44 protein-coding genes (1 of these 44 running past the window's edge) are annotated in these 57,671 nt (G+C 32.5%); 18 read left to right on the top strand and 26 right to left on the bottom strand.

Annotated features, from left to right (window positions below):
* The 7 genes from ACNQF6_RS12595 to ACNQF6_RS12565 form a co-directional block, all read right to left on the bottom strand.
* Positions 1–1,248 carry the 5' portion of an SPFH domain-containing protein gene (locus ACNQF6_RS12595; RefSeq protein WP_417966260.1) on the bottom strand. The gene continues 648 nt to the left of window position 1, outside the view, so 1,248 of the gene's 1,896 nt are visible here — the first part of the coding sequence; it begins with the start codon at positions 1,246–1,248; its stop codon lies off the left edge, out of view.
* Positions 1,249–1,503: 255 nt separating this feature from the next.
* The gene (locus ACNQF6_RS12590; protein ID WP_417966381.1) at positions 1,504–1,860 is read right to left on the bottom strand and encodes a YceI family protein; all 357 of its coding nucleotides are present in this window, start codon (positions 1,858–1,860) and stop codon (positions 1,504–1,506) included.
* Positions 1,861–2,696: 836 nt separating this feature from the next.
* The gene (locus ACNQF6_RS12585; RefSeq protein WP_417966259.1) at positions 2,697–3,851 is read right to left on the bottom strand and encodes a phospholipase D-like domain-containing protein; all 1,155 of its coding nucleotides are present in this window, start codon (positions 3,849–3,851) and stop codon (positions 2,697–2,699) included.
* A gap of 1,142 nt (positions 3,852–4,993) precedes the next feature.
* Positions 4,994–5,983, bottom strand: a complete 990-nt coding sequence (locus ACNQF6_RS12580) for an NAD(P)-dependent oxidoreductase (RefSeq protein WP_417966258.1) — start codon at positions 5,981–5,983, stop codon at positions 4,994–4,996.
* Between the two features lie 958 nt (positions 5,984–6,941).
* A complete protein-coding gene (locus tag ACNQF6_RS12575; protein WP_417966257.1) occupies positions 6,942–12,197 on the bottom strand; it encodes an endonuclease in 5,256 nt (1,751 codons plus the stop codon).
* 350 nt (positions 12,198–12,547) lie between these two features.
* On the bottom strand, positions 12,548–12,994 hold the full coding sequence (locus ACNQF6_RS12570) for an endo-arabinase (protein ID WP_417966256.1): 447 nt from the start codon (positions 12,992–12,994) through the stop codon (positions 12,548–12,550).
* Between the two features lie 717 nt (positions 12,995–13,711).
* The gene (locus ACNQF6_RS12565; RefSeq protein ID WP_417966255.1) at positions 13,712–14,293 is read right to left on the bottom strand and encodes an LOG family protein; all 582 of its coding nucleotides are present in this window, start codon (positions 14,291–14,293) and stop codon (positions 13,712–13,714) included.
* A 631-nt stretch (positions 14,294–14,924) separates the two neighbouring features.
* On the opposite strand from ACNQF6_RS12565, the gene ACNQF6_RS12560 reads away from it, so the two are divergent.
* The 5 genes from ACNQF6_RS12560 to ACNQF6_RS12540 are packed head-to-tail and all read left to right on the top strand — an operon-like array spanning position 14,925 to position 22,389.
* The gene (locus tag ACNQF6_RS12560; protein ID WP_417966254.1) at positions 14,925–18,440 is read left to right on the top strand and encodes a PAS domain S-box protein; all 3,516 of its coding nucleotides are present in this window, start codon (positions 14,925–14,927) and stop codon (positions 18,438–18,440) included.
* 6 nt (positions 18,441–18,446) lie between these two features.
* Entirely contained in the window at positions 18,447–19,175 is a 729-nt protein-coding gene (locus tag ACNQF6_RS12555; RefSeq protein WP_417966253.1) for a sensor histidine kinase, read from the top strand.
* 1 nt (position 19,176) lies between these two features.
* A complete protein-coding gene (locus ACNQF6_RS12550) occupies positions 19,177–19,590 on the top strand; it encodes a response regulator (protein WP_417966252.1) in 414 nt (137 codons plus the stop codon).
* Between the two features lie 21 nt (positions 19,591–19,611).
* Complete coding sequence (locus tag ACNQF6_RS12545) at positions 19,612–20,034, top strand: response regulator (protein ID WP_417966251.1); 423 nt, start codon at positions 19,612–19,614, stop codon at positions 20,032–20,034.
* Between the two features lie 9 nt (positions 20,035–20,043).
* On the top strand, positions 20,044–22,389 hold the full coding sequence (locus ACNQF6_RS12540) for a response regulator (protein ID WP_417966250.1): 2,346 nt from the start codon (positions 20,044–20,046) through the stop codon (positions 22,387–22,389).
* 1,650 nt (positions 22,390–24,039) lie between these two features.
* Here ACNQF6_RS12540 and cysK read toward each other — a convergent pair.
* The 5 genes from cysK to truA all read right to left on the bottom strand — a co-directional run bounded on the left by cysK (position 24,040) and on the right by truA (position 30,282).
* Positions 24,040–24,957, bottom strand: a complete 918-nt coding sequence (gene cysK, locus ACNQF6_RS12535; protein WP_417966249.1) for a cysteine synthase A — start codon at positions 24,955–24,957, stop codon at positions 24,040–24,042.
* Positions 24,958–24,960: 3 nt separating this feature from the next.
* On the bottom strand, positions 24,961–25,797 hold the full coding sequence (locus tag ACNQF6_RS12530; RefSeq protein WP_417966248.1) for a serine O-acetyltransferase: 837 nt from the start codon (positions 25,795–25,797) through the stop codon (positions 24,961–24,963).
* Positions 25,798–26,022: 225 nt separating this feature from the next.
* Positions 26,023–27,411 (bottom strand): dihydrolipoyl dehydrogenase, encoded by a 1,389-nt coding sequence (gene lpdA / locus ACNQF6_RS12525; RefSeq protein ID WP_417966247.1) that lies wholly within the window; start codon positions 27,409–27,411, stop codon positions 26,023–26,025.
* A 299-nt stretch (positions 27,412–27,710) separates the two neighbouring features.
* Complete coding sequence (locus tag ACNQF6_RS12520) at positions 27,711–29,465, bottom strand: ABC transporter ATP-binding protein (RefSeq protein WP_417966246.1); 1,755 nt, start codon at positions 29,463–29,465, stop codon at positions 27,711–27,713.
* An 82-nt stretch (positions 29,466–29,547) separates the two neighbouring features.
* Positions 29,548–30,282: a tRNA pseudouridine(38-40) synthase TruA gene (truA, locus tag ACNQF6_RS12515; protein ID WP_417966245.1), complete on the bottom strand. Its 735-nt coding sequence runs from the start codon at positions 30,280–30,282 to the stop codon at positions 29,548–29,550.
* A 272-nt stretch (positions 30,283–30,554) separates the two neighbouring features.
* On the opposite strand from truA, the gene ACNQF6_RS12510 reads away from it, so the two are divergent.
* Complete coding sequence (locus ACNQF6_RS12510; RefSeq protein WP_417966244.1) at positions 30,555–31,052, top strand: metallophosphoesterase family protein; 498 nt, start codon at positions 30,555–30,557, stop codon at positions 31,050–31,052.
* On the opposite strand, the gene ACNQF6_RS12505 is transcribed toward ACNQF6_RS12510, so the two are convergent.
* From ACNQF6_RS12505 to ACNQF6_RS12495, 3 genes are all read right to left on the bottom strand, one after another.
* Entirely contained in the window at positions 31,027–32,754 is a 1,728-nt protein-coding gene (locus tag ACNQF6_RS12505; protein ID WP_417966243.1) for a tetratricopeptide repeat-containing sensor histidine kinase, read from the bottom strand. The two genes, ACNQF6_RS12510 and ACNQF6_RS12505, sit on opposite strands and share 26 nt — an antisense overlap.
* 56 nt (positions 32,755–32,810) lie before the next feature.
* Positions 32,811–33,473, bottom strand: a complete 663-nt coding sequence (locus tag ACNQF6_RS12500) for a response regulator (RefSeq protein ID WP_417966380.1) — start codon at positions 33,471–33,473, stop codon at positions 32,811–32,813.
* A 157-nt stretch (positions 33,474–33,630) separates the two neighbouring features.
* A complete protein-coding gene (locus tag ACNQF6_RS12495; protein WP_417966242.1) occupies positions 33,631–34,044 on the bottom strand; it encodes a DUF4293 domain-containing protein in 414 nt (137 codons plus the stop codon).
* A 181-nt stretch (positions 34,045–34,225) separates the two neighbouring features.
* On the opposite strand from ACNQF6_RS12495, the gene rho reads away from it, so the two are divergent.
* A complete protein-coding gene (rho, locus tag ACNQF6_RS12490) occupies positions 34,226–36,028 on the top strand; it encodes a transcription termination factor Rho (protein WP_417966241.1) in 1,803 nt (600 codons plus the stop codon).
* 115 nt (positions 36,029–36,143) lie between these two features.
* Here the strand turns inward: rho and ACNQF6_RS12485 are convergent, their stop codons facing one another.
* From ACNQF6_RS12485 to ACNQF6_RS12475, 3 genes are all read right to left on the bottom strand, one after another.
* Positions 36,144–37,400, bottom strand: coding sequence for an RsmB/NOP family class I SAM-dependent RNA methyltransferase (locus ACNQF6_RS12485; RefSeq protein WP_417966240.1), 1,257 nt, complete (start codon positions 37,398–37,400; stop codon positions 36,144–36,146).
* Positions 37,401–37,541: 141 nt separating this feature from the next.
* A complete protein-coding gene (locus tag ACNQF6_RS12480; protein ID WP_417966239.1) occupies positions 37,542–39,503 on the bottom strand; it encodes a KUP/HAK/KT family potassium transporter in 1,962 nt (653 codons plus the stop codon).
* 119 nt (positions 39,504–39,622) lie between these two features.
* Positions 39,623–40,999, bottom strand: a complete 1,377-nt coding sequence (locus tag ACNQF6_RS12475) for a hypothetical protein (RefSeq protein ID WP_417966238.1) — start codon at positions 40,997–40,999, stop codon at positions 39,623–39,625.
* 114 nt (positions 41,000–41,113) lie between these two features.
* On the opposite strand from ACNQF6_RS12475, the gene ACNQF6_RS12470 reads away from it, so the two are divergent.
* Positions 41,114–42,175: a sialidase family protein gene (locus tag ACNQF6_RS12470; RefSeq protein WP_417966237.1), complete on the top strand. Its 1,062-nt coding sequence runs from the start codon at positions 41,114–41,116 to the stop codon at positions 42,173–42,175.
* 65 nt (positions 42,176–42,240) lie between these two features.
* On the opposite strand, the gene ACNQF6_RS12465 is transcribed toward ACNQF6_RS12470, so the two are convergent.
* The 4 genes from ACNQF6_RS12465 to ACNQF6_RS12450 all read right to left on the bottom strand — a co-directional run bounded on the left by ACNQF6_RS12465 (position 42,241) and on the right by ACNQF6_RS12450 (position 44,924).
* Positions 42,241–42,699, bottom strand: a complete 459-nt coding sequence (locus tag ACNQF6_RS12465) for a sensor of ECF-type sigma factor (RefSeq protein ID WP_417966236.1) — start codon at positions 42,697–42,699, stop codon at positions 42,241–42,243.
* A gap of 48 nt (positions 42,700–42,747) precedes the next feature.
* The gene (locus ACNQF6_RS12460; protein ID WP_417966235.1) at positions 42,748–43,161 is read right to left on the bottom strand and encodes a hypothetical protein; all 414 of its coding nucleotides are present in this window, start codon (positions 43,159–43,161) and stop codon (positions 42,748–42,750) included.
* Between the two features lie 33 nt (positions 43,162–43,194).
* Complete coding sequence (locus ACNQF6_RS12455) at positions 43,195–43,737, bottom strand: RNA polymerase sigma factor (protein ID WP_417966233.1); 543 nt, start codon at positions 43,735–43,737, stop codon at positions 43,195–43,197.
* 62 nt (positions 43,738–43,799) lie between these two features.
* On the bottom strand, positions 43,800–44,924 hold the full coding sequence (locus ACNQF6_RS12450; RefSeq protein WP_417966231.1) for an SRPBCC family protein: 1,125 nt from the start codon (positions 44,922–44,924) through the stop codon (positions 43,800–43,802).
* A gap of 557 nt (positions 44,925–45,481) precedes the next feature.
* Here ACNQF6_RS12450 and ACNQF6_RS12445 point away from each other — a divergent pair.
* The gene (locus ACNQF6_RS12445) at positions 45,482–45,874 is read left to right on the top strand and encodes a pyrophosphohydrolase domain-containing protein (RefSeq protein WP_417966229.1); all 393 of its coding nucleotides are present in this window, start codon (positions 45,482–45,484) and stop codon (positions 45,872–45,874) included.
* Positions 45,875–45,960: 86 nt separating this feature from the next.
* Here ACNQF6_RS12445 and ACNQF6_RS12440 read toward each other — a convergent pair whose 3' ends face one another.
* Positions 45,961–47,028: a branched-chain amino acid aminotransferase gene (locus ACNQF6_RS12440; RefSeq protein ID WP_417966228.1), complete on the bottom strand. Its 1,068-nt coding sequence runs from the start codon at positions 47,026–47,028 to the stop codon at positions 45,961–45,963.
* A gap of 301 nt (positions 47,029–47,329) precedes the next feature.
* Here ACNQF6_RS12440 and mnmC2 point away from each other — a divergent pair, with 301 nt between their 5' ends.
* Positions 47,330–47,992, top strand: coding sequence for a tRNA (5-methylaminomethyl-2-thiouridine)(34)-methyltransferase MnmC2 (gene mnmC2, locus ACNQF6_RS12435; protein WP_417966227.1), 663 nt, complete (start codon positions 47,330–47,332; stop codon positions 47,990–47,992).
* Between the two features lie 169 nt (positions 47,993–48,161).
* Positions 48,162–48,359 (top strand): hypothetical protein, encoded by a 198-nt coding sequence (locus tag ACNQF6_RS12430; protein WP_099716298.1) that lies wholly within the window; start codon positions 48,162–48,164, stop codon positions 48,357–48,359.
* A gap of 30 nt (positions 48,360–48,389) precedes the next feature.
* On the opposite strand, the gene ACNQF6_RS12425 is transcribed toward ACNQF6_RS12430, so the two are convergent.
* Complete coding sequence (locus tag ACNQF6_RS12425; RefSeq protein ID WP_282712497.1) at positions 48,390–49,331, bottom strand: LysR substrate-binding domain-containing protein; 942 nt, start codon at positions 49,329–49,331, stop codon at positions 48,390–48,392.
* Positions 49,332–49,425: 94 nt separating this feature from the next.
* Between ACNQF6_RS12425 and ACNQF6_RS12420 the strand changes: the two genes are divergently transcribed.
* The 5 genes from ACNQF6_RS12420 (at position 49,426) to can (ending at position 53,415) form a co-directional block, all read left to right on the top strand.
* Positions 49,426–49,905: a Dps family protein gene (locus ACNQF6_RS12420; RefSeq protein WP_417966226.1), complete on the top strand. Its 480-nt coding sequence runs from the start codon at positions 49,426–49,428 to the stop codon at positions 49,903–49,905.
* 30 nt (positions 49,906–49,935) lie between these two features.
* Complete coding sequence (locus ACNQF6_RS12415) at positions 49,936–50,313, top strand: hypothetical protein (protein ID WP_417966225.1); 378 nt, start codon at positions 49,936–49,938, stop codon at positions 50,311–50,313.
* Between the two features lie 87 nt (positions 50,314–50,400).
* Positions 50,401–51,996 carry a SulP family inorganic anion transporter gene (locus ACNQF6_RS12410; RefSeq protein ID WP_417966224.1) on the top strand — a complete coding sequence of 532 codons (1,596 nt, stop codon included), beginning with the start codon at positions 50,401–50,403 and terminating at the stop codon, positions 51,994–51,996.
* A gap of 18 nt (positions 51,997–52,014) precedes the next feature.
* A complete protein-coding gene (locus tag ACNQF6_RS12405; RefSeq protein WP_417966223.1) occupies positions 52,015–52,698 on the top strand; it encodes a carbonic anhydrase family protein in 684 nt (227 codons plus the stop codon).
* An 81-nt stretch (positions 52,699–52,779) separates the two neighbouring features.
* Positions 52,780–53,415, top strand: a complete 636-nt coding sequence (can, locus tag ACNQF6_RS12400; protein WP_282712502.1) for a carbonate dehydratase — start codon at positions 52,780–52,782, stop codon at positions 53,413–53,415.
* A gap of 27 nt (positions 53,416–53,442) precedes the next feature.
* Here the strand turns inward: can and ACNQF6_RS12395 are convergent, their stop codons facing one another.
* Both ACNQF6_RS12395 and ACNQF6_RS12390 read right to left on the bottom strand, forming a co-directional pair.
* On the bottom strand, positions 53,443–54,648 hold the full coding sequence (locus ACNQF6_RS12395; RefSeq protein ID WP_417966222.1) for an LETM1-related biofilm-associated protein: 1,206 nt from the start codon (positions 54,646–54,648) through the stop codon (positions 53,443–53,445).
* A 273-nt stretch (positions 54,649–54,921) separates the two neighbouring features.
* Positions 54,922–55,698 carry a superoxide dismutase gene (locus tag ACNQF6_RS12390; RefSeq protein WP_470303394.1) on the bottom strand — a complete coding sequence of 259 codons (777 nt, stop codon included), beginning with the start codon at positions 55,696–55,698 and terminating at the stop codon, positions 54,922–54,924.
* A gap of 297 nt (positions 55,699–55,995) precedes the next feature.
* Between ACNQF6_RS12390 and ACNQF6_RS12385 the strand changes: the two genes are divergently transcribed.
* Entirely contained in the window at positions 55,996–56,913 is a 918-nt protein-coding gene (locus tag ACNQF6_RS12385; RefSeq protein ID WP_417966221.1) for a YihY/virulence factor BrkB family protein, read from the top strand.
* Positions 56,914–57,055: 142 nt separating this feature from the next.
* Complete coding sequence (locus ACNQF6_RS12380) at positions 57,056–57,487, top strand: META domain-containing protein (protein ID WP_417966219.1); 432 nt, start codon at positions 57,056–57,058, stop codon at positions 57,485–57,487.
* Positions 57,488–57,671: the final 184 nt, after the last annotated feature.

Genomic DNA, 57,671 nt, shown 5'->3' with positions numbered 1-57,671 from the left:
ATTTACATTGTATTCATCAAGAACCACTTTGATATGATTTTTAGCAGATTCCTGACGTTCTTTTCTTGTTGATAAAAAGGATATTACATCACTTTCTTGAGCGGAGTTTCTAAAATAATTCCCTATTGTTGGTTCTAAAACCTGCGAAACAAGATTATTCATACTCCCAAAACGGGCAATTACTTTTGGAGCTTCATTCGCGGGAACATGAATAATTTGTGAAACATCGAGATTAAAAGGGAAACCATCTTTTGAGCGAACGGTAATTGTGGATAAATTTTGGTCTAAATTATGGGATTCACTGCGTGCATCTGCCCAGTTCAACACTAGATTTGTTGTAGGAACAGGCTCTAATTTAGTAGTGTATTTATTTAAGGCATATTTTCCAGGACCAAGCGGCTCCATCCATACACCACGTTGCCCTTTTGAAACAATATTTCCATGTTTGAAAGTATCACCTGTTACATCTTGTCCGTCTTCGCCAATATAAGAGATCACAACCCCAACATACCCTATGGGCACATCTGTCATAGGAGTTTGCTCTATTTGTATCGCCCAAGTATTGATATAATAGGATCCGGCAAGCATAACCTGTGGTTGCAATCCACGATTTCCACCATTTTTTAGAAATTGATCAAAATCTTGAAAGTTATTATGATTTTCAACAAATTTACCTGCTATTTGGCCAATAGGAATTGGCTCACCATCCATAGCAGTTACAATTCCGACCATATTCTCTGAAATCACAATTTGAGGAGACATTACCACTTCAAATAAAAAGGTATTAATCCTGTAAGATCCTGTAGTTATAAAGGCGGATTGACGTCCTTTTTGCCCACCATTATTGAGAAATAAGGTAGCGTCCTGAAAATTGTCTGAATTCACTTTTTGTGCCAAAATTCTACCCGTTGGTATTTCGGCACCATCCTTACTTAAAAGTAGCCCAATATTACCTTCAGGGATAATGGTAAATGGAGCCATTTCAACAGAAAATTGCCACGGCCACATAGCCCAATATAATCCTGGAGCAAGTGTTTTTGCCTGAAAACCAGCCTCCCCTTTGGTAGCTATAATTCTACCGTCTGGTAAGGATTTTTCAGATCCAAAGAGGACAAATTTCTTGGTCACTAAACCAATTTTATCTTCAGGAACGATTACCATTCCGAAGAAAACACGTAAAACGAATTTGTAAAGAATTAGGCATATAATCAATGCCAGTACCCACCAATAATTTGTAATTGTTGTCATATTTTATAAATTAGAATTGTAAAATTAAGGCAATTTTTAGTGTTAATTCTAAAAATCAGAATAATTAACGTTTGAATAATCTTACTAAATTTATATAAAAAAATGTGGCTTTTAACACTGTAAACAGGCTCTTTAAGACCCGATTAATTTTGATTCAATCAAAAGTTGGCATTTTGAATATTAACATTTTTAGCGGTGTTTTTTGCTCATAAATTATTTTAAAACAGAACATGGAAGTCAATAACTCGTCTGTTTTTAATCCATTTCTTTATTTCTCCGCCCTATTGCCGGTTTTGTTATTCCATGCAATGCGAGTGTGCCAATAAGTTTGTATTTATTCTTTCCGATTTTTTGAATAGACATGCTTTTAAAACTTATTTTAGGATATTTTTCCACGTCAAAGAAATCAGCACTTCGTAAATGATTATCACGCATTTCCACTTCGGTGTCAATAGAGGTAACATCAATCGAAAGTTCAAATACAGCATCACTAAAATCCGTTTTGTTAGTTGTTGCGGTTATCTCAAATTTTTTGAATAATCTCGCTATATCCGAAATACCATGAAGCACGGTGCTAAAAGTAAGTTTTGAGGCATTGAATCTGCTTTCTATGTTGTTTGTGCCAGCAGATAAGTAGATAAAAATAGTGTTGCGATGATGGTTGTTATATTTTTCATGAGGTATTGTTTCTTAATTATTTGACAGGTTTTAAGGACGTCCGGAGTTTGTAATCTCGCTTTTATCAATATTAATATACATTAAAAAGACGCACAAATGATTGTGGTTTTAAATGTTTTAATGTATAAAATTCAATTAATTTTTAGGTATTAAAATAAGAATAAACAGCTTTATTTCAATATGTTATGTATTCAAGAAAAAAATTCTTGTGGTGTAAACATCTGGTATATCATTAGACAATAAAACTTCAGCATAATCCAGACTGCGTTGAATATTTGGTAACTAATGGCCTGTTATTTTGATTTTTGTACAAAGAAATTATTGTTTGTGCAAAATCCAATGCGTCGAAATCGTATTTAGATTAGAGACTATTTCCCCTTTATTTCTATTAAGAATCCTGGTTTAAAATTGGATCTTTATAAAGAATTTTTAAGCTAGTGCTTAAAGGGGTTTCAATTGCAATATGGTGATTTACGGTTCCTATGTAAACCAGGTTAAACATTTTTTTTGAGAAATGAACTAAAAAACAATTGATATTAATGTTGAATAAGCACTATTTTTTTGAGAATGTATGTTCCAAATCTTTTTGAATCTAATCCTCTTTTTTAGTTTTTGATCTTGGTAGTTTTATTATTGATATCTATAAAATATTAATTATCAATATTTTAAATAAAAATGAATGCATTGATTTTATTGAAAATTATTTGTCAACAGTACTTAAAAGTATTTTTTATTGGAATAGAAACTGTAATTATTCTTAGCAAAAAAAATCAATTATTGAATCGCTTATGGGGAGTGTACGTCACAATTATTTCTATTATTCGGGTAACGCAATACGAAAGTAAGTTAATGGATTTTGTAAATAGATTGTTCTTAGTTTTGAGTGATTGGGGCGTTATGCTTTGGCATTGAGCAATAATTTTGATGAGGTGTGCTTCAAACATTTTAGAAAATGAAACAGAATTTATTTCAACATTCATTTCAAGGCTTCCGTACGAACTTAAATTATTCAGATTAAAAGATCCTATTGTTGTCCAATTGCCATCTATTACTGCCACTTTTCCATGTAAAATGGATTGGTCCCACTCGTACAATTCAATATTATATTTAAGCAATTTGCCATAAAGAAAACAGGTAGCCCTTCTCGTAAGCGGTAAATCTGATTTTCCCGAAAGAATTAATTTAATTTTCACTTTATTTTTGGAAGCTTTTTTTAAGGCTCGAATGATTCGAATACCAGGAAGAAAATAGCTTCCCACAATAATGATGTTTTTTTTCGCATTTCGAATTGATTTTATATACCCATCACAAATCTCATTTTCTCCCTTTAACCAGTCATTTTGAAGGATGCGAACCATTCCATCTTCCTCAAATGGAAAGGAAAATTTTATTTTATTGTTTTGTAAGTGTTTTTTTTTTAAATAGATATCCGTGCATAATTTTTGAAGTGGTTCGGCAATTTCTCCTGTTAATTGTACTGCATAGTCCAACCAAGGAGCTTCCGTAGGGGAGTCACAATATTTATCGGCTACATTTATACCGCCAATAAGCACGACTTTTGCATCAGCAACAATAACTTTTCGGTGCAGTCTTCTGCCTAGATAAAAAGTGTAGGTTGAAAATAAAGGAGCAAAAAAACGAATGTTTATGCCGCTTTGTCTCATTTCTTTTAGTATTTCTGCGGGAAATGATAAAGACCCCAAACCATCCAAAAGAACATAAACCTGAACCTTACGCGAAGCGGCTTCTTTTAATGCTTTAATAATTCTATTTCCGGTTGCATCGTTTTCAAAAATATACATTTGCATGTGAATTTCAAACTGTGAATTCCGAATAATAGCCTCTAATCGAGAAAAATAATCTTCGCCACTGTAAACAAGTTCCAGATTTTTTGGAGCAATAAGGTTATTTTTACTTTCTATCATAGGCTTTATTTATTTTTACTTCGTTAATTAAAAGAAATTCTATAAGATTTTCAACATCTAAATACCAATAACTTTATTATTTTCCATAACGAGCATTAATCTTGATTTGTTGAGTTGAATGAGCCCTAAGACTTTTTCTAAAAGAGAAGCACTATCAAGATAAACTAAATTTCGATCCATAGCATTGTAAATAAATTAGTCATCTCCTTTTATGGAAAGCGCCATAATAATCTGATCCCGATTCAGTGTTCCTACCGGAAAGCCTTCTTCAGTAATCAGGCTGTCCAATACTAATTTAACCACTGTTTTTTTTAAAGAGCCAGAGGATATTGCATTAATACTACAGCATGGGATTTGATTACTTTCAGAATGAATTTAGTTTATACATCACTAGCCTCGACTGGAGTTCCATTGCTAACAAAAATACAGATAAAAAATAAAATTGAGTCGAGAAAAACCAATAATAGTAATTCCAAAAGCTATTATTTGCCTAATAAAAGCCGGTATTCTTGTGTCAGTATACTTTTGTAATTTGAACGGTAAGAACACACGTAAAATCCTGCCGTCATCTAGAGGAAATGCCAGAATTAAATTGAAAAGTACCTATCAGAAATTGACTAAAAAGAAATTGAGAAAAAAAATTATTCGCGTTCAAGCCATTAATTGTTTTTGAAGTATCCGCAATGGTAATAAAGAATCTAGTGATAAAAGCTGCATAATGCTTACAAAAGTTCCCGCAAAAGCGACAATTAATTCTTCCGATGGTTTTTCTGGTAATCATTCCAATGGGTAAATCCGCCAATGGGTAAAAGGCTGATGTGTTTGGTTTTTATGTTGTAATTTTTACGGCTAAAGCATGGCCGAGTTCGTGTAATAAAACAGTAACGAAAATGCACAAGATAAAAACCACAGACCAAATTATTTAAGTAACATTTTGCCCTGATTTATAGTTCATAAAAATGATAAACAGAATAAGTAAAGTGAATGTCTAGTGTATGAATATTCCACTATCAGATACTTTTCTGAGTTTAAAGGATCCTTTCATCTTTTGAGTTTTTAATACTGCTATCCACAGCATGATTATAAAAAAGAGACAAACAATAAAATATTCTATTCGTTTATAAATGATTTCAAAACGGGTATCAATTCACCTCATTTACAGAATTACCAGTATTGTCCCAAGCATTTAAATTAGCGATAGTGGTGTGTGCAATTCCTTTTAATGCCTCGTTTGTCAAAAAACCTTGATGTCCGGTAATCATCACATTAGGATGGGAACGAAGTTTTAAAAACAAATCATCATTTATTGGAGTATCAGTATGATCTAGAAAAAATATTGGCTTTTCTTTTTCATAAACATCTAATCCTGCTGCACCAATGGTTTTATTTTCGATAGCTTCTATTAAATCTTTGGTATTTACGATTCCTCCTCGAGCAGTATTAATAAAAATCACTCCTTTTTTCATTAATGCAAAAATACTTTTATTAAAGAGATGGTTCGTTTTTGCATTAAGCAGATAATGCACGGATATCACATCAGCAGTAGCGCATAAATCTTCGAGAGAAACATAAGTTAATGTAATTTCATCCATGAGTTCCTTATTTTCCTTAATATCAAATGCTATTATTTTACAACCAAAACCATTCATTATTTTTGCAAATGCAGCTCCTATTTTTCCAGTTCCTACAATACCTATTGTTTTTCCATGTAAATCAAAACCTACTAAGTGATCCAATCGATAATCGCCAGTTTGCATCAAACTTTGTCCTAAAACTAGCTTCCTGTTTAGTGCTAATAATAAAGCAACGGCGAGTTCTGCAATGGCATAAGGTGAATATTCAGGAACATTTGCCACTTTTATTGCCAATGCTTTAGCCTTTGTTAAGTCAACATGGTCGTAACCCACGGAACGCAAGGCGATATGTTTTACGCCATAAGTAGATAGTTTTTGTAAAACTTTTTCTGAAGCATCATCAGATGTAAAAAGTGAAACAGCATCAAATCCTTTGGCTAGCGATGCTGTATTTTCGTTTAGAGATTGTTCCGTAAAAACTAATTCCTGATTACCATGTGACTCTTTTTCTAAGAAAGCTTTGTCAAATCCTAATATGCTGTACACTAATGTTTTCATTTTTGCTATTTTTCATTTCTAAAATAATATTTGTTAAGGTAGTTCTTTTCATAAGACTTGTTTCAGAAATTCCAATTCTTATTTTTTAGTTTGAAGAAATAAACTCTTTATAGTATTTGGAATAAGGATAAAATGAATCTTTGGATACACAAATGAAACTACACATTATGTTAAGCTTCTTTTTTGTATTTAATTTACTTTTTAAATTATTCGATAGTTGCATATTTTAAAGCAGTATGACTTATTATTCTGTTGTACCCAATTTCAATGTATTGTTCGTGTTAATGTTTCTCAGTTTTTTGTTAGCAAATTGAAAACCTCTGTCGGTATGAAAAATGAAACTGCCTCAGTATTTCAAAAATAACCGCTATTATTCAGATGTGAAAATTTGTACCTTTTTTCAACGAGTAATTGTTGTTTATTATTTTTAATGAAACTATCAATTATCGAATGCTTTTGCAAAAAAATACGGATTGCTTTTTTAAATAAATCTCGCTCTTACTCGAATTTTTTCAGACTTTTAACTAGTTCTTGAATTTTTTCACGTTTGAGACTTTGTTTTGAATTTAATTTTCTAAAATTACTTGCATGATCAAACTCCGTAAATTTTTTACGCAAAATTATATAAATGTAATGCTGTTAATCCAAGCACCATTTACTAGTCCTGACATATTTATTCTATTATGACTCATCGGATGGCTATTTTTTGATGCTATGTGTTAAATTTTAAGGAATTGTTTACGAATTTAAAATTAGGATCATTTCTTAACATAAAGTGATGACTAATCTCGTATGTATCTCTTTATTTAGAATTTTTCGATTACAAATGGTGTTTTTTTTTGAAAGTTGAAGTAGAAGTAAAATGGAAATAATAGTTATATTCTTTCAAAAAAAAGCCATCAAAAGTAATTTTGATGGCTTTAATTAATAAAGAGTATTTTAATCTCTAAATAAAAAATTATTGTTTAATCAAGTATTTGATATCTTTAATTTTACCATTTATAGCGATTTTCAAGAAATAGAATCCTTTATTCAATTCTGATAATTCTAATTTTGTAATTGATTTTCCAGCTTTAATTTCTTGACTGCTTTGTTTTTTGATCTGTCCGTAGAAGTTATAAAGTAAAAAGTCAACCTTTGCATTTTCAGAAATGTTAATGCTTACATCTACACTATCTACGAATGGATTAGGAAATACATTTACATCAGTTATTGATACGGAATCCTTATTTATTGATGTACAAGCACCTAAATTATCTCCATGAGCTAAATGGCTTGCAACAGCATTTTCGTCAATACAAATTGTTTTTCCGTTGTGACATATTTCCACTTTTGGATTTTTTGAATTACTACCACAACGCACATCAATTACATTGACAATCTTTTCTGTGGCAGATATACAACCGTTAGCGTCTTTCACAATTAGTGTATATGTGGTAGTTGCCGTAGGACAAACGGCAATACTACTTGTTGTTGCTCCAGTGCTCCATTGGTATGTATAAGGTAATATTCCCCCAGTTACTGTACCTGCAGAAAGTGTTGTGCAGGAAGCATTACTGTACCCATAATATACATTTACCCCATTTGTAGATGGAATAGTAATCATTGAAGGCTCAGTTATAGTGAAATTAGCAGTCAATTTATTGTTTAAAGCATCTTTTACAATTACAGTATAAGTTCCTGGATTAAGATTAGATATGGAGTTTGTATTTGTAATTTCATCAGTACTCCAAGTATAGGTGTATGGTGCAATTCCGCCTGAAACAGAAACAGTAGCAGTACCATTAGCTTCGCCGTTGCAAGTACTATTTGTTACACTGCTAGCGTCAAGAGTAAATTCTTTTAATTGCAATCTTACAGAAACTGGAAAGTGGTCCGAAGCTGTTTTAGTATAATCACTAGCGTAAAATTCATAATGTACTCTAGCGGATTCATTGATGTATAAATTAGCAAGTTCGTTAGAAACTGTTATATGATCAATCATGTTTTCATAAGTAACATACGATCTAAAGCCCGCGTCACTTAATGTTTTAGTAAGTACATTAAAATTAGAACTGTCATTTACATAATCTTCATAAGTAGAAACTGTAGTTATTACATCAGATACTGTATAATCAACATCATCGTTATAATCTCCTAGTAATATTAAGTTTGCATCTGGGTATTGTGCACTCAATGTGTCTTTCAGAACTTCTACATCAAACTTACGCATGTCATATTTACCTTGTGCATCACCACTAGTATTTGCTCTAGCATGAAGATTAATAATATTGATTTGTTTTTGATTACCATCAATTGTAACATTTGCAGTCATCATAAATGGCAATCTACCGCTTGCAAAAAATCTAGATTTATCAGCATCAGGATAATTTGCAAGTGCTGAAACATCGCCACCATTATAAAAAGGATGAATTGTTTTCAAAAGCACCTTCGTATTCAACGGAGTTACTGTTTTATTTTTATAAATAAATCCAACTTTTTGTTTTGGACTACTAAAATCATTAGGATATGACGTAGCCTCTGATAAAACATAACTGTAATCATTCATTTCGCTAACCATCTGAGCAAGCAAAGCATCATCAGAGATTTCTTCTACAGCATAAATATCAGCATCTAATTGCTGTAAAACATTTTTGACAGCCGCTTTTTGTATGGCATCAGAGTTGGTGTTTCCTGCTGCAGGCGAATTGGTTTCATCACCAAACCAAGCGATGTTCCAAGTAGCGATATCCAAAGTTTTTTCTTTTGAAATTGCTAAATCATTACCAGTTTGTTCATATTTATTTGCACATGGTAAGTCTGTTCTCATTCTAGGTAATAGTTGTTGAGTTGCAAAATAGTTCCCCACAACACCTATTATTTCTGAACAATTTTCTGGTTGCGCAAAACCTATAAGATCATTTACATCTGCATCGATTCTCAATTGAGCTGTTCCACTAGCATCCGTAATAGTAGTGTTTGAATTACCAAACATCATGGCGCCAGGCTTAGGAAAAGTTGTGTTTTCAATGCGAACTAATTCAGCAGGGTGGTTTACCATTTCACTCAAAATGATAGTAAGAGGCACAATAGGTTGATTAGGTAATCCATTATTGGTAACCGCACTTACAGGACTTATTTGTATTTGCTCGCTGAAAGAGCTTCTCGTTCCTGTAACTGTAATAGAATCTCCTATTTTAAAAAGTCCAGTTCCATGAACTGATTTGTCAAAAACAGCTATCGCTCCTGTAGCATCTTGTAGGTAAGCTGATCCTGCAAATTGGTCAGAAACGGTTAAAACTCCAGTTACGGTTACAATTTCTCCATCCGTTTTTGCTCTAGCTTCAGCAATTGGAATAACTACCAGTATATCAGAAGCATTACCAAAAAACTGTCCTTTATTTATAGCTCCAAAAGTATTATTGACTGCTTGCCAAGTAAAATCAGCATAAGTAAATCCTACTCCGGTTAATTGTAATGAAGTTCCTATTGCCGCAGTACCTGCTTCAGCAATACCTATATCAGTACTTGTTTTTCCTGCAGCAGGACCATTAGAAGCGGTAAAAGTACCTTCGTAGCTTAAAAATTGAATAACTTTTCCAGAAGCATCTACTAATGCAATTCCGTCAGGAGAACCATTTTGTAATCCAGCAATGTTTACTGATACAGTACCATAACCATTTAATTGATCTGGAATAATTCCGGATAAATTTCCTGTTGGAGTATAGCTAGCTCCTCCTGTTCCATTGTAAGGAATGATACTCCATCCTGTTAAATCAGTTCCTGAGTAACCAGCAATTTCTACTGCTTCACCAGTATCAGTTCCCGCATTGTCATAATGGATTTCATTGATAAAAACTAATTCACCAAATTTTTCTCCCTTGTTAGGTTTTCCAAAAGTACTTGGTGCTGCTACCCATGTAAAATCAGCATATTTAGTTCCTTTACCAATAAGCTGCAGTGAATTTCCAACAGTTGCAGTACTTGCCTCAGCAATACCAATATCAGTACTTGTCATTCCTGCAGCAGGACCATTGCTCGCTGTAAAAGCACCTTCGTAACTTAGAAATTGAATGACTTTTCCCGTTGCATCTACTAAAGCAATTCCGTCAGGAGCACCATTTTGTAATCCTAGAATAGCAACTGATACTGTTCCATATCCGTTTAATTGATTTGGAATTGTTCCTGATAAATTTCCTATTGGAGTATAAGAAGCGCCACCATTACCATTGTAAGGGATGATTTTCCATCCTGTTAAGTCGGTCCCTGCAAGCCCAGCAATTTCAACACCTTCTTCAACATCTGTTCCTGCATTATCATAGTGAATTTCGTTGATAAAAACAGCTCCAGCTGGAGTAGGAGTAGTACTATTTAAGGTAGTTATACTAACCACATTACTAGCTATTGAAGCGTTGTCATTAGCATCTAATGCAATCACTGTTAAGGCGTAAGTAGTGTTTGGTGTTAAACCATTTAGATTAAAACTAGTGGCTGTTGTAGCTGCTAATAATGTACCTCCGTTATAAACTTCATAAGAAGCATTTGATGTTCCTGCTGTCCAAGACAATGTTGCAGTAGTAGCAGTAACATTAGTTGCCACTAAATTTGTTGGTGGAGTAAGAGGCTCGGCAACCATTGCGAATGATTGTCCATTATTGATACTTCCATACGTGCTTGCAACTGTTGTTTGCCATGTAAAATCACTGTATTGATTTCCAGACCCTTTCAACTGTAATGATAAGCCTACTGCTTCGGTTCCAATTTCAGAAACGCCAATATTCGTACTGATTACTCCGTTTGCTGGACCATTAGTAGCAGCAAAAGTTCCTTCATAGCTTAAAAATTGAACTGTATTTCCTAAGTTGTTTACTAACGCAAGACCATCTGGTGCTCCATTTTGTAATCCATTTATAGATACGAAAACAGTTCCAAATCCATTAAACTGATTCGGAATTATACCTGATAAACTTCCTGCAGGAGTATAAGATGCACCACCATTTCCGTTATAAGGAATAATGCTCCAACCTGTTAAATCGGTTCCAGCTGTTCCAGCAATTTCAACACCTTCACCTACATCAGTACCTGCATTATCATAATGAATTTCGTTCATGAAAACAACAGAAGTAGTTGGAGTTGGTGGTGGTGTACCAATTAAAGTTTTTACGGCTACGTTATTACTAGCGTTTGAAATGTTTCCAGCCGCATCAAATGCTTTTATGGATAAAGTATAATTTGTATTTGCTGTTAATCCAGATAAAACATAACTAGGAGTTGAAGAAGAAGCAATTTGTACTGTTCCGTTATAAATTCGGTATCCTAAAACGCCCACATTATCTGTAGACTGAACCCATGTTAATGTAGTTTCTGATGCGGTTGTATTTGTAGCAACCAAGTTACTAGGTACAGACGGAATTTCTGTATCCAATTGAACACTGCCATCAAATCTATTTTGAGCTTGTGGCCCACCCCAAATTGCTGTCGCAAAAGCAGGATTATCAATAAAAGGGTTTCTGTTTCCTTGAACTCCTTCTAATATTGTATTTCTATTAATTTCTACTTGGGAAACTGGATCTTCTGCACTCCATTGAAGTAGAATATCGGTCATATCAGTACTGTAGTTCTGTGAACTTACAGTAACTACACTAGGAAGACATTGTGTACCATAATGCAAATACATGTACATAATCATACGGGCAACATCACCTTTCCATTCATCGCCAGGATAGAAGATATTGTTGACTAATTTAGCATTTCCAGATCCGGCACCAAAAGGATAATTGTTTCTAGTGGCATTAAAATTTACATCTGAGGCTCTTAAATGATGAGCATCACTTCCTGGGCCTTCACTTCCTAAATTAGGATTTCCTAATGATCTAGGAAATACATGTTCTCTATTCCAGTCCCCTTGGTTTCCACCATTTTTATCTTTGGAGCGGGTTCGATCATTTGTTAAATCAGTATCACTGTCATTATAACCATAAATCAGTACAACTTTCGAAGGATCGTTAGGGTCTAAATCAGTTTGTTTTAGAGCATCCCAAACTCCAGGGGTATAAGTCAAATAAGTAGAATGGGTTGAAATAATTAAATTTGACAGGCTTGTTTTTAAGGAATTTCCTGTTTGGCTAATGTTAGTTCCGTTATAATAAGTAGGAACTTGAGCATTGGAAATAAAACTTAAAAAAATAAATACAGCTACAAGAAAGAACTGTGTCTTTAAGTAAAATTGCTTCATAATAGTTTTAGTAATTTGTTGGACTGTAAAACTATAAATATTACTTTTCTTGTTTACTGAATACTATTAACAAATTGTTAAAATTACTAACATTTAATAATGATTTATAAACGTTTATTTAATAGAATTGATTAATAATTAGTGATTTATTGATTAATAATTAGTGATTTATTGATTAAAAGTATTAATTCTTATTTTATCAAGTTGTCTTTAAACATTATATTATAGAAGATAATCTATAAAAAATGTTTCTTTTTTAGGGAACAATCAAGTGATTTTAAAATCGATCAAAATTGAGATTGTACAGTTGTACGTAACTTGTAGATAGAATAAAGTAGAAGATTCAAAAATTATTTTGGATTATAAATGTGGATGGATTGCCCCACTAATTTCCATTGTCCTTTTATTTTTTCTAATAATCGAATTTCATAGGAGAAGGTTTTTTTACCATCCTTAGCAGTTGATTCTTCGTCATGGCTCACCCACGCACTATTCCCATTAATACTCATTTTATAGTTTGTATTTACAGAAAAACCGCCATTTCCCATAGCACTAGGATTTGTGTTAATCATTGCAGTTGGAGGAATATCCAGTGTAACTCCCTCAGGAGTGGAAATTAATATTCGGCTATACGGTTGAATATGCCAGCATTCTGAATGTCCTTTACTATCAGCAGTTCTCCATGTTGCGGACTCTTTTTCTAGTAGTTTTTTTATAACTACAGCTTCATCAATCTTCTGGCTGTAACTTACCATGTTTATTATTAGGATAAGAAAAAAAGATGCTGTCCACTTCATATTGGTTGTATTTTTTTGGTTTTGAATAATTTTCTTACTCGCTTCAATGCAAATTTAAGTAAATGTATTGTTTTATACCATAAAAACAAACTATAGCTCAGTTGTTTGCGGTTTAGTGCAGTTGTTTAATTGTGGTTTTAGACTTTTGAATTTGTTTTCTGTGGCGTAAGATATGAACTATAGCATGTACCATTAATTGTTCGATGTCATAAAGTTGTGCCCAAGAAGCACTAATTTTTTTTTGAAGTCTCAAATTCTTCAAGCACATCATTCTCAATAGTTGCAAATGTGTCCTGTGTGAATTTGAGAACGTTATCTAAATCATTTAGATAGTAAGCAATGAAACTCCGATTTACTTTTTCGGGACGTATGTTATTACTGTTTTTTAAATTCTGAATGTAAACACAATAAGAATATCCTGAACTAGCCACATGTCAAAGTATCGTTTGTATGGATTTGCAATTCGGATTTTTTGTCTTTTGATCAACTGTAAATGTTATTTATTGCTGAGAAACATCTTTAATTACATGCTGCAATTCTATGATTTATTTTTATATTATGCTAATAATGAGTTAACTGCATTTTGATTGTTACTCATTTGTTGAATTAGTTTGAATGTAGTTTTGTAATTAGTAAAAAATATCAAATACAAATCGAAATTAGAACTAACCGCTTTTTTGTACACAAATGAAAGAATTAAAATCTTAATTCTCTTACTTATTCATTTCCTTTTTTAATCCATTTTCCAACTTCGGGAGCTACATAATTTTCCATTTTATCAAGTAAATCTCCGGCATTATCGCTTACCAGTATCATTTGCTGATTAGTTGGTTTTAGAAAACCTTTATCGACCATGTTTGCAACAAATTCCAGCAGCAAATCATAAAATCCATCGACATTCAAAATTCCGATTGGCTTTTTATGCAGTCCAAGTTGCGCCCAAGTCAGCATTTCGAAAAATTCTTCTAGAGTTCCAAATCCGCCTGGTAAAGCAATTATGCCATCGCTAAGTTCATTCATTTTGGTTTTTCTTTCATGCATACTTTCTACGATGAATAATTCGGTTAAGCGATCGTGCGCGATTTCTTTAGTCATCAGAAAACTTGGCAAAACACCAAATACTTTTCCGTTATGATTTAAAACACCATCTGCAACACTTCCCATAAGACCTACTTTAGCCCCGCCATAAACGAGTTCATAATTATTTTCGGCCATTAATTGTCCAAGTTTGAAAGCTTGAATTTCATAATTTTTTTCGTTTCCAAAGCTGGATCCACAAAAGACAGTAATTCTTTTCATATATAAAATGATTCTTATTTATATGTTCAATGTTATCGGTAGCTGATGTATAATTTTATTCGCGATTCTTTTATATCAGCGCGATCAGGTTTTTAAACTGTAAAGCATTTTATATAGTGAGTGATATAAACCGCTTCAATCATTTTCACATATAAGTCTCCATAAGTATTAGTTTAAATTTTATTAATAACCGTTTTTAAGGTATTTAAATTTCTTTTTTGAACAAATTGATATTGAATCAAAAATAGATTTATTTTTCTCTATTAACAAATTTTTTAACTTTTGAGAAGAACAATTAAGATAGAAATGTAGTACAAATTAAAAATGTTTTTTTTGAGGGCTTTTCTTTTAATATTTATTACATTGTAGGGGAAAAATAGGTGATATTTTTGTGTGAAAGTTTATTTTTTTATCTAATGTTCATTTTAAAGTCAAGAACCCACAAATTTAAATATGATTTTAGTTTTTGTCATTTAAAATGGGGCTAAGACTCCAATTATTCAAAAAAAAAATTATTTTTGTACATACACCTTCTTAAATCTGGAAGTCCTATAAAGTTATTAATCAAAAGGTATTCAAATGGATTTAAATTCTTGTTTAATGAAATTTAAAAGAATACCCACCCAAATTAATGAAAAAAATCCCTATTCCTACAAATGAATCTGAACGATTAACAGCTCTTGAAAGTTATTCAATTATGGGTACTTTACCAGAAAAAGAGTATGACGCAATAACACAATTGGCCTCCTATATTTGCGGAACTCCAATAGCTTTAGTCAGTTTGTTGGACAAAGAAAGACAATGGTTTAAATCGAGTGTTGGATTAGGAGCTTCTGAAACTCCTAGAGAGATTTCGTTTTGCCAATATACAATCATGGGAGATGAAGTCTATGAAGTTACAAATGCATTAGAGAATAAATTATTTGCTGACAATCCTTTGGTAACTGGCAATCCTGATATTAGATTCTATGCGGGAGTACCGCTAAAAGACTCGGTTGGTTTTAATTTAGGATCGCTGTGCGTTATTGATACGGTGCCCAGGACCTTGAGTACTGAACAAAAAAATGCTTTAAAACTATTGGCAAATCAAGTCGTTTTATTATTGCAATTGCGAAAAAAAAATTCGGATTTAAATACTAGCCAAAAGGAATTTCAAAATTTTATTAACCTTTCAAAGGATTTAGTTTGCATTGCAAATGTGAATGGAATGTTTTCTAAAGTGAATCCTGCTTTCTCGACTGTTTTAGGATATTCAAAAGAAGAATTAGAAGGGTCGACTTTTGTTAATTTTGTTCATCCGGATGATTTAGATAAAACCTATGAAGAAGTTGCTAAATTAGCCGAAGGACACAAAACAATCAGTTTTGAAAATCGGTACCGCTGTAAAAATGGCGAATATATAGTGTTAAGCTGGAACACCTCTCCAGATCCTGTTTCTGGAAATTTATATTGTATTGCCAGGGATATGACTAAAGAATACAAGCAAAAAGAGAAATTAGTTAAAACTAGTAGCGAATTATCTGCAATCCTTAATTCTACTGATTTTTCAATAATATCCTCTGATCTAGATGGAACGATTAAAGAATTTAACAGAGGTGCGGAAATATTACTTGGATATAAATCAGAAGAAGTAATAGGAAAGACGAGTCCATCTATTTTTCACTTATGGGATGAAGTTGTTAAACGAACAAACGATTTATCAATAGAGTTTGGAAAAGATCTATCACCTGTATATGATACATTGGTATTTAAAGCGAGAGAATTAGGAATAGAGGACTCTTATGAGTGGACTTATGTAAGGAAAGACGGTAGTCTAGTCCCAATAGTTTTATCAGTTACAGGAATAAAGAATAGTGAAGGTGAACTGACAGGTTATTTAGGTATATCTAAGGATATTACTAAAGAAAAGGAAATAGAACTGAATTTAATAAACAGTAATAAATTATTAGACGAATCGCAAAGTATTGCTAAAACAGGAAGTTGGAAATTTGATTTAATCACAAAGGATTTAATTTGGTCAAAAGGACATTATAAAATTTTCGAAATTGATGAATTACCTCCGGACATCCTATATGAAGCTTACAGAAAGATTCTGCGCCCGCAAGACTTGGTACTATTAGATAAAGAAATTGAAAAAAGTGTTGCTACAGGTCAGGATTTTGAGTTTTTGAACAGTATTGAATTTCCTGACAGCAGAGTAAAATACATTTTAACTTTAGGTCAGGTTGTCAAAAATGAAGCGGGAGAAGTAATTGGCGCTCAAGGGAGCATTCAGGATATTACTGAAAAAACATTGGTGGAACAAAGTTTAATAAACAGTAATAAATTATTAGACGAGTCACAAAGTATTGCTAAAACAGGAAGTTGGAAATTTGATTTAATCACAAAGGATTTAATTTGGTCAAAAGGACATTATAAAATTTTCGAAATTGATGAATTAGCTCCGGAAATCCTATATGAAGCTTACAGAAAGATTCTACGCCCGCAAGACTTGGTACTATTAGATAAAGAAATTGAAAAAAGTGTTGCTACAGGTCAGGATTTTGAGTTTTTAAACAGTATTGAATTCCCTGATAACAGAGTAAAATACATTTTAACTTTAGGTGAGGTTATCAAAAATGAAGCGGGAGAAGTTATAGGTGCTCAAGGGAGTATTCAGGATATTACTGAAAAGACATTGGTGGAACAAAGTTTGATAAATAGCAATAAATTATTAGATGAATCACAAAGTATTGCGAAAATTGGTAGTTGGAAATTTGATTTAGCTACAGATGATTTGGTTTGGTCAAAAGCACATTATAATATTTTTGAACTGGAAGAGTTAAGTTCTGATAAGTTATTTGCTGCCTATAGAGAAAGGATATTTCCCGATGATTTAGAAATATTAGATAATTTAAACCATGATAAATTAGATATTGATCAAGATTTTAAAATTAGTTATCGAATAGTTTTACCAGGTAATAGATTAAAGTATATTTTAGAAATTGGGAAGCCCATTAAAAATGAAAAAGAGCAAATAATTGGTTTGCAGGGTTCTATAATGGATGTTACTGAAAAAACACTTGCAGAGCTAAAAATTGCTGAAAAAGCAAAAGAAATCAATGACATCAGAGCCGCATTAGATGAATCTTCAATTGTTTCTATTATGAATAAAAACGGGGTGTTTTCATTTGTAAATGATAATTTTTGTACTATTTCTAAGTATACAAAAGAGGAATTGGTAGGAAAAGACCAAAGAATAATTTCAGGTGACCTTTCACCGGATTTCACTAGAACGATATACAAAACAATTATAAACGGGAATGTATGGAAAGGAGAGATTAGAAATTTAGCTAAGGACGGAACGTATTATTGGGAAAAAACAACCATTGTACCCTTCTTAGATGAAAAAGGAAAACCATATCAATATATTGCTATCAGTGCGGACATTACCGATCAGAAAAGTGCCGAAGAAAACTTAAAAGTAGCATTGTTAAATCTTGGGAAAACGAATAAAGAGCTCGATCAGTTTGCATACGTAGTGTCACATGATTTGAAGGCTCCTCTCAGGGCAATAAATAATCTTTCGGAATGGATTGTTGAAGATATGCCGGATATGCCAAAAGAGGTAAGCACAAACTTTGATTTATTGAGAGGTCGTGTGATGCGAATGGAAAATTTAATTAATGGAGTTTTAGATTATTCGCGTATTGGACGGGTTGAAATTGCGAACGAAACTATTGATTTGAAACTAATGCTAAGTCAAATCGTAGATTCGATTGTTCCAATGGAAGGTTTTGAAATTACAATTGATGGTAACTTTCCGATTATTGTATCTCAAGGAATACTGTTGCAACAGGTTTTTAGTAATTTGATTAGTAATGCAGTAAAATACAATGATAAACCTTTGGGGAAAATAGGATGTCATTATAAATCTGTAACCGGTTTTCACCAATTTACTATAAAAGACAATGGTCCAGGGATTGAGCAAGAGTACCATGAAAAAGTATTTAAAGTTTTCCAAACCATTGAAGCGCGCGATGTAAAAGAGAGTACCGGAATTGGATTATCTATTGTCAAAAAAATTACTGAAGAAATAGGAGGAACTATTCATATTGAATCTGAACAGAATAAAGGCTGTAGTTTCATTTTTACCATGCCTAAATAAATTAAAATGGAGGAATCTGAAAAAAAGTGCCAAAAAGAATTGGCAACACTTAAAAAAGAATTTGAAGAGTTTATTTATATTGTTTCACACGATATTAAGTCGCCAATGAGAGCGATATCAAATATAACGACCTGGATTGAAGAAGATCTGGGAAGTGATGTAAATCAAGATGTTTTAACTAACTTAGGTTTGTTAAAAAATAGGGTAATCCGTCTCGAAAACATGATGAATGCATTGCTAGAACTTTCGAGGGTTGAACGAACAGAATTAGAATTTTATGAAGTGAATATTCCTAAAATGGTTTCCAGTTGTATTGCTTTATTTAACAATACAGCAAATGTAGATTTTGATTTTAAGGCTGATTTGCGAAAGGAAAATTGTATTACTTTAGGACTGAAAATGCAAAAAGTAATAATGAGTGTGCTTGATAATGCCGTACGGTTTAATGATGAAAAGAACCAAAGAGTATCTGTTGAAGTCAGTGAAAATGAGAATGATTATGAAATAAAAATCAGCGATAACGGTCCAGGAATACCGGAACAGGCAATTCAAAAAATTTTCTCTATTTTCTATACCGTTAATTCTAAAGATGAAGTGAATACAACTGGAGCCGGTTTAGCCATAAGTTGTAAAATTATGAAATTAGTGGCAGGGAAACTCGCATATGCACCTGGATTAAGTAGCGGTTCGGTTTTTACAATAAATTGGCCCAAAACAATAACATTAAAAAATTAATATGATGAACCAAAAATTGGTAAATATTTTATTAGTCGAAGACGATGAAGTAGACGTGATGAATGTAAAAAGAGCATTCTCTAAAAATAATATTATGAATCCGCTTTTTGTTGCTGGAAATGGAGTGGAAGCCCTTGAAATGCTCGATAATAAGACAATTTCTTTGCCTAAAATCATTATTTTGGATATTAATATGCCAAAAATGAATGGAATCGAGTTTCTGAAAATTATGAGGCAAAACGAGAAGCTTAAAAACATATCGGTTTTTGTAATGACCACTTCAAACGAGGACAGTGACAAGATCAATGCTTATAATTTGAATGTCGCGGGATACATTCTTAAACCGCTTTCTTTCGAAAAATTCTTGACTTCAGTCGCTACGCTCAAAAATTTCTGGCAATTATGTGAAATGTAATTTATTTAAATTTTTTTGGTTATGGGAAACACAAACATCTTGCTGGTAGATAATAGAAAGACCACAATTGAAAACATCAAAAAGTCTTTTTTAGAAATTGATTGTAAGCATGCTTTATTTTTAGCAAAAAACGAAAATGAGGCATGGTTAATGCTTGATGGATCTCATAAAATAAATCCTGTTCCTAAAATCGTACTTATTGATGTGAATAGAACAAAGAAAAAAGGAATAAATTTATTGAATGCAATACGAAATCATCCGGATCTGAAATCGATTTTAATCTTTGTAATTACAGACTCGGATGAAAATATTAATAAAGCAGCAGCTTTGAACCTGAATATTGCCGGTTACATTCCAATGTCATTTGAAAGCGATAAATTGAATTATTCTCTTTCGGTATTGAACGATTATTGGAATATCATCGAATTTTCAAGTCAAAAATAACAGCATATTATGGCCCTTATTTTAAAAATTTTAATAATCGATGATGACAAAATCGACTCTATTACAATCAGCCGTTCCATATCTCAATCTGGAATGATTGCTGAGGTAGACATTGCGTTTTCTGCAAAAGAAGGCATGGAAAAGATTGAATCAATGTATTATGACTTAATTTTTTTAGATTATTTGATGCCGGATACGGATGGAATTTCTTTTTTGAAAAAAGTAAGAACGTCAGGAATTGAAACACCTATAATTTTTGTAACCTCACAAGGAGACGAGAAAATTGCCAGTCAGGCCATACTAAGCGGCGCTTCTGATTATATCCCAAAAAGCCTATTGACTCCTGATGGTGTTTCCCAAAGTATTAGAAATGCAATCAAATTACATGAAAGTATAAAACGCCGAAAAGATACTGAATTAGCGTTGAAGGTAAATGCTAACCGACTTCTGGAAGCGCAAAAATTAGCCAAAATAGGAAGCTGGGAAATTAATTTAAGTACTAATGAGGTCTATTTTTCTGATGAATTTTTTACTATTTTCGAAATAGAAAACGAAGAAATTGCTTCAGTAAATTTTTTTAAATCTTGTTTTACTGATGCTGAAGATTTAGCTCTTTTTGAAAACAATCTGAACCATGTTATTAATACAAATGCAGAAGTACAGTTTCATCATAGCATCACAAGTAAAAAAGGAACAGTAAAATATATCAATGAATTCATTAAATGTGTGAATGATGAAAATGACAAACCGTTTAAAATTTTGGGGACCATTCAAGACATCAGTGAACAAAAACGTACCGAAGTAGAATTAATTAGAGCAAAAGAATTAGCAGAAAAAGCAGTTGTTATAAAAGAGCAGTTTCTTACTAATATGAGCCATGAAATTAGGACTCCCATGAATGGAATTATTGGATTTGCAAGAATTCTTGAAAGTACAAATCTAGATAATGACCAGAAACAAAGCGTGGAAGCAATAAAAAAAGCCAGCCATAATTTGATGTTTATTATCAATGATATTCTCGATTTTTCTAAAATTGAAGCCGATAAAATGACTTTTGAAGCAGTACAATTTTCTCTATCCAAAACAATAAGTTACGTGATTGAATTACTGTCTCCTAATGCAAAAGAGAAAAAAATAAAATTATTATACGATATTGATCCGGATATAAATGACAATTTTATTGGAGATCCTACAAAACTATCTCAAATTTTAGTGAACTTAGTTGGGAATGCTTTAAAATTTACCGAAAAAGGATATGTAGAAATTGTAGTAACTGAAATGCAGGAAACTGAAACCGATTCTTTAATTAAATTTTCAGTAATTGATACTGGAATCGGTATTGCAAAAGAAAAAATAGATTCCATATTTGAAAGTTTCAATCAGGCTTCAAACGAAACTACTAGAAAATATGGAGGAACCGGGCTTGGTCTTACCATAACGCGAAAATTGGTCGAGTTACAGGGCGGAAAAATTACTGTTGACAGTGTATTTGCAGAAGGAAGTGAATTCTCTTTTTCATTGCGTTATAAAAAGGCACAAAAAGGAACAAGCAATCTCACTAAATTAAAAAATACGGTAATCAACCCTGATTTCTTAAAAGACATAAAAATACTTTTAGTAGAAGATAATGAATTGAATCAGCTTCTTGCGATGAAAGTTTTTGGAAAATGGGACAAACAAATTGATATTGCCGATAACGGAAAAATCGCGATTGAAAAGATCACAAATACCGATTATGATATTATTTTGATGGACATCCAAATGCCGGAGATGGATGGGAGTGAACTCACACATCATATTCGGACCCAAATGGGTTATAAATCTTCAGTTCCTATTATCGCTTTGACGGCGCATGCATCATTGGGAGAAGAGAAAAGATGTTTACAAAATGGAATGAATGATTATTTATCTAAACCCTATGATTTTAATGTATTATTGGAGAAATTATATCATAATGTAAATAAAGGAATTCATGCTCCACCTTCAAAAACATTAAATGAAGTATTGATAGGAGATAAATTAGTTAATTTTAAATATTTAAAGGATTTCGCTGAAGGAGATCAGAGTTTTATTAAAAACATGGTTGCTATTTTTTTAGAAAACACACCAGAATCAATAGAAATTATTTTGAAATCAAACAAAGATGATGATATGAAAACGTTGAAAGAAGAAATTCATAAGCTAAAATCTTCCATCAGTTTATTAGGTATTAACAAGGCTTCAGAAAGTATAGAAATTATCGAAAATGAAATTGAGACAAATCCCTTAAGTCAGAAAAGAAGAGATGAAGTTATTTATTTAAATAAAATTTGTCAGTTGGTTATTACTGAGCTTGAGTTTGTGAAAGAATATTAAATTATCCCATGATTCTTATTTTTTTTAAAGCTATAAATTTATAAAACTATTTCTATAAACAAGATATTAATTGTGGATGATGACGAGAACATGTTGAAAACCATGGAATTCAGATTGGTTACAGAAGGATATCACGTGATTATATGTCTAAACGGTCAAGTTGCCTAAGATATAATAGTTTTAGAAAATTCAGATTTAATAATTTATGATATCATGATGTCTTATATATCGAGATTGGGTAACGTAAGAAAAGTGAAAATCGAACTGCAACTTAATAACTAATTAAACTCGTTGGTTGTAATTAATAAAAATTTCAGTTCGTCTTAAATAAAAAAATTGCACCACAAAGAAACATAGAAAAAAGAGTCGGATAGCCCAATTGTTTTGCCTGTTCGCTATCGCTCGGGTCTTGGGTTCACATAGCTATGAGTTTCTTTAAAAAAGTGAAACACCTTCCAGAATTTAAATATCTATGTTTCTATTTGGTTAAAAAATTAAACAAATTGAATTACACCCTACGGGTTAATTAATATAATTTCGGGTGTTGGATTTGAGAAAACAGTAGAGGAAGCTTTTGAACTTGGCGCAGATGATTTCATCACAAAACCTTCCACTCCAAATGAATTGTCAGTTAGAGTGAAGACGCCTTTTAATTAAAAAGTAGTACTCTAAAAAGCTTTATTTGTTAAATGATTGAATTAGAGTTTCATATATTGATCGTTTAAAAAAAACTTACTTTTTACAAGTAAATCAATTTTTTCAGCACACACGAGTCTGGGCTATTTTTAAAATTGTAAGAAGTTTAAGCTTACGCGGAATAAAATTCTAAAGAGATTCTTTCAAAATCATCAACTAGCGTATTTAGGTTAATCATACACTATTATAATCTGTAAACATCTATCGATTACCCACTAGTTTCATTCTACTTAGATTTTCTTTAAAAGCCGAATATCACAACAGTAACTTTTTGTTCCATTTTTTGTGATTGATACTTCATCGTAACTTACTCAGCCACTATTTTTTTGAAAACTCATTCTATAATTTGTATTTACACAAGAACCTCTATTTCCTATAGCAGCTTGATATGTTTTTTTTGGTTTTGAATAATCGTTTTGCTCAATTAATGCTAATTAGAGTAAATATATTATTGGCAATATAAAAACAAACAACTAATCAGTTATTTGCAGTTTAGTGCAATTGTTAATTGTGGTTTTAAACTTTTCAATTTGTCTTCTGTGACGTAAAATAGGAACTATTGCATGTTCCATTAATTGTTTTAAATCATAAAATTGCCTCCATGAAATCCTAATTTTCTTTGAAGGCTCACATTCTTCAAGCGCATCAGCTTCAATAGCTGCAAATGTTTCTTATTTATTTTTAATTGCGAGATGGTTATTATAAATGCTAAAGCTTTTAGCTTGCACGTTTTGGATGAAGGATGGCAGTGAAAATCCTTTTATGAAGCGTAGCGCAATTAAATATTTTAATTTTTAGCGGAGTTAAGTGAACTTCGTTTGTAGAGCCCGACCTTGTTGTAGGACTAAACAAAGTAATTTATACAAAAGCACAGCAACAAGAATACATCCAAAAAAAACACAAAAAAAACCGACTTGTTTCCACAAATCGGTTTGTATTTAAAGGGGGTTCCGTTTATACAAATAAGCCTTCGACGCTTAAATAATGTTCACCTGTGTCATAACAAAAAGTCAGCACTTTTGCGTTTTCAGGGATTTCGTGCAGTTTTTTGGCTACGGCTGCGAGTGATGCTCCAGAGGATATACCTATAAACATTCCTTCTTCTTTTGCAGCTCTTTGGGCGTATGCAAATGCCTCGTCTTTGCTTACTTGGATGGTTCCGTCCAATAGCTCCGTGTGTAAATTGGTAGGGATGAATCCTGCTCCAATTCCTTGAATAGGGTGGGGAGCCGGTGTGCCGCCACTGATAACAGGTGAAGCTTCGGGTTCTACTGCGTACACTTTCAGGTTGGGGAAATGTTGTTTCAGTATTTCGGCACAACCCGTGATGTGACCACCTGTTCCTACGCCGGTAATCAAATAATCCAGTCCTTCAGGGAATGCATTTATGATTTCTTGAGCGGTGGTTGTTTTATGAATTTCGATATTGGCAGGATTTTCAAACTGAAGCGGTGACCAGGCATTTGGCATTTCGGTAACTAATTCTTGTGCTTTTTCCAACGCGCCTTTCATTCCTTTTTCACGGGGCGTCAAGACAAACTCAGCACCATAAAGGCTCATGAGTCGGCGTCTTTCTATAGACATCGATTCTGGCATCACCAGTATTAATTTATACCCTTTTACGGCAGCAACCATTGCTAGTCCAATTCCTGTATTTCCGGATGTAGCTTCAATTATTGTGCCTCCAGCTTTCAATAATCCTTTTGCTTCGGCATCTTCAATCATCGCAAGAGCGATTCTGTCCTTGATGCTGGCTCCGGGATTAGCACGTTCCAGTTTAATCCAAACATTATGGTTGGCACCAAACAAACGATTGATTTTTACGTGTGGGGTATTCCCTATTGTTTCGAGTATGTTGTTGTATTTTGTCATAATTTATATGGAGAAAAAATTAATATCTTTAGTTTCCTGCTGATTTAAAACAGTATTTTTATTGGATTGCATGACAAACGAATACGGATTAACACTCTTGGTTATAAACGTATTTCCACCTATAATACTATGGTTTCCTATTATGGTGCTTCCGCCCAAAATGGTGGCATTAGCATAAATAATAACATGGTCCTCTACGGTAGGATGGCGTTTTTTTTCCTGCATATTTTTCTCGACTTGCAACGCTCCCAAAGTAACTCCTTGATAAATACTAACATGTTTTCCTATGGTTGTGGTCTCGCCAATGACAATTCCGGTGCCATGATCTATCATAAATGGAACGTCGATGGTGGCACTTGGGTGAATGTCAATTCCGGTTTTGCTATGCGCATATTCAGTAAGAATTCGCGGTAGCAAGCAAGAGGTACGGGAAGCAATGGCATTAGCAACACGATAGACTTCAATGGCAAAAAATCCGGGATAGGAATTGATGATTTCCTGAATACAATCAGCAGCGGGATCCGTATCTAATATGGCTTGCGCATCTTTTTGCATCGAATGGTACAAGTCCGGAAGCGTGATGTAAAAAGATTCGGCATCATCCAGAATTTCATTGGCCGTTTTGTCTTTTACAATTTCCGAAAGGATAGCAATAAAGTTGGCTTTGTTTTGGTCCAAAAGCAATTCGATTTGTATGGTTTCCAAAACTTTCTCGGGAAATAATATTTTGAATAAATCATCAATCCAATTGATAATTTTGGTAGAATCGATGGCTCTTACCCAACTTTTATTTTGGTTTTCATGCAGTGTATTCGAAAAACGGATGGTTTCAGTATTCATTTATGATGGAATAAAATCAGAATTAAACGAGAAAAAAAGCTCAGAATACAAATATAGAGTAGAATTGAATAGGTTCATAACCTTGCTTTGTAAATAAATGTTAATATGTTAAATTCCCACAAAATGGATGCTTTGTGTTGGAAATGTTTCCATAAAAAAAATCCGATTTGCTTTCACAAATCGGATTAATATTTAAAATGAAATCTTTATTCTAAATTCTGAAATCTATAAATGTATTACCTCACCATAGGCATCAGCAACCGCTTCCATAACCGCTTCGCTCATCGTTGGGTGTGGGTGAATTGATTTTAGGATTTCATGTCCTGTAGTTTCCAGTTTACGTGCCACAACTGCCTCAGCAATCATATCCGTAACTCCGGCACCAATCATGTGACATCCTAACCATTCGCCATATTTAGCATCAAAAATTACTTTTACAAAACCATCCGGTGTTCCGGCAGCTTTTGCTTTTCCTGACGCTGAGAATGGGAATTTACCAATTTTCAATTCGTATCCTTTTTCTTTAGCTTGTTTTTCAGTCAAACCTACAGAGGCAATTTCTGGAGTAGCATAGGTACAACCCGGTACGTTTCCGTAATCGATAGGTTCTACGTGAAGTCCTGCAATTTTCTCCACACAGTTAATTCCTTCCGCAGAAGCAACGTGCGCTAATGCTTGTCCTGGCGTAACATCACCAATAGCGTAGTAACCTGGTATATTCGTTTGGTTATAAGCATTTACTAAAATTTTATCTTTGTCAGTAGCGATTCCTACTTCTTCTAATCCGATGTTTTCAATGTTAGTTTTGATTCCAACAGCTGAAAGTAAAATTTCCGCTTCTAACACTTCTTCTCCTTTTGCCGTTTTCACAAATGCTTTGACACCTGCTCCAGTAGTATCAATTCTCTCAACAGAGGAGTTAGTCATGATTTTGATACCTGCTTTTTTCAAAGAACGCTCCATTTGTTTCGAAATGTCCTCGTCTTCAACAGGAACTACATTTGGCATAAATTCTACGATAGTTACCTCAGTTCCCATAGAGTTATAGAAATGTGCAAATTCAACTCCAATCGCTCCAGAACCCACGATGATCATCGATTTTGGTTGTGTCGGTAATGTCATTGCTTGTCTATAACCAATCACTTTTACACCATCTTGAGGCAAGTTTGGCAACTCACGAGAACGTGCTCCAGTAGCTACAATAATATGATCCGCACTGTATTCAGTAACTTTATTGTCTTTATCTGTAACAGCAATTTTTTTTCCTGGTTTTAGTTTTCCAAAACCGTCAATCACGTCAATTTTATTTTTTTTCATCAAGAATTGAACCCCTTTGCTCATTCCGTCAGCTACTGAACGACTGCGTTGTACAACAGCAGGAAAGTCCTTGTCAAATGATGAAACAGTCAATCCGTAATCAGAAGCGTGTTTTAGATAATCAAAAACCTGAGCCGATTTTAGTAATGCTTTTGTTGGGATACAACCCCAGTTTAAGCATACACCACCTAAGTTTTCTTTTTCTATTACGGCTACTTTAAAGCCTAATTGTGATGCTCTAATAGCTGTAACATAACCACCTGGACCACTTCCTAAAACTATAATATCGTATTTCATTTTGTGCTTGTTTATTTGTTATTTGTACAAAATGCACTCGGCTAAGCCTCGTGTCATTTCAAAGTTTTTTATTTCTTTTTATTGCTGAAATGCTTTCCTAAAAACTCATTTCATTTTGTGTGTTTCTTTTGTTTAAAAGATTGGGCGAATTTAAGGATTTATTCTGTTTTGAGAAAGTTTCAAAGTAATAAAGTGGCAAACTAACAAATTTTCAGAAAAACACCTTTGTTTTAAACAAATTGCAAAAGTGTAAAAAACAAATTTGTGTGTTTTTATTCTTAGTCTTTTACACCAAAAAACTAATTCGCTACTGAAAACTGGGAGTCATACAGATTTTTGTAATAGCCACTTTCGCGGTTGATTAATTCTAAATGAGTTCCTTGTTCTACAATCAGTCCTTTGTCCATTACTACAATTTTATCAGCATTGACAATCGTTGCCAAGCGGTGTGCAATCACAATGGATGTTCTGCCTTTGGTAATCGTTTCCGTAGCACGCTGAATCAATTCTTCAGAATAGGTATCTATCGATGATGTGGCTTCGTCCAGAATTAAAATACTTGGATTACTGACATACGCTCTCAAGAAAGCAATCAATTGGCGCTGACCCGAAGAAAGCATTACTCCGCGTTCCTTCACATCAAAATCGTAATTATCCGGCAAACTCATGATGAATTCATGGACGCCAATTTTTTTGGCTGCAGCCAAAACCTGTTCCCGATTAATTTCAGGATTATTTAAGGTGATATTGTTGAATATAGTATCGGCAAAAAGGAAAACATCTTGTAAAACAACCGCAATTTGTTTGCGCAAAGAATCCAAAGTGTAATTCTCAATATTGTGATTGTCAATATAAATAGAACCGCTGTTGATTTCGTAAAAACGATTCAGCAAATTGATAATCGTAGATTTTCCGGCACCTGTAGAGCCAACAATTGCAATAGTTTGGCCTGCATTAACCTCTAAATTAATTCCTTTTATCACTTCTTCATCCGGAATGTACCCAAAACGAACATTCTTGAATTCAATATCTCCCTTAAAGATGGGCGCTTTGATAATTCCGGTATCCTGAATTTGATCTTCGGTATCCAAAATGTCAAAAACACGGTTCGCCGCTATCATTCCCAGTTGCATCTCGTTGAATTTATCCGCAATTTGACGCAACGGATTGAATAACATCCCGATGAACATGGTGTACGAAAATAAATCTCCAAAAGTGGTGAAATTATCTCCGTTTAATATCTTGATTCCGCCATACAAGACAATAAAACCAAGTGTTAAAGACGAAATAATATCCGCAATAGGGAAGAAGATGGAGTTGTAAAGAATGGTTTTTATCCATGCTTTTTTATGCTTGTCGTTGATGCTTTTGAATTTTCCGTATTCAATTTTTTCACGGTTAAAGAGTTGGACAATTTTCATACCCGTGACGCGTTCCTGCACAAAGGAGTTCATATTGGCAATTTGGGTCCGCACTTCTTCGAAAGCGACTTGCATTTTCTTTTGGAAAATTCGGGTAAAGAAAACCAGAATTGGCATCGCCACAATCACAATCCAAGTTAAGGTCCAGTTCATGTAAAACATAAAAGCTAATACGACAACCATTTTCATCAAGTCACTGATAATCATAAACAATCCTTGACTAAAAATTCGGGCAATCGATTCAATATCTGAAACCGAACGTGTCACGAGTTGGCCCACAGGAACGTGATCAAAATATTTCATTCGGAAACTTAAAATATGGCGAAATAATTTTGTTCGAATGTCTTTCACAATATCCTGACCGAGCCAGTTTGCCCAATACACAAAGTAAAACTGCGAGAATACTTCCAGTAATAGTACGATTCCCATCAAGACTACATACAGCAATAAACCTTGCTTGTCTTGGGTTGCTATGTAACCATCTACGGTTTGTTTCAATAAATACGGACGTAATGCCGCAAAAATTGACAGCGAAACGGCAAAAATAATCACACCGTTAAAACGCCATTGATAGGGTTTTGTGAATTTTAATATTCGTTTGAATAATCTTGTATCAAATGCTTTTGCTTTCATATTTTGTGAATTACGAATTACGAACCAGTAATTACGAATTGAATCTTAGATGCATAATTCGTAATTTTTAATTCATAATTATTTAAATATAATCGTATTCTATTTTGGTTAGATATAAACCATGCGCCGGAACCGAAAAACCAGCTTTATCTCGGTTTTTACTTTCTATGATGGCAGTAAAATCAGTCGGTGCAATCTTGTGTAATCCTATGTTTACCAATGTTCCCACAATGGCACGCACCATATTACGTAAAAAACGATTGGCCGAAATGGTAAAAATCAGATTACCGTTTTCTCGAGTCCAATAGGCTTCAAAAATTGTACAGTCAAATGTGTTTACATCAGTATTTACTTTTGAGAAACACTGAAAATCAGTGTGGTTGAATAGTATTTGTGCTGCTTCATTCATCAAATCGATATCTAGATTTTGATGGAAATACCAACTATGTTCTTGCGAGAAAACATCTTTGAACGTATTGATATGATATTCATAGGTTCTTTTTGTGGCATCAAAACGGGTGTGCGCTTCATCATGAACCGGAATAATAGTATAAATCACAATATCTTTTGGAAGATAAGAGTTGAGTTTATGCACTAAACTTGGAATATCAAATGGTGTTTCAAAATCAAAATGAGCATACATTTCTTTGGCGTGAACGCCAGTATCCGTTCTTCCGGCTCCCATAACATTGATGGTCGTATTCAATAGCACCGAAAACGCTTTGTTCATCGTTTCCTGAACGGAAGTAGCATTGGGTTGGTATTGCCAGCCGTGATAATGGGTTCCGTTGTATGCTAATTTGATAAAATACCTCAAGTGAATTTTTTTGAAGCCACAAAGATACTTATTAATTTTTTTGCCACGAAGTTGCATAGGCGCAAACTTTGTTAAGTTTCGATTTCATTTTTTATTTGGAATTCGAATGTTTATTTTTACCGCAAAATCCTAGCCCTGATAAAAGTGAAAATCCTTTATTGTTTTGTTGCCAAAAATAATAAAGATTGTAACGGATAGCTGGACACGAGCGAAGCGAACTGACGAAGTAAATTGCTCCAGATTACTTTGTGCCTCGTAATGACATTATAAATATGAAAAAAATACTTCTGCTTTCTGATACGCACAGTCATATTGACGATACGATTTTGAAATATGTCGCTCAGGCTGACGAGGTTTGGCATGCTGGCGACATAGGTGATTTGGCTGTAACGGATGCGATTAAAAAGCTAAAACCGTTGCATTGTGTCTATGGTAATATTGACGATGCCAAGGTGCGAATGGAATTTCCATTGCACAATCGTTTTATGTGTGAAGGGGTCGATGTTTGGATTACACATATTGGCGGATATCCGGGGAAATACAATCCTAATATTAAAGCAGAAATGGAATCATCTCCTCCAAAATTATTTATTTGTGGGCATTCGCACATCCTGAAAGTCATATTTGATAAAAAACATAATTTATTGCACATGAATCCTGGGGCGGCTGGAAAAAGTGGTTTTCATCAGGTACGCACGATGTTACGTTTTGTGATTGAGGGTGATAAAATAAAGGATATGGAAATTATTGAGATGGAAAAACGGGTATAGTTGCCTTTTTTTGATAAGTAATAGGAACTTCAATAGCCACAGTTGTTCCTAAATCAATCTTTGAATGTATTGTGATAGTTCCTTTTAAATTGTTTATTCGGGCTTTAATTTGGTTGATTCCAAAACCTTCCAGTATGTAAAATTTATCGGAGTCAAATCCCTTACCGTTATCTTCGATTTTGATTTGGAGTGATTTATTGTTTTCTTGAATAGTCAAATTTGCCTGACTAGCCCGACTGTGTTTTATAATATTGTTTAGTAGTTCCATTGTGATAAAATACATTTTCATTTCAAAATCTTCATTGTAACGTGTTTTTGTAGGTACAACGATGCAGTAATTAAAGTGAATTACTGAGTTTGAATTTTTTTCGCATAAATCTTCTAATGCGTAAAACAAACCAAAACGTGCTAAAAGTGTCGGCATCAATTCATGAGATAAATCTCTTATTTGATCATGTGCTTCCTCTAATATGGCTTTAGTTTTTACAATTTCTTCAGTAATAATGTGGTTTTGAGAGGTAAACGCATTCAGGTGTAAACCTGCTGAGGATAGTAAAGCACTAATGTTATCATGTAAAAATGAAGCGATTTTTTTTCGTTCTAATTCTTGCCCGTTGATAGAGGCGTTTATTGTATTTTGTTGTAGTTGACTTTGTATGTCTTTGATTTTATTTTTTTGTTTAAGCTTGGAGTTTTCTGAGAAAATGTAAAAAAGGAAAAAGAAAAATAATAAAATAATAATTATTACAATCACAATTTTTTTGTTTCTGGATTGTTCTTGTATTAGTAAATATTCTTTGGTTTTGTAATCGTTTCCTATTTTATCGATTTCTCTTTTATACTCGTCAATTTCAAGATTTATTCCGGCAACATTTGCTTTGTTAAGCTTTTCTTCATTGTTTAATTGAATCGTTAGGTCATTATAAATTGCCAGATTTTTATACGCATTCTCATAATCTTTATTTTTTAATAAAAATTTAGAAAACTCATAATGTGAATACGATAAATCTGATTTTTCATTTCCTTCAGTTCCTAATTTAATGGCATTTTGAAAAAAAAATGATGCCTTTTGAGTGTCATTTTTATAGCTATGATACATCCCGTTTAGCATGTTTAGGGCAACAATGGTCGATTCATCTCCATGTTTTTTATGGTGTTTATTGATGTATTTTAAATAGGGAAGTCCCTCTTCATAGCGGCCAATGTCAAAATGGGCCCAAGTAATATTGATTTTAGTGAAAACTATTTGAGCTGAATCATGAATTTTTGTGCTGTATTGCAGTGACTTTTTGTAGTAGTAAATTCCTTTTTCATATTGTTTTTTGTCAAAGCAATAAATGTTTCCCAAATTATTATTAATCCAATTTTTTAAAACATCATTATTCGTTTTATTGGCATAGGTTAATCCTTTATTGTAATAAAAAAAAGCCTTGTCGTATTCAGATAATTGATCAAAATTTGCAGCAATTGTGTTGTAAGTTGTGGCAATTAGATTGTCATCTTTCAAAGCAATAGCGTCTGTTAGTGCAAGTCTTGATTTTATTAATGACTTTTCAAAATTACCTATTTTCATAAGCTCATTAGCTTCTTTTGCAAGTTGTGTAACTTCTTTCTTATTGGGTGATTTTTTAAATGCAAAAACAGTAATTCCAGAGAAATTAAATAGTAAAGTCAATACTATAGCAATTTTTTTGTACGTCATAGATACTTTAATTTTTCTGTTCTTGTTAAAAGCAAATCGTATTTTAAATAGATAACTCAAGATTTGATTAATTTGTTTTTGATAGCGTATTTAACCAGACTTATAGAGTTTTTGGCGCCTAGTTTTTTCATTATATTTTTGCGGTGAGTTTCAACGGTATTCATACTGATAAACAGTTGGTCACTAATTTCTTTACCACTGTATTCTAGGGATATTAATGTTATTATTTCTAATTCGCGATCAGTTAAAATAGAATTTAAGGTAGACTCATTTTTGATTAATTTGACATTGTCTTTTGTAACGGTACTAAAGATTTTTTCCCGCACTGATTTACAAAAATATTCTTCGCCTCTGGATACCGCCTGAATCGCTTCAACGATATTTTCACCTGCACATTTTTTTGTTAAATAACCACTGCTGCCTAATTTCATTACTTCCTTTATTATTCTTAAATCATCGTAACTAGATAAAACAATAATTTTACAAGGAAATCCTTTTTCGGCAAATTCCTTAATGACTTCGATTCCATCTTTTTTAGGCATGTTAATATCTAAAATAAGTATATCGGCTTTATTTTCGGTGACTTCATAGAAAATTGTGTCTCCGTTGAGAGAGAATCCAACTACTTCAACATCAGCAATGGTATGTAGCAAGGTACGTATACCATCAATAAGTATTTGATGGTCATCAGCAAGGTGGATTCTAATTTTTTGTAACATATCGTAATTACTATTTTCAAATTTATAAAAAAAACAGGAGAATATCATTTTATAAGATTTTTATTCTCTTTTAATCCAAATTAAAATATTAGACACAAAAAAACCCGAATTGTTACATTCGGGTTCTCTTCGCACTAATAAACTAAAGTTTATAGGTTTACCTCAATCTGTCCACAGATTTTACAAGATCTTCATCCTTTTTGATAGCTTTATTAGCCAAGACTAATAACACGATAGCAACTACAGGTAGAAACATCCCAATACCTTTCTCCGAAACAGCAGGTGTTTCTCCAGATAGATTTAGTGAACGATATACAAACAATCCTAATAAAATCAAATTTAATATGATATTCAATCTGCCGATAACAAATTGATTTTGTCTTTTTTTATAGGAAACAATACTTAACAAAGTCAACGTAGTACTCAATCCCAGTATTATGGTATACACTTGGCTTTGCATGAAATAAAAGTCTTTACCACCTTTCATTGTCCATAACGGAATAAAAAAGAGTAAGATGCCTGTAACAATAAAAGCAAGTAGTAAATATATGGTTTGAATTCTTTGTATCATTTGGTAAATATCTTTTACAAAAATATATTTTCTTTTTAATAAATACTATTGTCTGATTAAATTTTATTCGTATTATTGCATCATAATACCGTAAGCACTTCATACTGCGGTTGATTCAAAATAAAGTTCACTACCTATCTTTACATTTTTTCCAAAAATTAATTAAACTCATAGAACATTCATGTTTGATATTTCTGCATTAAAAGAAATGAAGCTTTCTGAGCTTCAAGAAATAGCTAAATCAGCTAAAACCATAAAATTTAACGGCGTAAAAAAGGAGACATTAATCAGTCAAATTTTAGAGCATCAAGTGGCAAGCATTGATTCTGCATCAGATACAAAAAGGGATAATAGCCTTGATGATGATAAACCTAAAAGAGTTAGAATAGTTCCTGTAAAAAAATCAGCAATTAAAAAGCCGGTGCCAAATTCTCTTTTTGAGAAAGATGAAGTTGTAACAGAAATAAATGCTCCAGTTGAAAATAATCTTCCAATTGAAGCTGTTTCAATAGAAGAAGAATCAGCTCCAAAGCCTGAATCCGATGGGAATGAAAAAAAAGTAGGTAAAATTATTAAATTTAATAAATCAGCTTACGAGAAAAAGATTGCTTTAAAAAAGGATAAAGAAGAAATAAAAGAAGCAAATACGGATAATATCATTGTTGCTGACTCTGCAATTGAAGATAAAACAGAAGCTGCTGTTGCTCCAGTAAAAAAGATAAATCCAAATCAATTACACAAGCAGAATCCAAATCAGAATCCAAATCAGAATCCAAACCAAAACCCAAATCAAAATGGGAATGGTAACGGGAATCAAAATCCGAATTTTAAAAATAAGAAAAGTAATTTTGCTGCTTCGGATTTCGAATTTGACGGAATTATAGAAAGTGAAGGCGTTCTTGAAATGATGCCAGATGGTTATGGTTTCTTGCGTTCTTCGGATTACAACTATTTGGCTTCTCCTGATGATATTTATTTATCGACTTCACAAATTAGATTGTTCGGTCTTAAAACCGGAGATACCGTAAAAGGTGTGGTTCGCCCACCAAAAGAAGGAGAGAAATTTTTTCCATTAGTTAGAGTTTTAAAAATAAACGGACACGATCCTCAAGTGGTTCGTGATAGAGTTTCATTTGAACACTTGACACCAGTTTTTCCATCAGAAAAATTTAAATTGGCAGAAAAACAAAGCACGATTTCAACTAGAATTATTGATTTATTTTCACCAATAGGAAAAGGACAACGTGGAATGATTGTCGCGCAACCTAAAACCGGTAAAACAATGTTGCTTAAGGAAATTGCCAATGCAATAGCGGCAAATCATCCTGAAGTATATTTGATTGTTTTATTGATTGATGAGCGTCCGGAAGAGGTTACAGATATGCAACGCAGTGTGCGTGGCGAAGTGATTGCTTCTACATTTGACAGAGAACCGCAAGAGCATGTAAAAATTGCAAATATCGTTCTTGAAAAAGCAAAACGATTGGTTGAGTGTGGTCATGATGTAGTGATTCTATTGGATTCCATTACGCGTTTGGCTAGAGCGTATAATACAGTACAGCCGGCGTCGGGTAAGGTACTAAGTGGTGGTGTGGATGCGAATGCATTGCAAAAACCGAAACGTTTCTTTGGAGCTGCCCGTAATGTAGAAAATGGAGGCTCACTAAGTATTATTGCTACTGCATTGACTGAAACTGGCTCGAAAATGGACGAAGTTATCTTCGAGGAATTTAAAGGTACTGGTAATATGGAGTTGCAATTAGACAGAAAAATTGCAAACAAACGTATTTTTCCGGCTATCGATTTAACGTCTTCAAGTACAAGACGTGACGATATGTTATTAGATCAAAAAACATTGCAAAGAATGTGGATTATGAGAAAATACCTTTCGGATATGAACCCTGTGGAAGCAATGGATTTTATCAATGATCGTTTCAAGAAAACGAAGAATAATGAAGAGTTTTTAATTTCAATGAATGATTAATTGCAAGTTTGATTTTTTTAGTTTAATATTTCAAAAAGATTGAATTGAAAAAATAATGAAATAAAAAAAGTCCTCGAATTTCGAGGACTTTTTTGTGAATTATACAGACTAAAATCTATTCTATTTCTTTTTGTACTCTTTTTTCTTTCTGTTCGGAGTTTTCTTTACGTTCTAACAAAGCCATGTAAAATCCGTCAAAACCTGACTCTGAGGCCAATATTTTTTGGTCTTTTATAAAATTGAATTGTTTACCAATGTCAGTATTTAAAAAACGAGCAATTTGTTCTTGATTTTCTGATGGTAATATTGAACAAGTAGCGTAAACTAATTTTCCACCCGGTTTTACGATTTTAGAATAACTTTCTAAAACTTCTGATTGTACTTTACGAATATTATCAATAAATTCCGGTTTCAATTTCCATTTAGCGTCTGGATTTCTTTTCAGGACTCCTAAACCGCTACATGGCGCGTCAATTAGAACACGGTCTGCTTTCTCGTGTAATTTTTTGATAATTTTTGTTGAGTCAATAATGCGGTATTCAATATTGAAAGCGCCATCTCTTTTGGCTCTGATTTTTAATTGCTTCAGTTTACTCTCATATAAATCCATTGCAATTAATTGTCCTTTGTTTTCCATTAATGAAGCTATGTGAAGTGTTTTTCCACCTGCACCAGCACATGTATCAACAACACGCATTCCTGGTTTTACATCAAGGAAAGCAGCAACTAATTGGGAGTTGGCATCTTGAACTTCAAAGAAACCTTGTTTGAAAGCGTCAGTTAAGAAAACATTAGCTCTTTCTTTCAGTACCAAAGCATCCGGTTGATTTTTCAGCGTTTCTGTTTCAATGTTTAAATCCATCAAAATAGCACGTAGTGCTTCTCTAGTTGTCTTAAGTGTATTTACTCTTAGAATAACTTTCGCAGGCTGGTTTTGAGCTGCTATTTCAGTTGCCCAAACTTTTTCTCCTAATTCTTTTACGCCTAATTCATCCATCCAGTCTGGAATAGATTCTTTTAAAGCTCTCACTTTTGAAAGTTCGTCAAAACGTCCTTTAATTTTTCGTTCCGGAGTTCCTTCTAGTTGACGCCAATCCGGAATAGGATATCCTCTTAATATTGCCCAAACAGAAAACATTCTCCAAAGATTGTCTCTGTCAAAAGGTTCTTTTACTTCTGCAATTTCTGCGTATAATCTTTTCCAACGTACAATTTCGTAGATGGTTTCGGCAACAAACTTTCTGTCAGAGCTTCCCCAACGTTTGTCTTTTTTTAAGGATCTTGCTACCACTTTATCAGCATATTCGCCTTCATTAAAAATGGCATTTAATGCATCTATTGTTGTGTAAACTAAATTTCTGTGTAATCTCATTTTAAATAATTGAGGTGCAAAGGTACTATTAATTGATTGAATGTTATATTTTTAATAATGAATGTTGTTTTTTAATTTTAAAAAAAAAAAAACACTGTTTTCAAAACAGTGTTTTTTTTATATTTTTAAATGAAAAGATATTTATTTTACTCTTGTCAAACCTATCTTTTCAGGTGCATGAAGCACCATTGGGAATTTCTCTATTTTTACAGAGCTACTGTCTAAACCAAACGCTCTTTCTTCTGACAAGCTTAGTTTTTTAATTAAGAAATAAGAGTTCATAATTATTTTTTCATGCCACCTTAAGTCACTATCATTAGAAAGGAATTTTTCAGACAATACAAATTTGAAATCACCTATGATGTTATTTTTATTTAAAGATTCGTATCTGCTGGTAATATCCATTTCTCCTTTTTGCACCATGTCCTTGATGACTTCCTTAAACATCAAGTTAATTTTTGTAGGCTCTCTAAATCCTAAATTAAAATCTACACGATACAAGTCATCTTTAACAATTTCGGTTACTTTATATTCAGTTTTATAAGGTTCAGTCAATATGTTTACATGGACAAACCAATAAATATCAGCTCTTTTAGGTCTTTTTTGTAAAATAGAATACATCACTTTTTCTTCTATCTCATCTACTCTTCCAGCATTGGTCATATAGACTAAATGTGTGGCATATTTTGGAATCGATAAATCAACACTTAATTCAATAAGTACTTTTTTATAATCTTCAATTTTAACAATTTTAGTATAACTCTTGTTGATTTTTTTTGCCAAATACCAAATAGTCATTACTGATATCAATGCAATAGCTATAAAAAGTGTTACATAGCCACCATCAGCAAATTTAGTGATATTTGCCGCCAAAAAACTAAATTCGATTATTAAATAAATGGTGATTAAAGGAACAATGAAATATAATTTTACTCTTTTCATTATTAAATAAAAATTAAGTAAAATTGTGGTCATTATCATGCATAAGATGATTGCTAAACCATAAGCATGCTCCATATTACTTGACTCTTCAAAGTGCAATACGATTCCAACACAGCCAAAAAACAATAACCAGTTTATAGAGGGAATGTACAATTGACCTTTTAATTCAGTAGGGTATTTTATTTTTACTTTTGGCCAAAAATTTAATCGCATCGCTTCATTTATCAATGTAAAAGATCCACTTATTAATGCTTGTGAAGCAATTACAGCAGCAAGCGTAGCTATTATGATTCCAATAGGTTGAAACCAGTCAGGCATTATTAGATAAAATGGATTTCCATTTTTCCCACCCAAACTGTGCAATGTTTCTCCTTCGTGGTGTGTCAAATAGGCAGCTTGCCCAAAATAATTAAGCACTAAAGCGATTTTTACAAAAATCCAACTGATTCTGATGTTTTTTCGTCCGCAATGTCCCATGTCTGAGTATAAAGCTTCGGCACCGGTAGTACAGAGGAATACAAAGCCTAAAACAAAAAAGCCTTCTGGATGAATAGTCAATAAATGATAAGCATAATACGGATTGATAGCTTTTAAAACCTCTGTGTTTTGAGAAATCTGTGCAATCCCAAGTACTGCAAGCATTGCAAACCAAATCATCATCATTGGGGCAAAAAACTTCCCGACTAATTTGGTTCCAAATTGTTGAATGGTAAAAAGAACAAATAGGATGCCTATAACAATTGGTATTGTATTAATTTCAGGGTAATAGGTTCTGATTCCCTCTACAGCAGAAGAAACTGAGATAGGAGGAGTGATAATTCCATCAGCAAGTAATGCACTTCCGCCAATTATTGCGGGGACTATTAGCCATTGGATTTTTGTTTTTTTGACTAAAGCATATAGAGCAAAAATCCCACCTTCTCCATGATTGTCAGCACTTAGCGTAATGATGACATATTTTATGGTGGTTTGTAAAGTTAGTGTCCAAAAAACACATGAAATCCCACCTAAAACAATATCAGCATTAATAACATGATCTCCAAGTATGGCTTTCATTACGTATAGAGGTGAAGTTCCAATATCGCCGTAAATTATTCCTAATGAAATTAATAATCCACCTAATGTCCATTTGCTATGGAGGTCTTTGTGTGAAGTGCTCATAAAAATTTTTTAAAAAACTGGTCAAATTTACACTTTTAAAATAAATTAACGCTTTTTATACAATAAAAAAAAACACGGCGTTATAAGCCGTGTTTTTAAAGTTTTTTATTGAAGTTTTTTTAAGATCTTCTGTTGTTATCTCTTGAAGAATTTCCTCTTTGAGATTCACTTCTTTGTGGTGCTGGTTCTCTTGAGGAATTTCGGCTGCTTTGTGATTCTTCTCTTTGTGGAGCTTCTTGTCTAGAAGAGTTACCTCTGTTTTGTGACTCTGCTCTTTGTGGCGTAGCCTGATTAGAAGAGCTAGATCTATTTTGAGAGTAATCTCTTTGTGGCGCTGCTTGAGTTGAAGGACTAGTTCTATTTTGAGAGTAATCTCTTTGAGAGTTTCCTCTTTGTGGCGCTGCTTGAGTTGAAGGACTGGTTCTGTTTTGAGAGTAATCTCTTTGAGAATTTCCTCTTTGTGGCGCTGCTTGAGTTGAAGGACTTGTTCTGTTTTGAGAATAATCTCTTTGAGAATTTCCTCTTTGTGGCGTTGCCTTACTAGAAGGATTAGTTCTGTTTTGAGAATAATCTCTTTGAGAATTTCCTTTTTGTGGACCTACTTCTCTCGAAGGATTAGTTCTATTTTGAGAGTAATCTCTTGATGAACCTGACCTTTGTGGAGTTGTTTCTCTTGATGAACTAGTTCTGTTTTGAGAATAATCTCTTTGATTTCCTGTTCTTCTGTTAGAGTAACCAACTTCGTTTCTTGAACCTCTTCTTTGATCTAATTCATAACGGTTAGTTACTGTAGCATTTCTTCTGGAGAAGGAATAATCAGGGTGTTGTCTTTCATAACCATTTGAACGTCTAGAGCTGTGTAGAACAATAGCGCGCTCACTTCTCCTGTAATTAACATAATTGTAATTATTGTTAATGTTCAAGCTAATGTTGATGTTATTTCTGTATCTGAATATTGGAAATGGATTCCATGCATAATAATAGGAAGGATAATACCCCCAATTCCATGAAGAAAAATAAGGACGGTAGTTAGGAGACCAGAATGAAGCATAAATTAGTGGAGTACTATAATATATAGGCTCATAAATGTAATTTTGACCATACATATACACATCTCCTACAACTTGAACATGGATGTTGTTGTTTCTGTCTTTTTCAACGTCAATTGTAGCTACATCTTGATACACATCAGTATCTATAACAGATTGAATGATGATTACGTGAGTCCGATTTTCGACAGTTTCGATAACTCTCAAATAATCAACTTCATTGTCATCATTTAAATCTAAATTTGATATTTGTAGTTCAGGGTCATTCAGGCGTCTTTCAAAATCCTTTAGATTTCTAGAGTCACCAAAAATAGAAGCAACAGCTCTCAGATCAAGATTGTCACTGATTTCATTATTCATTGCATTTACTGATGTTCTATCTTGCGCTTGTATTTGTGTTGCGAAAACAGTAGCCAATAAACTCAATAGTAGTAGTTTCGTTTTCATAATTAATTGAATTAAGTTCATTTTTTTTGATTATCCAATTACTGTGCCAATTAATTTAATTGTTATTTACTATTCGTATTATTAATTGTAAATTAGCCATAAAATGTATAAAAAATGAAAACTTTTTTTTTGATTCTATTGATTTCAAATCTTTTGACATCCTGTAAATCAGCTGATTTTGCTGTAAAAAAAGATGCTTATGTTGAATTTAAGTCTATTGTAGTAGACACATTATTTCAAGATAAAATAAGTATAAGGGCTGTTTTAATTGATACAAATAAAATTTGGTTTGCAGCTGATAAAGGGAGATTTGGTTTTTTTAATTTGGATAATAAGCAAAAATTTGAAAGCAAGATTATCAAAGATTCCTTAAAGCTTGAGTTTAGAAGTAATGCCAAAACAAAAAAACATATTTTTATTCTAAATGTTGGGAATCCAGCTTTGTTATATCAAATTTCAAAAGACGGAAAAGAAACAAAATTAGTGTATCAGGAAAATCACGAGAAAGTGTTTTTTGATAGTATGCAGTTTTGGAATAATAAAGAAGGGATAGCGATGGGAGACCCAATTGCGGATTGTATGAACGTAATTATTACTCGTGATGGCGGAAATTCATGGAGTAAAGTTCCGTCAGATAAATTACCAAAAGTGATGGACGGAGAAGCAGCTTTTGCGGCAAGCAACACTAATATTATCATCAAAGGGAATAATACGTGGATTGTTTCCGGTGGAAAAAAATCTAGCGTTTTTTATTCTCCTGACAAAGGAAATTCATGGACAGTGTATGAGACTCCAATAGTGCAGGGGAAATCTATGACCGGAATTTTTACGGCAGATTTTTATGATGCTGAAAATGGATTTATAGCCGGAGGAGATTATGAAGTGCGAAATCAAAATTTTTCTAATAAAGCAATCACAACTGATGGCGGGAAAACATGGAAGCTAATAGCAGAAAATCAAGCTTTTGGATACGCTTCTTGTGTGCAATATGTTCCGGGAAGTAACGGTAAAGGGCTCGTAACGGTTGGTTTCTCAGGGATATACTATTCCTCGGATGGAGGGACTTCATGGAAACAATTTTCTACTGATTCTACTCTCAATACCATCAGGTTTAAAGATAATCACACAGCAATTGCAGCAGGACAAAATAAAATGATTCGCATCAGTTTTAAATAAAAAACACCCTAAGTCTTGTACAATAAGAACTTAGGTTTTTTTTAAACTAATAAAAATAAAAAAAATTATTTTTTTTGACCCTTGTTACGATATTGCTGTAACAATTTTCTATTGAAATCTTCTTCAGATTTTTTTAGTTTAACTATTTTTACGGCCGGTAAAATTGTTCTCACATTTTGCATGAATTTTTTCCGCAATAAAAACAACTCCTCTTCAGTATCCTCTATTTGGGCCAAAAAGATATTTGCTTCTTTTTCAGTTATTTTATCTAGCGAGCCATCATTCATTCTTCTCATGTACGTTTTCATTTTTTGATGTCTCAGTTCAAACTGTTTGTCATCAAATGTATTGTATATGGGCCAGAATCTTTCGGCTTCATTAGTTGTTAAGTCTAATTCAGTGGTAAAAAAAGCTACTTTTAAAGCTTTTATTTGCTCTTTTTTCTCTTTCATGCTTTCGCCTTGAGCGTAAAAGTTAAAAGAAACGAATAGCAACAGTATTTGTAATATTTTTTTTATGTTCATTTTGTATTTATTTAATTACAGCTTTGGATGAAAGCTTTGCAGTTTAATTTATTCTAAAATAAGGTTTTCTAAGTTTGAATTTGTAGACAAATGATCTTCAATTGCATCATCTTCTAAAACAATACCAGTTTTTATGTTATTGATATCGTCAGTTTCTAATACACTTATCAAGTCATATTGATTTACATTAGATTGATACGTAATATAATTTTCTAAAGCCGCAGCGTCTAGCTCTTTTGTGTTTGTTGAAGAAGGACTTAAAATTGGAATCATCAAAGCAAGTACTAAAATTGCTGCTGCCATCATAATTAAAGTTTTTCTTTTTTGAAAAATAGAAATTACTTTTGGCTCGTTTTTAGGTAATTGCTCCATCATTTTGATTGAAAAATTTTCAAAATAATGGTCTGGAGTTTTAAATCCAGTTTTAATTTTAGGTTCGTTTTCTAATTTAAATGTTTTCATAATATATTTTAGACAGTGTTACAGCTAAAAGGTTTAATTTGTCGAAACAAAAGCTTCAATTTTTTTTACGGCAAGATGATAAGATGCCTTTAATCCGCCAACAGTGGTTCCCAGAATTTCTGAGATTTCTTCGTATTTCAGTTCTTGAAAATATTTCATTTTAAAAACTAATTGTTGCTTTTCAGGCAATAATGCAATCGCTTTCTGTAATTTTATTTGAATTTCATTTCCGTCAAAAAAAACGTCGGCTTCCAGATTATCAATAGTTTTGTTTTGTAAAGTTTCTGATGAAATGCCACTCGTTTTTGATTTTTGTTTCAAAAATGTCAAGGATTCATTAGTTGCTATGCGATACATCCATGAAAAAAGTTTGCTTTCACCTTTGAAGTTTTTTACATTTTGAAATATTTTCACAAAAGTATTTTGCAATACATCATCAGCATCATCGTGATTCAAAACAATGTTACGAATATGATTGTATAACGGTCTTTGATAATCCTGCAATAACTGCTGAAACGCTTGATTTTGCGTTTTAGGGTCTAACAAGTGATTTATAAATTCCTTTTCTTCTTGCAAAGCGATTATTTAAGAGTTTGAATAGAATTTATTAAAAAGGTTTAATCAACTTTAAAATAATATTAAAATTCAGATTGTTCTTCTACCTTATTTATTACTGGTGCAGGCGTTTTTATGGCTTCGGCTTCCTTAATTACAGCTGTAGTTGACGTAGTAGTAGCAGGAATTACTTTTGGTTTTATTGGATAGTAAATTTCTGTAACCCATTTTGAAGGGTTTTTAATTTCTGTTTTACTGATGGTGAAATTCTCTACATGAGAAAATGTAGGGTCAAGAACAATTCGATTGGTGTTAATGTGTGTTGTTGCTTTATCCAAAGCTTTTTTCGTATGGGAATAATCTCCGGTTAAAGTAGTTTTAATGGCTTCGAATGGTTCCAGTTTTCCAGTTAAAATATCACTTCCTGAACTCGTTAAGATTTGGGTTTTTATAGGTACACAAAACGATAATTTAGTCAATCCTTTTACAGGATCATAAGTGTGATAAATTATAAATGGTTTTCCGTTTAATTCGACATTATTTTGTTCGCAAAAAGCAATCATTTTTGGGAATACGATTTGAGCATTTTTAATGACTTTTGAAATTTCACTGGTAAAGGTTTGTCTCAAATAAAACGTTCCAAGTTTTTTTACTAATCCGTTTACTTTTACGGCATAAGTATTTATTTCAAAATCAAGAGTTTTGTCTAAATTAGCTAAACTCTTCTCATTTATTTCCCCTATAATTTTATTTATACCTCCATTAAAAGCGGTATAAACTTTCATAGAAAAACTCATTTTCCCTTTAGTTTTCCATGTTACTTTTGTACCTCCTATAGTATCCTTAAAACTCCAAAAAACAGATGACGAAGTTCCATCGTAATTCATTTTTTGAGAAATACTGTCATTTTCTTTTACAAAAAGAGTCAGCATATCACCTGTGCTTTCTTTTCCTTCCCATGAAAAGATAGCTCCGGGACCAATTGTTTTTTTAGTATAAGTAATTTGCATTTCAGGATCTTCAACAATCCAGGAACTAAAATCTTCCCAGTTTCTATAATCATTAACAAAATTAAATACGGTGGATTTTGGAGAATTTATGATTTGACTTCTTTCTACAGTAAAATCTCCTTTTTGAGTTGCCACAAAAATAGATAGCGCCACAAAACTTAGCAATAGTAAAAGAAATAAGTATTTTAAAATCCTCATAATGTACAGATTTGTTAATTTTTGTAAAGTTAAAGATTTTATTTACAAGTCATCGAAAGTGTTAAATAAATATAGATTATTTTCTAAACAAGGAATGTTTGTCTGTTTGTTTTTGGATTGAATTCAAAGCTGGATTTACAATTTTCAATCGTTTTCAACGGATTCTTTTTCGAAGAAAAACTAAATAAGGACAGTGCTTTGTTCTATTAAGTGCTTGTTATTGAATATTTTAAATTAAATAAAAAGTCTACTAAATAGTGGATGTCATTTGTTAGGTCTAAAAAAAACTAACGTTTAAAAAATACTTTTATCAAAAATAAAATTCCAATAAAAACCCCAAATCCTATTAGAATCTTGTAATTCCCTTTATAAAACTCTTTATGGATTTTTAAATCTTTTCGATAGGCATAAATTGCTGCAATAACAAATGCAACAAAAAATAAGCCTGCAAACACTAATTGACCTTGACTAAACATAGTTTAAATTATTTTCCGCAAATTTAGGTAATAGTTTAGAAATAGTTGCTAATTTGCTTTTTCATTTAACAAAATATAAAGATGCAAAAACAGATAAACTCAGTTAAAGAATTTCATAACGCTTTTAAAATAGGTCACAGTGAAATTCCTACAGCTAATTTAGGGGAAAGTAAACACACGCTTCGTTACAACTTAATGAAAGAGGAAAACGAGGAATATCTTGAAGCAGTTCAAAATAATGATTTGGTAGAAATTGCAGATGCATTGGGTGATATGATGTATATTTTATGTGGAACTATAATTGAGCATGGTCTGCAGCATAAAATAGAAGCAGTTTTTGACGAAATTCAACGCAGTAATATGAGTAAGTTAGGTGAAGATGGCAAACCTATTTACCGAGAAGATGGGAAAGTCATGAAAGGACCTAATTATTTTAAACCAGATTTCTCTAAAATATTAGAGAACGAAGAGTAGTGTTTCAATATTTATTTACTGATAAGGCATAAAAAAAGCGATTTTCATTGTGAAAATCGCTTTTTTAAAATTATGAAATCTTAGAATTATACTTTAACAGTCCATCCAAAAGTATCTTCTTCTAATTTATTTTGGATGTTTTCTAATTTAGTTTTTAGTTGTAAAGCCATTGTTTTTTCAGTTTTTGGCAATTCATAATAAACATCCTGATAAGAAAATCCAGAAATTGGACTTACTACAGCAGCCGTTCCAGCGCCAAAAATTTCTTTTAAACTTCCGTTTTGAGCAGCCTCAACAAGTTCATATACTAAAACCGAACGAATTTCTACATCTATACCTTCACTTTTCGCTAAATCAATTAGCGTTTTTCTAGTCACACCATCAAGAATTCTTTCGCTCACTGGGGCAGTTAGTAATGTATCATTTATTCTAAAAAACACATTCATAGTACCCGCTTCTTCCAGTTTGGTGTGCGTTGCATCATCAGTCCAAATTACCTGTTGGAAACCTTCTTTATTTGCTAAATTAGTTGGGTAAAATTGAGCTGCATAATTCCCTGCAGCTTTTGCAGCTCCTATTCCTCCATTTGCAGCTCTACTGAAATGTTCTGCGATAAGTACTTTTACATCACCTGAGTAATAACTAGTTACAGGCGATAAAATAATCATGAATTTATAATCATCAGAAGGATTAGCAATTACTCCTGTACCAGTTGCAATCATAAATGGCCTGATGTACATAGAATTACCTTTTCCTTTTTTAATCCATGCGTCGTCTAATTGTAATAATTGATTCAGACCGCTCATAAATATCTCTTCAGGAACTTCTGGCATTGCCATTCTCACTGCAGACGTATTAAAACGCTTGTAGTTCTCATCAGGTCTAAAAAGCCAAACGTCATCATTTACATCTTTATAAGCTTTCATGCCTTCAAAAATTGCTTGACCATAATGAAAAACTCTTGTAGATGGATCTAACAAAAATGGTGAGTAGGGTTTAATGACGGGTTTTTGCCATTCTCCATTTTTATAATCACATTCAAATAGATGATCTGTAAAAACAGAACCAAAGCTTAAGTTTGAAAAATCAACCTCGTTTATTTTTGTAGAGGAAGCTTTTATTGTTTCAATTTTGTTAGTTTGAGTAGTACTCATAGTAATGTATTGTTTTTTGATTTTTTTTAAATGACAAACTGGAGCTTAAAAAACTGAATTTCTATAAGTTGAAGTTTCATCTTTGCAAAATTAAATAAAAATCAACAAAACACTTGTCAAAAAACTATTAATTATAGCACTTAACTAAGATTTGTTTACATTTTAAAAAAACCAAAAAAACATTGCCCATTTCTATCGATTATATAATAAATGTCGATTTTTCAGAGACAAACATATTAGATTTCATTAATTTTGGACAAACATTATAGCTTTTAATCTAACATAACCTGAAAATCCAGTTTTGAAAAGAGAAATAATCCAAACACTTGATGGTTCAACTACCATTCACATAGCAGAATGGGATGAATGTTATCATTCTAAACATGGTGCTATACAAGAAGCACAACATGTATTTATTAAAAACGGCCTTTCATTATTTCAAAACAGTACTATATCTATTTTGGAAATAGGATTTGGCACCGGTTTAAATGCTTTTATCACTTTACTGGAGTCAAAAAAAATGCAGCAATCTATTGATTATGTTGGGGTAGAAGCGTATCCAATTTCAGTAGACGAAGTTTTATTGATGAATTATGTCACAGAATTGAATGTAAGTCAAGAAAGTGCAACTTTTGATAAAATGCATGAAAGTAACTGGGGAGAAAAAATTGTTTTAAGAGAAGATTTTTCACTTACGAAGAGAAAGCAATTTTTTGAAGAAATTGATGATGTAGATCAATTTGATTTGATTTATTTTGACGCTTTTGGGTACAGAGTACAACCTGAATTATGGAGTACCGCTATTTTTGAGAAGATGTATAAGGCGCTTAAAGCGAATGGTGTACTTGTTACTTATGCTGCCAGAGGCGTTGTAAAAAGGAGTATGATTGAAGTAGGCTTTACTGTTGAAAAACTTGCCGGACCGCCTGGGAAAAGAGAAATGTTTCGTGCTAGAAAAAGTTGATACTTGCTATTTAAGTTGTTTGTTTTCAGTGATTTATTTTTTTTTGAACTAAAATCCATGAATTAAAAATAAAAAGATTAAAACTACGTTAAATAGTTATGTTGTAATTGAAAAAAATGTAATTTTACAACACTTTAGAATTCAAATCTAACTAAAATATTCGTTTACTATGTCAAAAATTATGTATGATTATACAAAATCAATTTTAGAAAGAGTGAGTTTTGATCCTTTGCTTTTTTGTAAGGAATTAGAAAAAGCAATCAAAACATTATTACCATACGAAATGGAGCAATTGCGAGAATGGTTATTAAATTTCACAATAGGAAAACCGGAATTAAAACAATGTTTATTAATCGTAAATTCATAAAAAAAAGGAACCGCAAGACGGTTCCTTTTTTTATTTTTTAGGTAGTGAACTTATAATTTCAACATTCTGAAATACGATAGCACCTTTTATAACTCCAGCAATTGTATTTCTTAGCGCATCAATTATCTGTATTTTTAATTCGCTCTTTGGAAATATTAGGCTGACCTCTCTGGCGGGTTTAGGCTCCTTGAAGTGCCTTAATTTTAATTTGTCAGTTTCTTTCAAATCTAAAGTATGTAAATAGGGAAGTAATGTTGTCCCTAAACCTTCATCAGCTAATTTTATAAGAGTTTCAAAACTTCCGCTTTCAATTTGGAAACGACTCATTTCACTTTTACTTACATTTTTACATAAATTTAAAATACCGTCTCTAAAACAGTGTCCATCTTGCAGTAGCAAGATTTCATCTAAGTTTAAATCTGAAACTTCTATTTCTTTCTTTTGAAAATGATGATGACTTTCTGGTATATATGCTACAAAGGGTTCGTAATACAATACAATTTCTTTTATTTTTTCCTCCATCAGAGGTGTTGCGGCAATGGCGGCATCAAGATGACCGTTATTTAGTTTTGTTATTATTTCATCAGTATTTAACTCTTCGATTATGAGTTTTACTTTAGGATATTTTTTTATGAAATTATTCAAGAACATTGGCAATAGCGTAGGCATAATGGTTGGGATTATTCCTAATCTGAATTCACCACCAATAAATCCTTTTTGCTGTTCTACAATATCTTGAATTCTATCGGCCTCATTGACGATATTTTTTGCCTGATTTACAATTTTTTGACCTATGTCAGTAAGCTGAATCGGTTTTTTTGTTCTGTCAAATATCTGAATACTCAATTCTTCTTCTATTTTTTGAATTTGCATGCTCAATGTAGGTTGAGTTACAAAACATTTTTCGGCAGCAAGAGTGAAATTTTTGTGTTCGGCTACGGCAAGAACATATTTTAATTGAGTAATTGTCATTTTATAGTAATATCTGATGCAAATATAAAAACAATCAATTAAACTTATAGTGTAAAATACCGTTTTCTTGTGTATTTTTGTTGAAAAAGATGACATGAAAACAAATATTTTAGGATTACCGGTAAAAGAATCAGAATTGATTGTTAGTGAATTGAATATTTTGTTATCAAATTTTCAGGTTTATTATCAAAATCTAAGAGGAATTCATTGGAACATCAGAGGCAAACGTTTTTTTGATTTGCATGTAAAGTTTGAAGAATTATATACGGATACCCAAATAAAAATTGATTTAATAGCCGAAAGGGTTCTGACTGTTGGCGGGACACCACTTCATACTTTTGAAGATTACATAAATAATAATCAGTTAGTTGTAGGTAAAAATATTTCAAATGATGAAAAAGCAGTGCATTTGATTGTTGCTTCATTGTCACATTTATTAAAAATAGAAAGAGAGATTCTCAAAAAAGCTGGAGAAATTAATGATGAAGGTACAAATTCCATGATGAGTGATTTCATTTCAGAACAAGAAAAGACAATCTGGATGATGCAAGCTTGGTTAGAAGAGAGTTTATAGCTAAGTGAGAATTAAAACAAGTGTTATAAATTGAATCAAGGTATTTGTGTTTTATTTAATGTTAATTTTTTTTTAAATTTAGGAAACGATTGCTTATTTAATAAACTTAATTCTATTTTTGCGCACATGAAAATGATATCTAAAATATTTTTAATTGTATTTATCGCTTTTCTCATCACTCCAACAATAGTTACTGTGATTGAGAAAAGTGCAGATATTTCCATTTTTTATAGTGTTTCCGAAGAAGAACATGCACACAAAGAAATTAAGACTTTTTTTTATTTAGAATCTCCCACTGAAGTTGTCACTTCATCAAAATTATCGTCCAGCGCTATTCTATCTGAGAATTTATCAAAACACGATAATATCACATCATCGATATTTATTCCACCACCAAACGAAGTTTAATACATAATTTTTGATTTTATTTTTTAAAATCAATTTTCACATATATCATGTGAACAGTTTTTTGTATTCAATTTTTAGTTTGGTATTATGACAAAAAAAATTAATCTTTTTGCTAACCTTAAATCTGATTTTGCTTCTGGTTTAGTGGTTTTCTTGGTGGCGCTACCATTGTGTTTAGGTATTGCAATGGCTTCAGGTGCTCCTTTATTTTCAGGAATTATTTCAGGAATTATTGGAGGAATAGTAGTAGGCTATTTAAGTACGTCTAACATAAGTGTTTCTGGGCCTGCTGCTGGTCTAACTGCAATTGTCCTTACGGCAATAACGGATTTAGGTGCTTTTGATATTTTTTTAACTGCAGTTTTTATAGCAGGTTTGATACAATTAATATTAGGATTCGCTAAAGCAGGAAGTATTTCTAATTATTTTCCAACGAATGTTATTGAAGGAATGTTAGCGGGTATTGGAATTATTATTATTCTGAAGCAATTGCCTCACGCTTTTGGTTACGACAATGATTTTGAAGGCGATCAAGCGTTTTCACAAATGGATGGCAGTAATACCTTTTCTGCACTGTTTAGTATTTTTGATTATATCCAAATAGGTTCAATTGTTATTACATTAGTATCTATGGCGATTTTGATTTCTTGGGATAAAGTTCCTTTTTTGAAAAAATTAAAATTAGTTCCCGGAGCCTTAATAGCTGTTGCTCTTGGTGTTATTTTGAATGAGATTTTCATTGGTACAGGAAGTGTTTTAGCTATTGGAAAAGAGCATTTAGTTTCCTTACCTGTTCCTTCTTCTTTCGAAGAATTTAAAGCAATTATTGTAACTCCTGATTTTTCTGGGGTAATGAATCCTAAAGTTTGGGTGGTTGGGTTAACTATAGCCATTGTTGCTTCGATAGAAACTTTATTATGTATAGAGGCTTCTGATAGAATGGATACTCAAAAACGTTATACGAATACCAATGTGGAATTAAAAGCGCAAGGAATTGGAAATATGATAAGTGCACTTTTGGGTGGTTTGCCGATGACTTCCGTAGTTGTCCGTTCTTCAGCTAATAATAATGCCGGAGCCAAATCTAAAATGTCTACCATCATTCATGGCTTGTTATTATTGATAAGTGTATTGACCATTCCGCTAATTTTGAATAAAATACCATTGGCAACTTTAGCGGCAATTCTGTTATTGGTTGGGTATAAACTGGCTAAACCAGCTACATTCAAACATTTTTGGGAAAAAGGAAAGTATCAATTTGTGCCTTTTATTGCCACATTATTAGCAGTTGTATTTTTGGATTTATTGAAAGGTGTAGCTCTTGGAATTGTTATCAGTATTATTTTTGTTTTAAAAGGAAATCTGAAGAGAGCCTACTATTTTAGAAAAGAAGAATATGCAGATGGTGATGTGATTCATATTGATTTGGCTCAAGAAGTTTCTTTCTTGAATAAAGCCGCAATCAAACAGACATTAAGTCATATTCCGGAAAATTCTAAGGTAATAATTGATGCAAAAGATACCGTTTATATTGCGCATGATATTTTGGATTTAATCCATGAATTTAAAACTACGAGAGCAGTAGATAATAATATAAAAGTGAAACTGAAAGGATTTAAAAAAGCCTATCAGTTAGAAAATACTGGAGAGGCAGAAAAACACGTTTTTGTTGAGCATAAATAACAAATAAAGTTTAAATAAATGAAGACATTAAATAAAGAATTGCAATCTGCAATTACACCAAGAAAGGCGTTAGAAATATTAAAAGAAGGAAATAACAGATTTGTAAATAATCTAAAAGCGCATAGAGATTTACTTGAGCAAGTTAATGATACTCGTGATGGTCAATGGCCGTTTGCAACAATTTTAAGTTGTATTGATAGTAGAACTTCTGCAGAACTCATTTTTGATCAAGGTTTAGGTGATGTTTTTTCAGTAAGAATTGCTGGTAATATTGTAAATACAGATATTCTGGGAAGTATGGAGTTTGCCTGTAAAGTAGCAGGTTCTAAACTTATTGTTGTTCTGGGACATAGCAAATGTGGTGCTGTAAAAGGTGCTTGTGACCATGTAGAAATGGGAAATCTTACTGAATTGTTATCAAAAATTCAACCAGCAGTTTATCAAGAAAAGGAAACTTTAACGGAAAGAAATGCTAAAAACCCTTCGTTTGTAGAGAATGTTGCTCAAATTAACGTAAAGCGTAGTGTAAAAAGCATTATTGAAAGAAGTTTTATTTTGGAGCAAATGGTTGAAAATGGTGAGATAGGAATAATTGGAGCCATGCACAATATTGAAACAGGCGAAGTTGTTTTCTATGATGATGTTCAATACATTAAGGATGATGAAAATCTAGGTTTCACAATAGCGGAATTGAGACATTAATATTTTAAAATTTCATATATTTGAATTTGATTGTATATTCTAAACAATTCAAAATTAATCAGATTAACAATCAAAATAATTATGAGCGATTTTTACAAAAAAATATTAGAGAATAATAAAAAATGGGTCGAAACTTCTTTAGCGAGCGACCCAAATTATTTTGAAGACCTTGCCAAAGGTCAAACTCCGCCATTATTATGGATAGGTTGTTCAGACAGCAGGGTTCCTGCCAATGAAATTGTAGGAGCAAAACCAGGTGAAGTTTTTGTACATAGAAACATTGCCAATATGGTGGTGCATAGTGATATGAATATGTTGAGCGTATTGGATTACGCCGTGAATGTCTTGAAAGTAAAACATGTGCTGGTATGTGGCCACTATGGTTGTGGAGGAGTCAAGGCAGCAATGGGGAATGATTCTATTGGAATTATTGATAACTGGATTCGCCATATAAAAGACGTATATCGTTTACACAGCACCTATTTAAATTCTATCGAAGATGAAACGGAGCGTTTTAATACTTTTGTAGAACTAAATGTAAAAGAGCAGGTTTTTGACTTAGCCAAAACATCAATTGTACAATCCGCCTGGAAGAACGGTCAGGATTTAACCTTACACGGATGGGCTTACGGACTTAATTCCGGTTTTGTAACAGATTTAGATGTTAACATCAGTTCCGATAAAGATTTGGATGAAGTATACCAACTGAAATTCTAATAATAAAGCTGCTTTTAGCGGCTTTTTTTATTCGTTATCCAAATCCAGATTTTCATTAAATGCAGATGGCAATAAAGTAGGGATGAATTTTATTAAAATAGGCAACAATAAACTACCTCCTGGAAGTAAAAATATAGTTAACGAAGGAACGGTTTTACAAATTTCCAACAGTTGTTTTTTGACTTTCTTCTTTTCTTTTTCGTCCAAATCTCTTCGAGTAGAATAGGCTAATAATACCATTAACTCTTTGCTTTGCACAATTTCCTTAATCAATCTGTTTTTATTACGGCTTATGAGCGTAACAACACTTTGAGTCGTTTGATCGTAAAAATGTTTGACAGGATTTGAATAGTTGAAATACGGTATTTCTTTTTTATATTTCGTTATAAATGCATCGGTGCTCTCTATGCTTTGCTTTACAAAATCATCTGAAACCGATACTGTTTCAGCCAATGAATGCAAAAAGTAAGCCTCGTTATTCTCTATTTTGCCATCACTCCATAAAGCCATTCCGGCAATATCTATCAAATAATATTGTTCTAATTCATTCGTAAAATAATCCAATTGCAGTGTTTCTAGACTTTGTACAGAGATTCGGGAAAATTTACTGTAGCGTATGGAGGCTTCAAAAAGTTTTATCAATAAATCATCATATTGTGATTTTTTAGATTTAATTTTTAAAGCGAGTGTCACAATATTTACAATTGTCTCTTCAATTTTCTTTAGGTATTTTTCCGGAATTTCGCCATGTATTAAGTATTGGCGAAAAGCCAAAACATCTATAAAAAGCAACGCATTGGTTACCAGATGGGAGAAATTTTTACTGATGATACTATCGTTCGTTTGGACACGCTCATCAATTATTTTTTCCAGAGTTAAGGCAAGGGAATTTTTAGGTAGTATTTTTTTAAACAAATTGAAACCTTGCGGATTCATTTGATTGTAAAACGTAACTGTTTGTTTTATGAAATTCTCGGAACTGATTTCGTCATTGGTCAAACAAAAAATACCGTATAACGTATTTAATAATGCAACTTTAGAAATCTCTTCTTTAAACCAACCTTTGGTGTCAATTGTATTTACGGTGTCAAATGTGATTATATGGCCATAAATAAATCCTGTTTCTCTAACTTTTTGATAAAATGTATCCGTAGTTTTAGAAACCGTTTTCTCTGAAATTTTTTGTTCAATAAAAAATTTATCTATCCAACCTGATGCCGAAGGGTTAATCATTGCTTTAATTTGAAGGTACAAAGCTATACTTTTTTGCGGTAGTTTTAACAGTGCTTTTTAGTTTAACACAGTTACTACAATTAATTAGTATTGTTTTTTTAGTTTTAAACAAGATAAATTTAATTGTTATAAATTTTTATAAAAAACACTCAGAATCAAGCCGTATTTCCATTGTAATGATTGACAATGGATATAATAAAATAGGATTTTGATACAAGAGGTCTATATATAAGAAGCCCTGAATTACTATTAAAACTGGGCTTCTATTGGTATTTAAGAATTGAATAAAGCTTCAGCGGCATCCCAATTTACTACATTCCAAAAAGAAGCAATATAATCAGCTCTGCGGTTTTGATTTTTTAAATAATAAGCGTGTTCCCAAACGTCTAAAGCTAAAACGGGTTTCCCTTTTAATCCTTTGCCACGCAAACTCATCAATGGATTGTCTTGATTTGCCGTTGAACCGATAACTAATTTACCATTTTGAACCACTAACCAAGCCCAACCGGAACCAAATCGTTTCATGGAAGCATCACTGAATTGTTTCTTAAATTCATCAAAAGAACCAAAAGTAGCAGTTATTGCGTCGCCTAATTTTCCTTTTGGAGTACCGCCACCATTTGGTTTCATTAAACTCCAAAACAAACTGTGATTGTAATGTCCGCCGCCATTATTGCGAATCGCTTCTGGAAATTTCGACATTTTTCCGAAGATACTTTCCAAGGATTTAGAATGTTCAACTAAGTTTTCATCCAATGTTTCAATAGCTTTGTTCAAGTTTGTCACATAAGCTTGATGGTGTTTGCTGTAGTGAATTTCCATGGTCATTTTATCAATATGAGGCTCTAAGGCATCGTAAGCGTAAGGTAATTTTGCAAGGCTATAGTTTCCTTTAAAATCGAGAGTGTCTAATTCCGATATTTGATTTTCTAATTTTAAAGGGTTTTCAGATGCAAAAGCAGTATTAAATAAGCTAGAACCAATGATTGTTCCTGTCGAAAGTATTGCAGTTTGTTTTAAGAAATTTCTTCGTGTATTATTATTTTCCATAGGTTGAAAATTTATCCTAAAAAGGTTATTAAAGTAGGACATAAATTTAAACATTAAAACATAGGGATGGGTTAATAAAGACTTAAAATTTGGTTAGTTTTTGTTTGCTATATATTTTAAGAACCTTTAAATGTATCGGAATTATATAAATTTCATTTGAAATTTGTATAAAATATCTTTGTAATTTTGAAAACACCTTCAAATAGAATAGTATTAAAAAGGGATTCTGTTTTTTGTAAATAAATGAAAATCAGAATATCTAAATTTTTTCGTTTGAAAGAATCTAAAAATATAAAAATGAAACATAAAGAAATAGCCTTGACAAGTTGGAGTTTACTGAAGCGTACCTATCAGGAATTTGATGATGACAATGCCATAAAATTAAGTGCCTCATTGTCCTATTATACGATTTTTTCGTTGCCTCCATTGTTAATTATTATTTTGTCAATTTTTAGCTTTTTCTTTGGAAGAGAAGCGGTCACAGGAAGATTCTTTGGGCAAATTAATGGGATGGTTGGGAATGAAGCTGCAATCCAAATTCAAGAAACAATTAAGAATATTGAATTGTCGGATAGCAATACATTTGCGGCTGTTTTTGGAGGGATTATGTTACTTATAGGCGCATCAGGTGTGTTTGCCGAAATACAAAGTTCCATCAACTTTATCTGGGGTTTAAAAGCAAAGCCCAATAAAGGAGTCATGAAATTTATTAAAAATAGGCTAATGTCATTTTCGATGATTGCTTCTGTTGGTTTTTTGCTGATGGTGAGTTTGATGGTTAATACCGTGATGGATGTTATCAACACGCGATTACTTGTTTATTTTCCTGATACGACGGTTTATATATTTTATATTTTCAATATATTAATTTTATTTGCAACAACTACTATGTTGTTTGCTATCATTTTCAAAACTTTGCCAGATGGAAATATAGACTGGAAAGATGCTTTGATAGGTTCCAGTTTCACTTCGTTTTTCTTTATGTTTGGTAAATTTGCCATTGGATTTTATTTAGGAAGTTCAACTGTTGCAACTGTTTACGGAGCAGCGGGTTCCATTATCATCATTTTAATTTGGGTGTATTATTCGGCAATAATCCTATATTTTGGTGCTGAATTCACTAAAGTATATGCTAATGCGCATGGAAATAAAATTATTCCAAATGGGTATGCTGTCGCAATTAAGGTAGAAGTTGTAGAGGTGAAAAAGAGTTAAATTTATATTTCTGATTTTAAAGGTTTAATGGCTTTAAAAGATAGTTTCTGTAAGACTCTTTTTTTTAATTTTTTCTAAAAAAGATACATTGGCAATGTTTTTGAACTATTAAAAAAAAATATAAAAATCAAAAATGGATCACATGAGAAAAATAATTCTGTTGCTTACGGTTATATGTTTAGCATTTATTTCTTGCAATTCGGTTAAAACAATCACAGATGAAACAGCTTCACTTGATGGAACTTGGGAATTGAATTACATTACAGGACCCAGGATAGCTTTTGGAGGATTATATCCAAATAAAAAACCTAGTATTATCTTTGACTTAAAAGAAAATCGTTTTTCAGGAAATACCAGTTGTAACAATTACACGGGAAAATTAAGTGTTAATGGAAATACAATCAGTTTCAAAGAGCCAATGGCGGTAACCAGAATGATGTGTCTTGATGGTCAAGGTGAAAGGGTGTACTTATCAACTTTAGAGAAAATTGATTCTTACTCCATTTCAGAAGATGGAAAAACTTTAAATTTTATCATGGGCGATATCGCTATGATGCGTTTTGATAAAAAATAAATTATAGAATTTTATATAAATAAAAAAACCGCCTTGTTTTCAGGAACAAGGCGGTCTTTTACTAATAATGTCTAGTCCTGAAATAGCGATACACAAAAAGTACCGTTATGGAAAATCCTCAAGAAAGTCGCTATGTAAAGCGTACTCAAAAAGACTACTCGATGTCTTTTAAATTACAAATTGT

Origin of the sequence: Flavobacterium pasteuri (assembly GCF_048286615.1) — a bacterium.
Classification (GTDB): Bacteria; Bacteroidota; Bacteroidia; order Flavobacteriales; family Flavobacteriaceae; genus Flavobacterium.
The sequence above is the reverse complement of the archived record's forward strand: the minus strand, read 5'-3'. Positions and strand labels throughout refer to the sequence as shown.

What these genes read in the sequence shown, in the direction of transcription:
- ACNQF6_RS12485 (WP_417966240.1), bottom strand. Translation starts at nt 37,400, where the DNA reads ATGAGATTACACAGAAATTTAGTTTACACAACAATAGATGCATTAAAT.
- ACNQF6_RS12495 (WP_417966242.1), bottom strand. Translation starts at nt 34,044, where the DNA reads ATGATACAAAGAATTCAAACCATATATTTACTACTTGCTTTTATTGTT.
- ACNQF6_RS12520 (WP_417966246.1), bottom strand. Translation starts at nt 29,465, where the DNA reads ATGAAAGCAAAAGCATTTGATACAAGATTATTCAAACGAATATTAAAA.
- ACNQF6_RS12510 (WP_417966244.1), top strand. Translation starts at nt 30,555, where the DNA reads ATGAAAAAAATACTTCTGCTTTCTGATACGCACAGTCATATTGACGAT.
- ACNQF6_RS12580 (WP_417966258.1), bottom strand. Translation starts at nt 5,983, where the DNA reads ATGAAAACATTAGTGTACAGCATATTAGGATTTGACAAAGCTTTCTTA.
- ACNQF6_RS12540 (WP_417966250.1), top strand. Translation starts at nt 20,044, where the DNA reads ATGGCCCTTATTTTAAAAATTTTAATAATCGATGATGACAAAATCGAC.
- ACNQF6_RS12585 (WP_417966259.1), bottom strand. Translation starts at nt 3,851, where the DNA reads ATGATAGAAAGTAAAAATAACCTTATTGCTCCAAAAAATCTGGAACTT.
- ACNQF6_RS12480 (WP_417966239.1), bottom strand. Translation starts at nt 39,503, where the DNA reads ATGAGCACTTCACACAAAGACCTCCATAGCAAATGGACATTAGGTGGA.
- ACNQF6_RS12575 (WP_417966257.1), bottom strand. Translation starts at nt 12,197, where the DNA reads ATGAAGCAATTTTACTTAAAGACACAGTTCTTTCTTGTAGCTGTATTT.
- ACNQF6_RS12545 (WP_417966251.1), top strand. Translation starts at nt 19,612, where the DNA reads ATGGGAAACACAAACATCTTGCTGGTAGATAATAGAAAGACCACAATT.
- ACNQF6_RS12560 (WP_417966254.1), top strand. Translation starts at nt 14,925, where the DNA reads ATGAAAAAAATCCCTATTCCTACAAATGAATCTGAACGATTAACAGCT.
- ACNQF6_RS12425 (WP_282712497.1), bottom strand. Translation starts at nt 49,331, where the DNA reads ATGACAATTACTCAATTAAAATATGTTCTTGCCGTAGCCGAACACAAA.
- ACNQF6_RS12395 (WP_417966222.1), bottom strand. Translation starts at nt 54,648, where the DNA reads ATGATTAACCCTTCGGCATCAGGTTGGATAGATAAATTTTTTATTGAA.
- ACNQF6_RS12440 (WP_417966228.1), bottom strand. Translation starts at nt 47,028, where the DNA reads ATGAGTACTACTCAAACTAACAAAATTGAAACAATAAAAGCTTCCTCT.
- ACNQF6_RS12530 (WP_417966248.1), bottom strand. Translation starts at nt 25,797, where the DNA reads ATGAATACTGAAACCATCCGTTTTTCGAATACACTGCATGAAAACCAA.
- ACNQF6_RS12550 (WP_417966252.1), top strand. Translation starts at nt 19,177, where the DNA reads ATGATGAACCAAAAATTGGTAAATATTTTATTAGTCGAAGACGATGAA.
- ACNQF6_RS12430 (WP_099716298.1), top strand. Translation starts at nt 48,162, where the DNA reads ATGTCAAAAATTATGTATGATTATACAAAATCAATTTTAGAAAGAGTG.
- rho (WP_417966241.1), top strand. Translation starts at nt 34,226, where the DNA reads ATGTTTGATATTTCTGCATTAAAAGAAATGAAGCTTTCTGAGCTTCAA.
- ACNQF6_RS12505 (WP_417966243.1), bottom strand. Translation starts at nt 32,754, where the DNA reads ATGACGTACAAAAAAATTGCTATAGTATTGACTTTACTATTTAATTTC.
- ACNQF6_RS12385 (WP_417966221.1), top strand. Translation starts at nt 55,996, where the DNA reads ATGAAACATAAAGAAATAGCCTTGACAAGTTGGAGTTTACTGAAGCGT.
- ACNQF6_RS12470 (WP_417966237.1), top strand. Translation starts at nt 41,114, where the DNA reads ATGAAAACTTTTTTTTTGATTCTATTGATTTCAAATCTTTTGACATCC.
- ACNQF6_RS12565 (WP_417966255.1), bottom strand. Translation starts at nt 14,293, where the DNA reads ATGAAAAGAATTACTGTCTTTTGTGGATCCAGCTTTGGAAACGAAAAA.
- ACNQF6_RS12465 (WP_417966236.1), bottom strand. Translation starts at nt 42,699, where the DNA reads ATGAACATAAAAAAAATATTACAAATACTGTTGCTATTCGTTTCTTTT.
- ACNQF6_RS12475 (WP_417966238.1), bottom strand. Translation starts at nt 40,999, where the DNA reads ATGAAAACGAAACTACTACTATTGAGTTTATTGGCTACTGTTTTCGCA.
- cysK (WP_417966249.1), bottom strand. Translation starts at nt 24,957, where the DNA reads ATGACAAAATACAACAACATACTCGAAACAATAGGGAATACCCCACAC.
- ACNQF6_RS12460 (WP_417966235.1), bottom strand. Translation starts at nt 43,161, where the DNA reads ATGAAAACATTTAAATTAGAAAACGAACCTAAAATTAAAACTGGATTT.
- ACNQF6_RS12390 (WP_470303394.1), bottom strand. Translation starts at nt 55,698, where the DNA reads ATGGAAAATAATAATACACGAAGAAATTTCTTAAAACAAACTGCAATA.
- ACNQF6_RS12570 (WP_417966256.1), bottom strand. Translation starts at nt 12,994, where the DNA reads ATGAAGTGGACAGCATCTTTTTTTCTTATCCTAATAATAAACATGGTA.
- can (WP_282712502.1), top strand. Translation starts at nt 52,780, where the DNA reads ATGAGCGATTTTTACAAAAAAATATTAGAGAATAATAAAAAATGGGTC.
- ACNQF6_RS12405 (WP_417966223.1), top strand. Translation starts at nt 52,015, where the DNA reads ATGAAGACATTAAATAAAGAATTGCAATCTGCAATTACACCAAGAAAG.
- ACNQF6_RS12380 (WP_417966219.1), top strand. Translation starts at nt 57,056, where the DNA reads ATGAGAAAAATAATTCTGTTGCTTACGGTTATATGTTTAGCATTTATT.
- ACNQF6_RS12555 (WP_417966253.1), top strand. Translation starts at nt 18,447, where the DNA reads ATGGAGGAATCTGAAAAAAAGTGCCAAAAAGAATTGGCAACACTTAAA.
- ACNQF6_RS12500 (WP_417966380.1), bottom strand. Translation starts at nt 33,473, where the DNA reads ATGTTACAAAAAATTAGAATCCACCTTGCTGATGACCATCAAATACTT.
- ACNQF6_RS12450 (WP_417966231.1), bottom strand. Translation starts at nt 44,924, where the DNA reads ATGAGGATTTTAAAATACTTATTTCTTTTACTATTGCTAAGTTTTGTG.
- lpdA (WP_417966247.1), bottom strand. Translation starts at nt 27,411, where the DNA reads ATGAAATACGATATTATAGTTTTAGGAAGTGGTCCAGGTGGTTATGTT.
- ACNQF6_RS12410 (WP_417966224.1), top strand. Translation starts at nt 50,401, where the DNA reads ATGACAAAAAAAATTAATCTTTTTGCTAACCTTAAATCTGATTTTGCT.
- ACNQF6_RS12445 (WP_417966229.1), top strand. Translation starts at nt 45,482, where the DNA reads ATGCAAAAACAGATAAACTCAGTTAAAGAATTTCATAACGCTTTTAAA.
- ACNQF6_RS12420 (WP_417966226.1), top strand. Translation starts at nt 49,426, where the DNA reads ATGAAAACAAATATTTTAGGATTACCGGTAAAAGAATCAGAATTGATT.